At 72.6% G+C, this 56,083-nt stretch carries 51 protein-coding genes and 1 pseudogene (1 of these 52 only partly in view); 25 read left to right on the top strand and 27 right to left on the bottom strand.

Features of this window, described 5'->3' with window-relative positions:
* Nucleotides 1-200 carry the 3' portion of a hypothetical protein gene (locus tag AB4880_RS10290; RefSeq protein WP_367919129.1) on the top strand. The gene continues 907 nt to the left of window position 1, outside the view, so only the last 200 of its 1,107 coding nucleotides appear in the window; the start codon falls outside the window, past its left edge; the stop codon is at nucleotides 198-200.
* Between the two features lie 15 nt (nucleotides 201-215).
* Here the strand turns inward: AB4880_RS10290 and AB4880_RS10285 are convergent, their stop codons facing one another.
* The gene (locus AB4880_RS10285; RefSeq protein WP_367919128.1) at nucleotides 216-1,040 is read right to left on the bottom strand and encodes a PadR family transcriptional regulator; all 825 of its coding nucleotides are present in this window, start codon (nucleotides 1,038-1,040) and stop codon (nucleotides 216-218) included.
* A 268-nt stretch (nucleotides 1,041-1,308) separates the two neighbouring features.
* The gene (locus tag AB4880_RS10280; protein WP_367919127.1) at nucleotides 1,309-3,240 is read right to left on the bottom strand and encodes a M3 family metallopeptidase; all 1,932 of its coding nucleotides are present in this window, start codon (nucleotides 3,238-3,240) and stop codon (nucleotides 1,309-1,311) included.
* Nucleotides 3,241-3,485: 245 nt separating this feature from the next.
* On the opposite strand from AB4880_RS10280, the gene AB4880_RS10275 reads away from it, so the two are divergent.
* From AB4880_RS10275 to AB4880_RS10250, 6 genes are all read left to right on the top strand, one after another.
* Nucleotides 3,486-4,016, top strand: a complete 531-nt coding sequence (locus AB4880_RS10275) for a TasA family protein (RefSeq protein WP_367919126.1) — start codon at nucleotides 3,486-3,488, stop codon at nucleotides 4,014-4,016.
* Entirely contained in the window at nucleotides 4,013-4,564 is a 552-nt protein-coding gene (locus AB4880_RS10270) for a signal peptidase I (protein ID WP_367919125.1), read from the top strand. The genes AB4880_RS10275 and AB4880_RS10270 overlap by 4 nt, the downstream gene beginning before the upstream one ends.
* A 203-nt stretch (nucleotides 4,565-4,767) precedes the next feature.
* Nucleotides 4,768-6,573 (top strand): Ig-like domain-containing protein, encoded by a 1,806-nt coding sequence (locus AB4880_RS10265; RefSeq protein WP_367919124.1) that lies wholly within the window; start codon nucleotides 4,768-4,770, stop codon nucleotides 6,571-6,573.
* Nucleotides 6,573-6,971: a hypothetical protein gene (locus tag AB4880_RS10260; RefSeq protein WP_367919123.1), complete on the top strand. Its 399-nt coding sequence runs from the start codon at nucleotides 6,573-6,575 to the stop codon at nucleotides 6,969-6,971. Before AB4880_RS10265 ends, AB4880_RS10260 begins: the two co-directional genes overlap by 1 nt.
* Nucleotides 6,972-7,793 (top strand): response regulator transcription factor, encoded by an 822-nt coding sequence (locus AB4880_RS10255; protein WP_437440499.1) that lies wholly within the window; start codon nucleotides 6,972-6,974, stop codon nucleotides 7,791-7,793.
* Nucleotides 7,794-7,797: 4 nt separating this feature from the next.
* Nucleotides 7,798-9,060: a HAMP domain-containing sensor histidine kinase gene (locus AB4880_RS10250; RefSeq protein ID WP_367919122.1), complete on the top strand. Its 1,263-nt coding sequence runs from the start codon at nucleotides 7,798-7,800 to the stop codon at nucleotides 9,058-9,060.
* On the opposite strand, the gene AB4880_RS10245 is transcribed toward AB4880_RS10250, so the two are convergent.
* From AB4880_RS10245 to AB4880_RS10235, 3 genes are all read right to left on the bottom strand, one after another.
* Nucleotides 9,045-10,280, bottom strand: coding sequence for an RNA polymerase sigma factor (locus AB4880_RS10245; RefSeq protein WP_367919121.1), 1,236 nt, complete (start codon nucleotides 10,278-10,280; stop codon nucleotides 9,045-9,047). The genes AB4880_RS10250 and AB4880_RS10245 overlap by 16 nt on opposite strands.
* A gap of 4 nt (nucleotides 10,281-10,284) precedes the next feature.
* Nucleotides 10,285-10,647: a YciI family protein gene (locus AB4880_RS10240; RefSeq protein ID WP_367919120.1), complete on the bottom strand. Its 363-nt coding sequence runs from the start codon at nucleotides 10,645-10,647 to the stop codon at nucleotides 10,285-10,287.
* Nucleotides 10,648-10,751: 104 nt separating this feature from the next.
* Entirely contained in the window at nucleotides 10,752-11,054 is a 303-nt protein-coding gene (locus AB4880_RS10235) for a DUF1905 domain-containing protein (protein WP_367919119.1), read from the bottom strand.
* Between the two features lie 66 nt (nucleotides 11,055-11,120).
* Here AB4880_RS10235 and AB4880_RS10230 point away from each other — a divergent pair, with 66 nt between their 5' ends.
* Entirely contained in the window at nucleotides 11,121-12,404 is a 1,284-nt protein-coding gene (locus AB4880_RS10230; RefSeq protein WP_367919118.1) for an MFS transporter, read from the top strand.
* Between the two features lie 65 nt (nucleotides 12,405-12,469).
* On the opposite strand, the gene AB4880_RS10225 is transcribed toward AB4880_RS10230, so the two are convergent.
* Genes AB4880_RS10225 through AB4880_RS10210 form a run of 4 tightly spaced genes read right to left on the bottom strand, consistent with a single transcriptional unit; the run spans nucleotide 12,470 to nucleotide 14,571 of the window.
* A complete protein-coding gene (locus AB4880_RS10225; protein WP_367919117.1) occupies nucleotides 12,470-13,090 on the bottom strand; it encodes a superoxide dismutase in 621 nt (206 codons plus the stop codon).
* Between the two features lie 58 nt (nucleotides 13,091-13,148).
* Nucleotides 13,149-13,547, bottom strand: coding sequence for an arsenate reductase ArsC (locus AB4880_RS10220; protein ID WP_367919116.1), 399 nt, complete (start codon nucleotides 13,545-13,547; stop codon nucleotides 13,149-13,151).
* Entirely contained in the window at nucleotides 13,544-14,215 is a 672-nt protein-coding gene (locus tag AB4880_RS10215; protein WP_367919115.1) for an aquaporin, read from the bottom strand. Before AB4880_RS10215 ends, AB4880_RS10220 begins: the two co-directional genes overlap by 4 nt.
* Nucleotides 14,212-14,571, bottom strand: a complete 360-nt coding sequence (locus AB4880_RS10210) for a metalloregulator ArsR/SmtB family transcription factor (protein ID WP_367919114.1) — start codon at nucleotides 14,569-14,571, stop codon at nucleotides 14,212-14,214. The genes AB4880_RS10215 and AB4880_RS10210 overlap by 4 nt, the downstream gene beginning before the upstream one ends.
* Before the next feature lie 78 nt (nucleotides 14,572-14,649).
* On the opposite strand from AB4880_RS10210, the gene AB4880_RS10205 reads away from it, so the two are divergent.
* The gene (locus AB4880_RS10205) at nucleotides 14,650-15,054 is read left to right on the top strand and encodes an ArsI/CadI family heavy metal resistance metalloenzyme (RefSeq protein WP_367919113.1); all 405 of its coding nucleotides are present in this window, start codon (nucleotides 14,650-14,652) and stop codon (nucleotides 15,052-15,054) included.
* A 37-nt stretch (nucleotides 15,055-15,091) separates the two neighbouring features.
* Here AB4880_RS10205 and AB4880_RS10200 read toward each other — a convergent pair whose 3' ends face one another.
* The 4 genes from AB4880_RS10200 to AB4880_RS10185 form a co-directional block, all read right to left on the bottom strand.
* A complete protein-coding gene (locus tag AB4880_RS10200) occupies nucleotides 15,092-16,273 on the bottom strand; it encodes an ABC transporter permease (RefSeq protein WP_367919112.1) in 1,182 nt (393 codons plus the stop codon).
* 11 nt (nucleotides 16,274-16,284) lie between these two features.
* The gene (locus AB4880_RS10195) at nucleotides 16,285-17,001 is read right to left on the bottom strand and encodes an ABC transporter ATP-binding protein (RefSeq protein WP_367919111.1); all 717 of its coding nucleotides are present in this window, start codon (nucleotides 16,999-17,001) and stop codon (nucleotides 16,285-16,287) included.
* Nucleotides 16,998-18,101 (bottom strand): peptidoglycan-binding domain-containing protein, encoded by a 1,104-nt coding sequence (locus AB4880_RS10190; RefSeq protein ID WP_367919110.1) that lies wholly within the window; start codon nucleotides 18,099-18,101, stop codon nucleotides 16,998-17,000. The genes AB4880_RS10195 and AB4880_RS10190 overlap by 4 nt, the downstream gene beginning before the upstream one ends.
* Nucleotides 18,102-18,179: 78 nt before the next feature.
* Complete coding sequence (locus AB4880_RS10185; RefSeq protein ID WP_367919109.1) at nucleotides 18,180-19,073, bottom strand: hypothetical protein; 894 nt, start codon at nucleotides 19,071-19,073, stop codon at nucleotides 18,180-18,182.
* Nucleotides 19,074-19,340: 267 nt separating this feature from the next.
* On the opposite strand from AB4880_RS10185, the gene AB4880_RS10180 reads away from it, so the two are divergent.
* The gene (locus AB4880_RS10180; protein ID WP_367919108.1) at nucleotides 19,341-20,351 is read left to right on the top strand and encodes a nitronate monooxygenase; all 1,011 of its coding nucleotides are present in this window, start codon (nucleotides 19,341-19,343) and stop codon (nucleotides 20,349-20,351) included.
* Nucleotides 20,352-20,358: 7 nt separating this feature from the next.
* On the opposite strand, the gene AB4880_RS10175 is transcribed toward AB4880_RS10180, so the two are convergent.
* Both AB4880_RS10175 and AB4880_RS10170 read right to left on the bottom strand, forming a co-directional pair.
* On the bottom strand, nucleotides 20,359-20,859 hold the full coding sequence (locus AB4880_RS10175; RefSeq protein ID WP_367919107.1) for a mycothiol transferase: 501 nt from the start codon (nucleotides 20,857-20,859) through the stop codon (nucleotides 20,359-20,361).
* 88 nt (nucleotides 20,860-20,947) lie between these two features.
* Complete coding sequence (locus AB4880_RS10170) at nucleotides 20,948-21,895, bottom strand: TauD/TfdA dioxygenase family protein (protein ID WP_367919106.1); 948 nt, start codon at nucleotides 21,893-21,895, stop codon at nucleotides 20,948-20,950.
* Nucleotides 21,896-22,078: 183 nt separating this feature from the next.
* On the opposite strand from AB4880_RS10170, the gene AB4880_RS10165 reads away from it, so the two are divergent.
* The 8 genes and pseudogenes from AB4880_RS10165 (at nucleotide 22,079) to AB4880_RS10130 (ending at nucleotide 31,580) form a co-directional block, all read left to right on the top strand.
* A complete protein-coding gene (locus AB4880_RS10165; RefSeq protein WP_367919105.1) occupies nucleotides 22,079-23,140 on the top strand; it encodes a helix-turn-helix domain-containing protein in 1,062 nt (353 codons plus the stop codon).
* A gap of 51 nt (nucleotides 23,141-23,191) precedes the next feature.
* Nucleotides 23,192-24,778 carry an ABC transporter substrate-binding protein gene (locus AB4880_RS10160; RefSeq protein WP_367919104.1) on the top strand — a complete coding sequence of 529 codons (1,587 nt, stop codon included), beginning with the start codon at nucleotides 23,192-23,194 and terminating at the stop codon, nucleotides 24,776-24,778.
* A 7-nt stretch (nucleotides 24,779-24,785) separates the two neighbouring features.
* On the top strand, nucleotides 24,786-25,745 hold the full coding sequence (locus tag AB4880_RS10155; protein ID WP_367919103.1) for an ABC transporter permease: 960 nt from the start codon (nucleotides 24,786-24,788) through the stop codon (nucleotides 25,743-25,745).
* Complete coding sequence (locus AB4880_RS10150; protein ID WP_367919102.1) at nucleotides 25,745-26,632, top strand: ABC transporter permease; 888 nt, start codon at nucleotides 25,745-25,747, stop codon at nucleotides 26,630-26,632. The genes AB4880_RS10155 and AB4880_RS10150 overlap by 1 nt, the downstream gene beginning before the upstream one ends.
* Nucleotides 26,625-28,274: a dipeptide ABC transporter ATP-binding protein gene (locus tag AB4880_RS10145; protein ID WP_367919101.1), complete on the top strand. Its 1,650-nt coding sequence runs from the start codon at nucleotides 26,625-26,627 to the stop codon at nucleotides 28,272-28,274. Before AB4880_RS10150 ends, AB4880_RS10145 begins: the two co-directional genes overlap by 8 nt.
* A gap of 38 nt (nucleotides 28,275-28,312) precedes the next feature.
* A complete protein-coding gene (locus tag AB4880_RS10140) occupies nucleotides 28,313-29,236 on the top strand; it encodes a formylglycine-generating enzyme family protein (RefSeq protein WP_452440135.1) in 924 nt (307 codons plus the stop codon).
* A pseudogene (locus tag AB4880_RS10135) lies at nucleotides 29,233-29,505 on the top strand (sulfatase-like hydrolase/transferase); the annotation flags it as partial. The gene AB4880_RS10140 and the pseudogene AB4880_RS10135, both read left to right, overlap by 4 nt.
* A 56-nt stretch (nucleotides 29,506-29,561) precedes the next feature.
* On the top strand, nucleotides 29,562-31,580 hold the full coding sequence (locus AB4880_RS10130) for an arylsulfatase (RefSeq protein ID WP_367919099.1): 2,019 nt from the start codon (nucleotides 29,562-29,564) through the stop codon (nucleotides 31,578-31,580).
* Between the two features lie 173 nt (nucleotides 31,581-31,753).
* On the opposite strand, the gene AB4880_RS10125 is transcribed toward AB4880_RS10130, so the two are convergent.
* From AB4880_RS10125 to AB4880_RS10105, 5 genes are all read right to left on the bottom strand, one after another.
* Nucleotides 31,754-32,995, bottom strand: a complete 1,242-nt coding sequence (locus tag AB4880_RS10125) for an HNH endonuclease signature motif containing protein (RefSeq protein WP_367919098.1) — start codon at nucleotides 32,993-32,995, stop codon at nucleotides 31,754-31,756.
* 101 nt (nucleotides 32,996-33,096) lie between these two features.
* Nucleotides 33,097-33,666: a TetR/AcrR family transcriptional regulator gene (locus AB4880_RS10120; protein ID WP_367919097.1), complete on the bottom strand. Its 570-nt coding sequence runs from the start codon at nucleotides 33,664-33,666 to the stop codon at nucleotides 33,097-33,099.
* Nucleotides 33,663-34,868: a cytochrome P450 gene (locus AB4880_RS10115; RefSeq protein WP_367919096.1), complete on the bottom strand. Its 1,206-nt coding sequence runs from the start codon at nucleotides 34,866-34,868 to the stop codon at nucleotides 33,663-33,665. Before AB4880_RS10115 ends, AB4880_RS10120 begins: the two co-directional genes overlap by 4 nt.
* 49 nt (nucleotides 34,869-34,917) lie before the next feature.
* Nucleotides 34,918-35,448: a Dps family protein gene (locus tag AB4880_RS10110; protein ID WP_367919095.1), complete on the bottom strand. Its 531-nt coding sequence runs from the start codon at nucleotides 35,446-35,448 to the stop codon at nucleotides 34,918-34,920.
* Nucleotides 35,449-35,616: 168 nt separating this feature from the next.
* Nucleotides 35,617-38,019 carry a cadherin-like domain-containing protein gene (locus AB4880_RS10105; RefSeq protein ID WP_367919094.1) on the bottom strand — a complete coding sequence of 801 codons (2,403 nt, stop codon included), beginning with the start codon at nucleotides 38,017-38,019 and terminating at the stop codon, nucleotides 35,617-35,619.
* Nucleotides 38,020-38,170: 151 nt separating this feature from the next.
* On the opposite strand from AB4880_RS10105, the gene AB4880_RS10100 reads away from it, so the two are divergent.
* The gene (locus AB4880_RS10100) at nucleotides 38,171-40,741 is read left to right on the top strand and encodes a helix-turn-helix transcriptional regulator (protein WP_367919093.1); all 2,571 of its coding nucleotides are present in this window, start codon (nucleotides 38,171-38,173) and stop codon (nucleotides 40,739-40,741) included.
* Here the strand turns inward: AB4880_RS10100 and AB4880_RS10095 are convergent.
* Together AB4880_RS10095 and AB4880_RS10090 are read right to left on the bottom strand one after the other, a co-directional pair.
* A complete protein-coding gene (locus AB4880_RS10095) occupies nucleotides 40,710-41,090 on the bottom strand; it encodes a group I truncated hemoglobin (RefSeq protein WP_367919092.1) in 381 nt (126 codons plus the stop codon). The two genes, AB4880_RS10100 and AB4880_RS10095, sit on opposite strands and share 32 nt — an antisense overlap.
* Before the next feature lie 129 nt (nucleotides 41,091-41,219).
* On the bottom strand, nucleotides 41,220-42,545 hold the full coding sequence (locus AB4880_RS10090; RefSeq protein ID WP_367919091.1) for a cytochrome P450: 1,326 nt from the start codon (nucleotides 42,543-42,545) through the stop codon (nucleotides 41,220-41,222).
* A gap of 97 nt (nucleotides 42,546-42,642) precedes the next feature.
* Between AB4880_RS10090 and AB4880_RS10085 the strand changes: the two genes are divergently transcribed.
* Together AB4880_RS10085 and AB4880_RS10080 are read left to right on the top strand one after the other, a co-directional pair.
* The gene (locus AB4880_RS10085; RefSeq protein ID WP_367919090.1) at nucleotides 42,643-43,398 is read left to right on the top strand and encodes an HAD family hydrolase; all 756 of its coding nucleotides are present in this window, start codon (nucleotides 42,643-42,645) and stop codon (nucleotides 43,396-43,398) included.
* A complete protein-coding gene (locus AB4880_RS10080; protein ID WP_367919089.1) occupies nucleotides 43,395-45,956 on the top strand; it encodes a glycoside hydrolase family 65 protein in 2,562 nt (853 codons plus the stop codon). Before AB4880_RS10085 ends, AB4880_RS10080 begins: the two co-directional genes overlap by 4 nt.
* Nucleotides 45,957-45,968: 12 nt before the next feature.
* On the opposite strand, the gene AB4880_RS10075 is transcribed toward AB4880_RS10080, so the two are convergent.
* Nucleotides 45,969-46,892, bottom strand: coding sequence for a hypothetical protein (locus AB4880_RS10075; protein WP_367919088.1), 924 nt, complete (start codon nucleotides 46,890-46,892; stop codon nucleotides 45,969-45,971).
* A 188-nt stretch (nucleotides 46,893-47,080) separates the two neighbouring features.
* On the opposite strand from AB4880_RS10075, the gene AB4880_RS10070 reads away from it, so the two are divergent.
* Nucleotides 47,081-48,310, top strand: coding sequence for an MFS transporter (locus tag AB4880_RS10070; RefSeq protein ID WP_367919087.1), 1,230 nt, complete (start codon nucleotides 47,081-47,083; stop codon nucleotides 48,308-48,310).
* Here the strand turns inward: AB4880_RS10070 and AB4880_RS10065 are convergent.
* From AB4880_RS10065 to AB4880_RS10055, 3 genes are read right to left on the bottom strand one after another with little or no spacing between them, the layout of a single operon-like run.
* Nucleotides 48,307-49,173 (bottom strand): exodeoxyribonuclease III, encoded by an 867-nt coding sequence (locus AB4880_RS10065; protein WP_367919137.1) that lies wholly within the window; start codon nucleotides 49,171-49,173, stop codon nucleotides 48,307-48,309. The genes AB4880_RS10070 and AB4880_RS10065 overlap by 4 nt on opposite strands.
* Nucleotides 49,174-49,185: 12 nt before the next feature.
* A complete protein-coding gene (locus tag AB4880_RS10060) occupies nucleotides 49,186-50,160 on the bottom strand; it encodes an NAD-dependent epimerase/dehydratase family protein (protein WP_367919086.1) in 975 nt (324 codons plus the stop codon).
* A gap of 44 nt (nucleotides 50,161-50,204) precedes the next feature.
* Entirely contained in the window at nucleotides 50,205-50,765 is a 561-nt protein-coding gene (locus AB4880_RS10055; RefSeq protein ID WP_367919085.1) for an NYN domain-containing protein, read from the bottom strand.
* A 283-nt stretch (nucleotides 50,766-51,048) separates the two neighbouring features.
* Here AB4880_RS10055 and trxA point away from each other — a divergent pair, with 283 nt between their 5' ends.
* Together trxA and AB4880_RS10045 are read left to right on the top strand one after the other, a co-directional pair.
* Nucleotides 51,049-51,399, top strand: coding sequence for a thioredoxin (gene trxA / locus AB4880_RS10050; protein ID WP_367919084.1), 351 nt, complete (start codon nucleotides 51,049-51,051; stop codon nucleotides 51,397-51,399).
* Entirely contained in the window at nucleotides 51,396-52,448 is a 1,053-nt protein-coding gene (locus AB4880_RS10045; RefSeq protein ID WP_367919083.1) for an LLM class flavin-dependent oxidoreductase, read from the top strand. Before trxA ends, AB4880_RS10045 begins: the two co-directional genes overlap by 4 nt.
* Before the next feature lie 469 nt (nucleotides 52,449-52,917).
* Here the strand turns inward: AB4880_RS10045 and AB4880_RS10040 are convergent, their stop codons facing one another.
* Nucleotides 52,918-53,538 carry a hypothetical protein gene (locus AB4880_RS10040; protein WP_367919082.1) on the bottom strand — a complete coding sequence of 207 codons (621 nt, stop codon included), beginning with the start codon at nucleotides 53,536-53,538 and terminating at the stop codon, nucleotides 52,918-52,920.
* Nucleotides 53,539-53,656: 118 nt separating this feature from the next.
* On the opposite strand from AB4880_RS10040, the gene AB4880_RS10035 reads away from it, so the two are divergent.
* Nucleotides 53,657-56,026, top strand: coding sequence for an ATP-binding cassette domain-containing protein (locus tag AB4880_RS10035; RefSeq protein WP_367919081.1), 2,370 nt, complete (start codon nucleotides 53,657-53,659; stop codon nucleotides 56,024-56,026).
* Nucleotides 56,027-56,083: the final 57 nt, after the last annotated feature.

Here is a 56,083-nt window from a genome sequence, read left to right as displayed (position 1 = left end):
GCGGCGGCGCCGCCGTACGACTGCCGGGGCTGACCGGGATCAGCGCCTGGACCCGCGACGGCCACGTCGTCGGCCAGGTCGCCGGCGAGCCGACAGTGCGGACGTGCGCCGTCGACGGGTCGTGTGTGGACCGACCCGCCGACGGACTCGACGCCGCGGCGCCGCTGGTGCTCGTCGCGGACTACCTCATGGTGGGGTGAGGGCAGGCTGGCTGCTCAGGCCTCGTCGTCCTCGGGCTCGTCGGGCTCGTCGGGCACGTCGGCGTCCGCGGCCGACGGGTTGGGCCCGTCGGCGAGGATGCCGTAGAGGCTGCGCCGGGCCTCGACGAGGACGTCGACCGCCGCCCGCCGCTGCGCCTCCGAGCCGCCGGTGACGATCTGCCACACGGCGCTCATGACCTGGCCGATCTCGGCCTTGAGGTCGGCGTGCCCCGGGTCGTCGTGGCCCCGACCGCTCTCGCGGGAGCGGTCGAAGGGCGCCCACACGGCGGCGAGCTCGTCGCCGTGCTCGGCGCACCAGGTGGCGCCGGCGGGAGTGAGCCGGAGGGCGCGGCGGCCCTGGTCGTCGTCGATCTCGACCAGTCCCTCGTCCTGCAACTGCTGGACGGTCGGGTAGACCGAGCCGGGGCTCGGCTTCCACACGCCGCCACTGCGCTCGGTGATCGCCTGGATCACCTGGTAGCCGTTCGGCGACTCCTCGCGCTGGTTGGCGTCGCGGAGCACGTCGAGGATGGCCGAGCGGACGTCGCCCCGACGTACCCGCGGGCCGCGGCCCGGCTCGGGCCGGCCCATGCCGAACAGTCCCGCGAGCCACGGCGGCGGCATGCCCGGACTGCCCGGACCGCCCGGGCCGCCCGGTCCCCCGCGGTGGCCGCCGCGGTGCGGCTCGCCCCACTGGGCCCAGCCGCCCCACATGCCCGGACCGCCGGGGCCGAAGCCGCCGCGCTGGCGACGCGCTCCGCCGCGGCCCTCGCCGCCGTCGAAGCGGCCTTCGAAGCGGCCCCACGGGCCGCAGTCGTGGTGATTCTCGTGGTGTCCCATGGCGGGACCTCCTTCGTGCGAGGGGGCCTCGTGAGCCCCGGGTTGAGTTCGAGATAGCGCGGAGACAGTTCGCGTCTCTATCGCGATATATCGCAACCGTACGCCGAGGCGGGGGCCGAAACAAGGGCCGAGCGGGCTTGTAACTCGGTGTCCGTGCCTCTGCCACGGGGCCCTGACCACGTCATGACCCCGTGGTGGATGCACGGACACCGAGTTACAAGCGGTTCCGGCGCCCGGCGCCCGGCGCGCCCGCGACACCGACCGAGCGTCAGCGGGCCAACCACGCGCCGTACGCGTCGAACGAGAACGGCCGACCCAGGAAGTCGGCGACCAGGTCGGCGGCGTCGGCGGAGCCGCCGGGGACGAGGATCCGGTCGCGGTAGCGGTGTGCGACCGCGGGGGCGAAGACGTCGGTTTCGTCGAAGGCGCTGAACATGTCCTTGGCGATGACCAGCGACCACATGTAGGTGTAGTAGGCCGAGCTGTAGCCGCCGAGGTGGCCGAAGCTCGCGAACATGTGAGTGCCGGGGAGATAGGGCAGCGCGGCGTAGCGCCCCTGCAGCTCGATCATCCGGTCGGTGAGCGCGGGGACGTCGGCGGCGCCGCGGTCGGCGTGGAACCAGTACGACATCGCGGCGTAGAACATCTGGGTGCGGGCGTAGATGCCCTTGCCGTAGTCGTCGGCCGCCCGCATCGCGGCGACCAGCTCGGCCGGGATCGGCGCGCCGGCGGCGTCGGTGGCGAAGGTCCGCAGCACGTCGGCGTGCCACGCCCACTCCTCGAGCATCTGGCTCGGCGCCTCGACGAAGTCCCACTCGGTGGCGACACCCGCGAAGCGGAACCAGTCGCCGTGCCCGGCGAGGACGTGGTGGAGCAGGTGGCCGAACTCGTGGAAGAGCGTCACCACGTGGTCGTGCTCCATCAGGCCGCGGCTGAAGTTGCACACGAGCACGCCCTCGGGCGCCTGCTCGCCCGCGACGCCGTCGGTGAGCGTGAACTGCGCGGCGTGCTTGTACTTGCCGTCGCGCGGGTGGAGGTCGAGGTAGATCCGGCCCAGCCGCTCGTCGCCGCGCAGCACGTCGTACGCCGTGACCTCCTCGTGCCACACCGGCGCGTCGACCGACTGGTAGCGCAGGTCGAACAGCCGGCCGGTGACGTCGAGCAGGCCCTGGCGGACCTTGGCGAAGTCGAAGTAGGTACGCACCCGCTGGGCGTCGACGTCGTAGTCCTCGACGCGGACCAGCTCGGCGTAGTGGTTGTAGTCGTAGCCGGGGACCTCGGTCGCGTCGGGGAAGTCGCGGCGGTAGCGGGCGAGCAGCTGGTCGAGGTCGCGGCGCATCGGCTCCTCGGCGGCCGCGCTGATCCGGTCGATGAAGGCCGGGATGGCGGGGCCCTCACCGATCATCTTCACGTCGGCGTCGTACGACGGCCAGTCGGCGTAGCCGACCGTCACCGCGAGCTCGTGGCGCAGTGCGAACAGCTCGACGAGCAGCTGCTCGGTGGCCGGCCAGCCGCGCTCGAGGAAGGCGATGGTGATGTCGCGGCGGACGTCCTGGTCGCGCGCGAACATCCGCACCGGCACCGAGTCGGGGTAGTCGGTGGTGACGGTGACCATGCCCTCGTCGTCGACCGGGTGGGCCGCCATCCAGTCGTCGGGCATGCCGGCGAGCTGCTCGGGCGTGACCCGGATGGTGCGGACGTCGTCGCGGATGACCCGGCTGAACTCCTGGTCGAGCTCGGTGATCCGCTCCCGGACCTGCGCGATCCGGGCGCGGGTGTCCTCGTCCTTGTCGACCCCGGAGCGGCGGAAGTCGTCGCGCACCTTCGCCAGCAGGCGTACGGCGAGCGGGTCGCCGGCGACCGCGTCGTCGTCGATGGCCGCGAAGACGTCGTACAGGGCGCGGTCGAGGCCCCAGGCGGTGGCGATCCGCTGCGCCTCCTGCTCGGCCGCGTCGGCGAGGTCGCGGACCTCCTCCGACGGGTGGACGTTGCCGAACAGCGAGCCGGCCGCCGCGACATTGCCGAGGTGACCGGCCGCGCGGTCCCACTGCCGCAGCGTCTCGAGCGGGTCGGCCGGCGGGTTCGCGCGCAGGCCGTCGACCAGCGCGGTCGCCCGGGCCAGCTCGGTGGCGGTGCGGTCACGGAGCCAGGCGGGCCAGGCGTCGGAGGAGGTCGGCAGGGCCAGCGCGTCGAGCGTCATGCGGGCAAGGGTACGAGCGCCGGGTGGGACCGGCGTGGAGAACGGCGTGGAGAACGGCGTGGAGAACGGCGTGGAGAACGGATGTGGAGAACGGATGTGGAGAAATCGTGGAGCGCGTTGCGACCTGTGTCCGGAACGGGGAACGGACGGGGATCTCGTGTCGATCGCCTGTGGAGCGCGGCCGACGAGAGTTGGGGCATCGAGAAAGCGCCCCACCACCGGGGCCCCGCACCAGGAGCACCCCCATGAAGATGACCATGAAGATCCTCGTCCCGCTCGCCACGCTGGGCGCCGCCGGCGCCATCGCCGTCGGCTCCGGCGCGACCTTCACCTCGCAGACCGGCAACACGATCAGCTCGGTCACGTCGGGCACGCTGACGCAGACCAACTCCAAGGACGGCGCGGCCATCTTCAACCTGAGCAACCTGAAGCCGGGCGACACGCTCAACGGCAGCCTGACGCTGACCAACACGGGCAGCCTGCCGGCCGACTTCGGCCTCACCGAGGTCTCCTCGTCGAACGGCTTCACCGCTGACAACCTGAGCCTGACGATCACCAACACCACCACCGGCACGTCGGTCTACTCCGGCACCTTCGGCGGCCTGGTCGACGGCTCGCGCACCGACCTCGGCGTCGTCCAGCCGGGTGTCGCGAACACCTACACGTTCACGGTCAAGCTGGCCACCTCCACGCCGAACGCCGACCAGGGGAAGTCCGCCTCCGCGGTCTACCAGTGGGACTCGGTCCAGGCCAACGGCGGGACGACGAACCAGTGAAGCGCCTCGGCACGCACCTGGCCACCTTCGGGCTGGTCATGGTGACCCTGCTCGCGGTGGCGTTCGTGCTGCCGAGCCTGCTCGGATACGAGCGCTACGTCATCACCGGCAAGTCCATGACCGGCACCTACGACAAGGGCTCGATCGTCTTCGAGCACACGGTGCCGGCCGGGGACCTGCAGGTGGGCGACGTGATCACCTACCTGCCGCCGGCGAGCTCCGGCGTTCGCACGCTGGTGACCCACCGGATCGTCAGCATCGGCCATGACGACCTGGGCCGCCGGGTGCTCCGTACCAAGGGCGACCACAACCCTGACCCCGATCCGTGGCGGTTCTCGCTCACGTCGTCGCAGCAGCCGGTCGTCGCCTACTCCGTCCCGTACGCCGGCTTCGCGATCATCGCGCTCGCCGACCGCCACACCCGCATGCTGGTGGTCGGACTGCCAGCCGCACTCATCGCCCTGGGCGGCTTGGTGCAGCTGCTCAAGGCACTCAGGACCCGCGAGACGCCTCCTCTCCGGAGCGTCGTGGGGACCACCGGGTTCTGAGCCCCCTCGACGCCGCGGTGCCTGCCCCACTGGGGGGTGGGCAGGCACCGCGGCGTTTCCCTGCGTCCAGGCCGGCGCGTTCACTTTTGTGGAGATCGTGTGGTCTCCGCGTCGACCGACCGTGGTGCCGTTCTCCGTAGCGTTGACCGTGCGTTGAGACAGCGCCCCCGAACCACCGACGACCCAGCCGAGAGGAGAGCCCGATGCGCCGCAGTCACCGCCCGATGCTCGTCCTCCTCGGCCTCCTCGTCGCCCTCGGCTCCTCGCTGCGGGGCACCGGCTTCTCCGACGCCGCCTTCGTCCGCACCTCCACGAACACCGCGACCGTCAACGCCGCGGCCGACTGGACCCCGCCGACGGTGACCGCCGGCACCCCCGCGACCCCCGTCCAGGGCGTCGTCAACCTGACCGCGACCGCGAGCGACGCCGAGTCCGGCATCGCCTCGCTGACGCTGCAGTACCTCGCGCCCGGCGCGAGCACCTGGACGACGCTCTGCACGACCGCCACCGCGCCGTACAGCTGCTCGTGGGACACGCGCACCGGCGCCGACGGCGGCTACGACATCCGGGCCCGCGCCACCAACGGCGCCGGCTACACGACGGTCTCCGACGCGGTGCACGCGACCGTCGCCAACAGCGTCGTCGTGGTCCTCGCCGACCCGGGCGACGTCGTCCGCGGCACCATCCCGCTGAGCGCCTCGGTCTACAGCGGCGGCGCGCTGCCGTGGCTGGTCACCATCCAGTACGTCGCCAGCGGCGGCAGCAACTGGAAGCCGCTGTGCACCGGCCTCAGCGCCCCCTTCTCGTGCAGCTGGCCGACCACCTCGGCGACCAACGACTCCTTCGACCTGCGTGCGGTCGCGACGTCCGGCGCCACCTCGGTGACCTCCGCGGTCGTCACCGACGTCCTCGTCGACAACGGCGCGCCGGTCGTCACCATGACCGACCCCGGCACCCCGCTCAGCGGTACGACGACCTTCGCGGCGAGCGCCACCGACGCGGTGTCCGGCGTGGCCCAGGTGGTCCTGCAGTACGCCGCCGCCGGCGGCAGCTACCAGACGTTCTGCACGCTGACCGTCGACCCCTACTCCTGCCGGTTCGCGACGAACGCGCTCGCCGACGGCACCTACAGCTTCCGGGCGATCGCCACCGACGTGGCCGGCAACACCGCCACCTCCGCCGTCGTCGCCAACCGCGTCGTCGACAACACGGTGTCGTCGGTCTCGGTCGACGACCCGGGCGCCTACCTCACCGGCACCGTCACCGTGACCGCGCCGGCCAGCTCCAGCGTCGCCATCACGTCGGTCCGCATCCAGCGGACGCCGACCGGGACGTCGACCTGGACCGACCTGTGCACCGACACCACGGCGCCGTACTCCTGCACCTGGGACACGCGCACCGTCGCCGACGGCAGCTACGACCTGCGGGCCGTGCTCCTCGACGCACGCGGCGTCACCACCACGTCCCCGGTCGTCGCGGCCCGGCGGGTCGACAACAGCCCGCTGCGCGGGGTCGACGTCCAGACCGGCAACGGCGACGGCACCCTCGCCCGGGTCGACGCCGGCGACAGCATGACGCTGACCTACAGCCAGCAGATCAATCCCGCCAGCGTCTTCGCCGGCTGGAACGGCGCCGCGACCGCCGTGTCCCTGCGGCTGCGCGACGGCAACCTGCTCAGCGGCACCAACAAGACCGACACCGTCGACATCCTCCGCAACGGCACCGCACTGCCCCTGGGCTCGGTCAACCTGCACGAGGACTACATCAAGGCCCGCAAGACGGCGACCTTCAACGCGACCATGACCGCCACCACCGTGACCGTCGACGGCGTGCCCCGGACCGTGATCACGATCGTGGTCGGCACGCTCGCCAGCGGCGGCGGGATCAAGACCGCGGTCAACCCCAGCACGACGACCTGGACGCCGTCCGCCACGGTGACCTCGACCACCGGCGTCGCGTGCTCCACCGCGCCGGTGAGCGAGTCGGGCGCCGGCGACCGGGAGTTCTGATGAGCGCGCACACCCCGGGATCTCGCGCCGCGGCCGGCCTGACCACGCTGCTCGGCGTCATCCAGCTGTGGTGGGCCGGCGGCCTCGAGGGGCACGCGTCGGCCACGGCCGCGATCCTCGGGCCGCTGAGCCTGCTGGCGGCGGTCACGCTGGCGCGGGCCAACGTCCTCGAGACCCGGCTCGGCGTTGTGATCGCGGTCGCGGGCCAGCTCGGGCTGACCGCACTGGCGTCGACGATCGGCCTGCCGGGCCAGCACCGCCACACGGTCGACGGCCACGCGATCGTCGGGCTGCTGCTGCCGATCGCGGTGCTGGTCGCGATCGATCTCGACCAGCGACGGCGCACCCGCCGGTCGGGGTCCGACGGTGATGGGGAGGGTTCCCCCTATGCTCGATGAGTGTCTGTGCGCCTGCTGATCGTCGAGGACGACGACGCCATCGCCGCCCCGCTGCTGCGGGCGGTCCAGCGTGAGGGCTACGAGGTCGAGCGGGTGGCCGCGGGCCAGCCGGCCATCGACGTCGTGACCGCCGGCGGTGTCGACCTGATGCTCATCGACCTCGGTCTGCCCGACATGGACGGCCTCGACGTGTGCCGGACCGTGCGCGCCGGCGGCTACGCGGGCGGCATCGTCATCCTCACCGCGCGCGACGGCGAGCTCGACCGCGTGGTCGGCCTCGACGTGGGCGCCGACGACTACCTGGCCAAGCCGTTCAGCCTGTCCGAGCTGCTCGCCCGGGTCCGGGCGCTGCTGCGGCGCGCGCACCGGCCCGCGGTGGTGGCCGAGACCGTGGAGACGCCGGCCTACACCGGCCCCGACCGCCGCCGCGCGACGCTCAGCGACGTGCCGTCCGCGGCTCCGGCGGCTCCGGCCCCGCCGGCTGCCGCGCCCGCCGAGGTCCCGGCGCCGAGCGCGGCGTCCTCGTCGGCGCCCACCGCGTCCTTCCGGGTCGACCGCGCCGCCCGGCGCGCGTGGGTCGCCGACCAGGAGCTCCCGCTGACCGCGAAGGAGTTCGACGTCCTCGCCCTCCTCGACGAGCAGCGCGGCGCAGTGGTCACCCGCGAGACCCTGATGGCCGAGGTCTGGGACGAGAACTGGTTCGGGTCGACCAAGACCCTCGACGCGACGGTCGGGCGGCTGCGGCAGAAGCTGCAGGACGGCCTGGCGCCGATCAAGCTCGACACCGTGCGCGGTGTGGGCTTCCGCCTGGAGGACGCCTGACCCGATGCGCGAACGCCTGGTCATCGCCTTCGTCGGCCTCACCCTGGCCGTGATCGGTCTGTACGGCGTCCCGCGCGCCTACTTCCTCGCCGACCTGGTCCGCTCGCAGGAGCGGTCCGCGCTCGCCGGGACCGCGACCGCCCTGCAGGAGCTCTACGACGAGCACACCTCCCACGGCGGGCGGATCGACGAACGGCTGCTCGCGGTCGGCCTCGTGTCGGCCGACCGGGTCGAGCTGGCGCCCCCCGGCGGCGAGCCGGTGGCGGTCGGGACCGCGCCCGACGGCGAGGGCGGGATCATGGTCCGCCGCGAGCTCAGCGACGGCAGCGTGCTGCGGCTGAGCGTCTCCAGTGACACCGTCGGCGCCACCATCCGCGACGCGCTCATGCCGCTGGTCCTGCTGGGCATGGGCCTGGGCCTGGGCTCCGCGATCCTGGGTGTGGTGCTGGCCCGGCGGCTGTCACGACCGTTCCAGGAGCTGGCCGGCTTCTCCCAGGACCTGGGCCACGGGCGGTTCGACCTGCCGGTCCCGACGTACTCCATCCCCGAGGCCGACGCGATCGGCTCCTCGCTGCGCGGCGCGGCGACCCGGCTCGACGAGCTGGTCACACGCGAGCGTCAGTTCGCCGCCAACGCGTCCCACCAGCTGCGCACGCCGATCACCGCGCTGCGGCTCAGTCTCGAGGACCTCACCCTCTGGCCCGAGACCGACCCGGCCGTGGCCACCGAGCTGGAGCGCGGGCTCGGCGAGCTCGACCGGCTCGCCTCGGCGATCGACGAGCTGCTCGACCTCGCCCGCGGCCGCCGCCTCGACGCGCAACAGGAGATCGACCTGGTCCGGCTCGTCAAGGCGAGCGCCTCGCGCTGGCCGCGGCGGCTCGCCGAGGAGTCCCGGACCCTCACCCTCCGCACCGGCCGTGCGGCGGTGACCCGGGTGCCCGCGGGGCCCATCGAGCAGGTGCTCGACGTCCTCATCGACAACGCGCGACTGCATGGCGAGGGGACGATCACCGTCGAGGTCCGCGATGCCGGCACCCACCTCGAGATCGCGGTCGCCGACGAGGGCACCCGACGGCCCGGACCCGACGTCTTCCGGCGCGGCGTCAGCACCGGCGACGGCAGCTCCGCGGGCATCGGCCTCGCGGTTGCCTCCGAGCTGGCCGAGGTCTGCGGCGGCCACCTCTCGCTCGACACGACGGCGCCCAGCACTCGGTTCGTCCTGTGGCTGCCGCACGGCGAGCGCCCGGTCGCTCAGCCCACCAGCTGACCCCGTCGGCGGGCGAGGAAGGCACGCTCGGCCACGTTGTCGCAGGCGGCCAGCGCGGCGTCGTACTGCGCGCGGGACTCGGCACTGCGCCCCAGCCGCCGCAACAGCTCGGCGCGGGTGGCGTGCCAGGCGTGGTAGCCGTCGAGCGGCAGCCGGTCGACGAGCGCGAGCGCGACCTCGGGGCCGTCGAGCTCGGCGACGGCGACCGCGCGGTTGAGCGCGACGATCGGCGACGGGTCGAGGACGACGAGCTGGTCGTAGAGAGCGACGACCTGCGACCAGTCGGTGGCCGCGGCGGTCGGCGCGTCGGTGTGGACGGCGTTGACCGCGGCGAGGATCTGGTAGCGGCCCGGCCGGTTCGCGACCAGGCAGCCACGGACCAGGTCGTGGCCCTCGGCGATGAGCGCGCGGTCCCAGCCGCCGCGGTCCTGCTCCTCGAGGGGCACCAGCTCGCCGTCGCGGACCCGGGCGGTGCGCCGGGCCTCGATGAGCAGCAGCAGCGCGAGCAGTCCGGTCGCCTCGAGGTCGTCGGGCAGCAGCTGGTGGAGCGTGCGGGCCAGGCGGATGGCCTCGCCGGTGAGCTCCGCGCGGACGGGATCGCCGTCGCCGGAGGACAGGTAGCCCTCGTTGAAGATGAGCAGCAGGACGGCGAGCACCGCGCCGACGCGGGCGGGCAGGTCGCCCGGCTCCGGTACGGCGTACGGGATGTTCGCGCCCTTGATCTTGGCCTTGGCCCGGGTGATCCGCTGCGCCATCGTCGTCTCCTGGACGAGGAAGGCACTGGCGATCTCGGCGACGGTGAGGCCGCCGAGCAGGCGCAGGGTGAGCGCGATCCGGGCCTCCGGCGCGAGCGCCGGGTGGCAGCAGGTGAAGATCAGCCGCAGCCGGTCGTCCTCGATGACGCCGGTCGGCTCGTGGGGTGTGGAGTCGTGCATCATGACGGCCGCCTGGTGCTTGCCGTCCCGCAGCCTCTCCCGACGCAGTCGGTCGATCGCCCGGTTGCCGGCCGTCGTCGTCAGCCAGCCGCCGGGGTTGGGCGGGACGCCGTCGACCGGCCACTTCTCGAGGGCGGCGACCAGCGCCTCCCCGGCCGCGTCCTCGGCGATGTCGATGTCACCGAAGCGGCGGACCAGGGAGGCGATCAGCCGGCCGTACTCCTCGCGGAAGATCCGCTCGACGGCGGCGGCTGCGGCTGTGCCGACTGGATCGGTGGGGCTCACGGGATCAGGCGAGGCCCTCGAAGGGACGGACCTCGACCTTGCCGCCGCACGCCTTCGAGCCGTCGGCCGCGAGCTTGAGCGCCACGTCGAGGTCGGGCGCGTCGATGACCCAGAAGCCGCCGATGGCCTCCTTGGTCTCCAGGTAGGGGCCGTCGGTCATGACCGGCGCCTCGCCGGTGCCGTCGACGACGGTCGCGGTGGTCGCGGGCAGCAGGCCGCCGGCGAACACCCAGTAGCCCTCGGCCTTGAGCCGCTGGTTGAAGGCGTCGGTCGCGGCGAACGCGGCCTCCATGGCCTCCTTCGACCCGTAGTCGCCGTACTCGCCGCGCTCGACGGGTCCGTGGACGGCCAGCAGGTAGTGCGTCATCTCGATCTCCTCTGTGTGGGGCGGTCCCGATGACCGCCTCTCACCCTCACCACGAAAGGGGCTCGGTCGATACGACAGCCTGGCACGAAAAGATTCGTCGGGGGTCAGGCGAGCCGCTCGGTGAGGTGGACGACGACGGTGTCGCCGGCCTGCTTGCCGGTCTCCACCCGGAGCGCGTCGGCGACCGGCAGCTTGTGGTTGCCGTCGCCGAGCGCCATGAAGGAGGTCTCGAAGGGTGCGCCGTCGACGGTGCCGCGGACCTTGACCCGGCCGCGGGTGCCGAAGCGCTCGGCCGAGTCCGGCCAGATGACGTAGGTCCAGCCGCCCGTCGCGTCGCTGCGGCGGAGGACCTCGGTGAACGTGATGTCGAGCGGCCCCTTGGCGGCCGCCGAGTGCTGGGTGCTCATGCACGTGTCGACCGTCGCAGCGTGGCCGATTCATCGTCGCGGGCGGCGGTTCCGTAGCCTGGTGTGGTGAGTCTTCGCGGGTTGCTGGCCGACACCCGTCCGCTGCAGAACCCGCACTTCCGCAGGCTCTGGACCGCCAACATCATCACCGTCGTCGGCGCCCAGCTCACGGTGGTCGCCGTACCGGCGCAGATCTACGCCGAGACCGGCTCGTCGGCGTACGTCGGGCTGACCGGCATCTTCGGCCTGGTGCCACTCGTCGTCTTCGGGCTGTGGGGCGGCGCGCTCGCCGACCACTTCGACCGGCGCACCATGCTGCTCGTCACCACGACCGGTCTGATCGGGACCGCGGCGCTGTTCTGGCTGCAGGCGGCGCTCAGCGTCGGCAACGTGTGGGTCCTGCTGAGCCTGTTCGCGGTGCAGCAGGCGTTCTTCGCGGTCAACCAGCCGACCCGGTCGGCGGTGCTGCCACGCCTGCTCGAGCCCGACGTGCTGCCGGCGGCCAACTCGCTCAACATGACGATCATGCAGGCCGGCGCGATCGGCGGACCGCTCATCGCGGGCGTGCTGATCCCGTTCACCGGGTTCTCGTGGCTCTACCTCGGCGACGCGATCTGCCTGCTCGCGACCCTGTGGGCCGTCGTCCGGCTGCCGCGGCTGCCGGTCGAAGGCGTCGTGTCCGGTACGCCGGGCCTGCGCTCGGTGATCGAGGGGATCACCTACCTGCGTGGTCAGCCGGTGCTGATGATGTCCTTCGTCGTCGACGTCATCGCCATGCTCTTCGGCATGCCGCGGGCGCTGTTCCCACAGGTCGCGCACGAGAGCTTCCTCGGCCCCGACGAGGGCGGCCTGGCGTTCGCGCTGCTGTTCGCGGGCATCCCGGCCGGCGCCGTGCTCGGCGGCATCTTCTCCGGCTGGGTCTCGCGGATCACGGCCCAGGGCCGCGCCGTGATCTGGTGCATCGTGGTCTGGGGCGTGGCGATGGCCGGCTTCGGCCTCGCCGTCCTCGGGGCGAACACCTGGCGGGGATCGGTCGACCTCTGGCTGGTGCTCGCCGTCCTCATGCTCGTCGTCGGCGGCGCGGCCGACATGGCCTCGGCCGCCTTCCGCACCTCGATGCTGCAGAGCGCCGCGGCCGACGAGGTCCGCGGGCGGCTCCAGGGCATCTTCGTCGTGGTCGTCGCCGGCGGCCCGCGCCTCGCAGACGTCGCGCACGGCGCCTCCGCCGCGATGGTCGGTACGGCGGCCGCGGCCGCGGGTGGCGGTGTGCTCGTGGTGGTGCTGACGGTGGTCGCCGCGATCGCGGTGCCGTCGTTCGTGCGCTACCGGATCACCGCACCCGTCCACTGAGCTGCTGATCTGCTGCTGCGCGCGGAGCGCCACATCGCCCCGCGCGCAGCATGTCGGGGGTGCGCTCAGACGATGAGGCCGGACGTCTGCGCGCGGGCTGCCTCGAAGCGGCGCTGGACGTCGTCCCAGTTGACGACGTGCCACCACTGCTCGACGAAGGTCGCCTTGTCGTTGCGGTACTGCAGGTAGTAGGTGTGCTCCCACATGTCGAGCATGAGCAGCGGCACCATGCAGATCGGGACGTTGCCCTGGTGGTCGAAGTGCTGCACGATGAACGGCCGCTGGGCGACGACGTCCCACGTCAGCACCGACCAGCCCGAGCCCTGCACGCCGAGCGCATTGGCCTGGAAGTGGGCGCGGAACCGGTCGAAGCCGCCGAAGTACTCGTCGATCGCCTGGGCCAGCTCGCCGGTCGGCTTGTCACCGCCGTCGGGCGACATATTGGGCCAGAAGACGGAGTGGTTGACGTGGCCGCCGAGGTGGAAGGCGAGGTTCTTCTCCAGCGTCGAGAGGCTGCCGAAGGCCTCCTTCTCACGCGCCTCGGCGAGCTGCTCGACGGCGGCGTTGATGCCGTTGACGTAGGCGTGGTGGTGCCGCGCGTGGTGCAGCTCCATGATCTCGCCGGAGATGGAGGGCTCGAGGGCGCCGTAGTCGTAGGGCAGGTCGGGGAGGACGTAGTCGACCATGTCGCCGACTTCTCGCTATTGCAAATATTTTGCAAATAGGCGGCGGCGTGGCGCGCGTTCAGGCGAGCAGCTCGGCGACCAGCACCTGAACCCGGTCGCGGATGGCGTCGCGGATCGGCCGGACGGCGGCGAGGTCCTGGCCCGCGGGGTCGTCGAGGACCCAGTCCTCGTAGCGCTTGCCCGGGAAGAACGGGCACGCGTCGCCGCAGCCCATGGTGATGACGACGTCCGCCTCCCGCACCGCACCCTCGGTGAGGACCTGCGGCTGCCGGCTCGCGATGTCGATGCCCTCCTCGGCCATCGCCGCGACGGCGACCGGGTTGACCTGGTCGGCCGGCTGCGACCCGGCGGAGAGGACGTCGACGCGGTCGCCGGCGAGCCGACGCAGGTAGCCGGCGGCCATCTGCGAGCGGCCCGCGTTGTGGACGCAGACGAAGAGGACAGTGGGCTTGCTCATCGGGCCTCCACGGGCGGGTGCAGCAGTACGACGAGCAGCGCGCCGAGCGCGCCGCCGACCAGCTGCATGAGGACGAACGGCAGCACCGATCCGGGCGCGATGCCGGAGAAGCTGTCGGACAGCGTGCGGGCGAGGGTGACCGCCGGGTTGGCGAAGCTGGTGGAGCTGGTGAACCAGTAGGCCGCGGCGATATAGCCGCCGACGGCGTACGCGACCGCGTCGGGACGCGTCGAGCGGAGCGTCCCGAACACGACGAGCACCAGCCCGAGCGTCGCCACCACCTCGCCGACAAGCAGGCCGCTGCCACCGCGGTGGTGCGACGCGATCGAGACCCCGTCGAGGCCGAACATCAGGTTGGCGACGACGGCGCCGAGCATCCCGCCGACCAGCTGGGCGGCGACGAGAAGCGCGGCGGTCCGCGCGGGAACGTCGCCGAGGATCGTCTCGACGACCGTGACGACCGGGTTGAAGGACGCCGACACCGGCTGGAGCGCCAGGATCAGCGCGACGAGGACGGCGCCCGTGGCCAGGCTGTTCTCGAGCAGCTGGAGGCCCGGGTCGCGCGGCGAGAGACGCTGCGCGGCGATGCCGGACCCGACGACCGCGGCGACGAGGAACGCCGTGCCGACGAGCTCGGCGAGCGCCTTGCGCCCGACCTCGGTGCTCACGCCGCGACGCCCCCGAGCAGGCCGACCAGGTCGCCCAGCGCGGCGTCGTTGAGACGGTAGTAGACCCACACGCCCCGCTTCTCCCGGTCGAGCAGACCGGCCTCGTGGAGCTGCTTGAGGTGGTGACTGATCGTCGGCTGGGACAGGTCGAAGGCGTCGTTGAGGTCGCACACGCACGCCTCGCCGTCGGCGTGCGACGCCACCAGCGACAGCAGCCGGAGCCGGACCGGGTCGGCCAGCGCCTTGAGCAGCGGCGCGATCCGGTCGGCCGCCTCGGCCGACAGCGGCTCGCGGGTGACCGGCGAGCAGCACGCGACCGCCTCGACCGGGGTCAGCTCGAGGAGAGACTTCGACATGCGTCGATATTGACAGGTATCGATGGCTCGGTCCAGTCTTGACAGACATCGAAGTTCATCTATCTCCAGGAGCCATCCATGTCCCGCATCCAGCTCGCCCTCGACGTCGACGACCTCGACGCCTCGATCGGCTTCTACTCGCGGCTGTTCGCGACCGAGCCCGCCAAGGTGCGCCCGGGCTACGCCAACTTCGTGGTCGCCGATCCGCCGCTCAAGCTGGTTCTGATCCAGAGTCCGGGCCGTGGCGGCGGACTCAACCACCTCGGCGTCGAGGTCGCCGACACCGCGGCCGTCGAGGCCGAGCAGCAGCGGCTCGCGGCGGCCGGGTTCGCGTCGTACGACGAGCGGGGGACGACGTGCTGCTACGCCGTCCAGGACAAGTTCTGGGTCGAGGACACACCCGACGGCGAGCGGTGGGAGATCTACACGGTGCTGGCCGACGCCCCCGCCGAGCCGGCCACGCCGCAGGCCTGTTGCGCCTGACGGCGGCGCCGGCCCGGCTCGGCCGTCGAGAGCGAGGTCAGGCTCTGCGAAATGCCTCGACCGGCTCGATGCGGGCGGCCCGCGCGGCCGGATAGGCGCCGCCGACGATGCCGACGAGCGTGCCGACGGCCGGTGCGGCCAGCAGCGTGCGCGCGTCGAGCGTGGGCGTCCAGTCCTGGACCACGGAGACGATCACGACCGCGACCTCGCCGACGAGGCCGCCCACCATGCCTCCCAGGACGCCCAGGACGGACGACTCCACGAGCAGCTGACCGACCACGTGCAGGCGCGTGGCACCGAGAGAGCGCCGGAGACCGATCTCCGAGGTGCGTTCGATCACCGCCATGAGGTTGACGTTGATGATGCCGATCGACCCGATCACCATGCAGACCGCGGCGAGCGCGATGAAGAGCAGTCGCAGCTGGTCGGAGACGGCCTCCCTCAACGCGGTCGCGCGAGGCGGGTACCTCGCGACGATGCTCCGGACGTCGTACGGAGCGATCGCCAGCGGCGCCTGCTCGGCCGTGGTCTCGCCCGCGCCGACCCGCGTCACCACCGTCATCGCCTCGGGCGTCTCGTCGCGGAGGCTGGCCCTTGCGTAGGCCAACGGGATCATCACTCCGCTCGCCATCGCCGAGACTCGTCCGCTCCGGATCAGTCCGACGACGGTGAAGGGCTGGTCGTCGAGATAGACGGCGGGCTCGCCTGTGAGCGTGGTGATGCCGAGGGCCCGAGCGGCCCGCTCGCCCAGAAGCACCACGGGTTGCTGCTCGAGAAAGGGGTCGAACAGACGACCTGCGACCAGACGCGGCCCCGCCACGTCGAAGAATCCGTGAGAGACGGCCGTGACTCGAACAGGCGGCGGGGTGACGCCGCTGGCGAGCCGGCGAGGCAACGCCGACGCCTCCAGTCCGAGCTCTTGGTGCACGCCGACCGCCTGGACGCCGTCGATGGCGGCGACCCTCGCGTCGGCGCCGGGATCGAACCGTTTGACGGGGGCTCCGTCAGCGAAGCCGATGCTGACCTCGGTCGAGCTCTGCGCGTTGAACGACGCGCCGATCTGCGCATTGGCCGTGGCGGTCAAGCCGAGCACGGTGACGAAGGAGCCGACGCCGAGCATCGTGCCCACCACGATGAGGGCCGACCGAGAGGGCCGGGTGGCGATGCCCTCGACAGCCTCAGCGAGAAGGCGGGAGATGCGGACTCTCGAGCGATCCACGGACCGGCCCATCACGCGCCGCCAGGGCTGGGCTTCTCACGAATCCGCCCGTCGGACATCTCGAAGTGCCGGTTGCCGATCAGCGCCAGCTCTCGGTCGTGGGTGATGAGGACGATGGTCACGCCGCTCGCGTTCCTGGCCAGGAGCGTCTCGACCACCGCGGCCCCGTTGTGCGTGTCCAGGTTGCCGGTCGGCTCGTCGCACAGCAGCAGCGCCGGCTCGCCTGCGATGGCACGCGCGATGGCGACGCGCTGGCGCTCGCCCCCGGACATCGCACTCGGCAACTGGTCCTGTCGCGCCTCCAGCCCGACAGCGGCGAGAGCCGCGGTGGCCCGGGAACGCGACCGGGCAGAGGAATCGCCCCGGTAGAGCGTGGCCAGGGCGACGTTCTCCAGAGCGGAGCGGTGCGCGAGCAGCTGGAAGGACTGGTGGACGAAACCGACCTTCATCCCCCGCAGACTGGTCCGTTGCGATTGCGAGAGACCGGTCACGTCGTGACCATCGAGCACGAAGCGGCCAGACGACGGGCGGTCGAGCAACCCGAGGATGTTGAGGAGTGTCGACTTCCCGGAGCCCGACCTGCCGACGATCGTGACGAGGTCGCCGCGCCGGATGGAGAACGTCGCGTCCTGCAGCGCTGCGACCGGCGGATTGCCTCGGTAGGTCCTCGTCACGTGCTCGAGGCCCACGACCGGGGGCCCGTCGCCGGCAGTCTCATCGTGACTCATCGGGCTACCCCCAGCACGACGTCGTCGCCTTCGGCGAGGGCGCCGGGTATGGCGGGCGCGACCCGCGCCGCCCCCACGGCCGTCTCCAGCACCTTGATGGCGACGACCGACTCCCGCCCGGCTTTGACGGTGCGCACGAAGAGCGACCCGTCGGTCGTGGAGTTGACCGCTGCGATGGGAACGAGCAGCCCGGACGGGGGCCGCCTCCGGTCCGAGATCCGGACCGCGCTGCCGACGTACGACCCGGGGACGGACTCCTCGAGGCGCACCTTGACGTCGACGACCGCGCTGCCGCCCTCGGGAACCCGGCGCTTCCCCACCTTCGTGACGACACCGGTCCACGGCTGAGCGCGACCCTTGACCGCGACGTCCACGGTCGAGCCCTTCTCGGGCACCGAGGCGGCATCGACCGTCGCGGTCACGATCGGCTGGCCGATGCCGAGCGTGGCCACCGCGCCGTCGACCGTGTCGCCGAGCCGATAAGGCAGCTTCACCACCGTCGCCGGAAGGACGGGAACGAACACCAGCTCGCTCCTCGCGGCGTAGCCGGCCCTCTCGTCGCCGCCCACGCGAGGGAGCTCGTAGCCGTGGTCGGCATACAGTCGCGTCAGCGCGGCGATGGACGACGTCCCGAACTCGCCGCTGGTGTCGGTCGAACCGTAGCCGGCTGCCCGCAGGGCGACCTGGAGCCGGGCGACGTCGTCTCCCTGGTCGCCATCGCGAAGATCGCGCAGCATCGGCACCTGGCCCGGCAGGACGAACACCGGTCGATCCGATATCTCCGTCAGTACGGCACCCGCCCCGAGCGTGCGCCCGACCGGCGCAGGTCGGTCCGTCACGACGGATGCTCGGGAGGGGTCGAGGATCGGCACGACCGCGCGCAGTCGCGGCCACCGGATGCGGCCGGCGAACACTTCCGGACTGCGGAGGGAACCGGACGTCACCGGGGCTGTCAGCAGGGTGGGCTCGGGCGGCCTGGTCGATGCGAGCCGGTCGGCCGGCGAGCGAATGAGGGTCGACAGCCCGAAGGTGCCCAGGCCCACGATGACGACGAGACCCATGGCCACCACCAGCCAGGTCGACCGCTTGCGACGCGCCACGTGTCGGCGCTCCTCTCCCGGATGTTCGGTATCCGATCGGGCGGGCTCAGGCGAGCCCTTCGCGCATCCGCGCGCTGGCTAACGTGTGTCTTGGTCGAGCGCCGACGAGAGGGCATCGGCGCGCTTGCGCTCCGCCGACAGGGCCCCGGAGAAGAGGTCGGGGTTGTTCTTGATCGCCTGCTTCTCATAGTCGGCCAGCGCGGCGTAGTAGAAGTCCGCCCACCGGCTCGACCTCGTGCAGGCGACGTCCTGGACGGCGAGCCTGATCTCCGCGGCCCCGAGTGGACGCAGGTAGACCGACATCTCGGCGTCGTAGACGTGCTTGAACCCACCGAAGCCTGCCTCGCGCATGCAGGTCATCCACGCCGCGAGCCTGGGCACGACGGCGGGATGCCCGAGCGCGAGCTGCGAGGTGTCCCTCTTCACGTCAGCCACGTCGGGCATCGGTGCCGACAACTGCTTATCGACCTCAGCGCGACACGTCGCCTTCCCGGAGTCGAGCGGCCCGTCGAGCTCGCGCTCCGCGCGCTCGAGGCCGGGAGAGGCGTGTCCCCCGAGCCCTAGGTTGTCCGGCGAGCTCAGATAGAAGGCCGGCCCGTTGGCGTAGGGGCCGTCCGGACTGGCGTGATAGCCCCACCGCTTCGCGTGCGCCGCATCGAGAGTGCCGAAGGGGCCACCCCAGACCAGGAACTGGTTGTCCCTCGGGTCGGAAGCGCGCAGGTAGTCGCCGGCGAAGAAGGCATCAGTTGGAACGGGCACCCCACGTGACTCCAGGCAGCCCTCGAGGAGCTGCGCATAGTCGCGCGCCATGTGCTCGAGCTCGGGCGTGGACAGCGTGTACGCGTCGAAGGGCAGCGCCACTGCGGCGTCGACGACGGCGACATTCTTCAGGCGAGGCTCGGTGTATTCGGCGCGCGCCGTCTCGTCCTGGCCCGCGCAGGCCGCGCAGACCAGGACGAGACAGACCGCCACGATCCAGGCAGACCTGGGGCAAGGAGGCATGCGGCTCAGGTGGTGTCGTACTTGCGGGCCGAGCAGCCCTTGAGGTTGCCGTTGTCGTTCGCGCCTGCCAGAAGTAGTGTCGCGACCCGAGTCATCGTTTGCTCCTTGGTGTGGTGGAGATGGGCGGCACATGATTCACGCGACGACAAGGCAGGACAAGGACAACCCGGCAACGTCCTGACACACCCTGGGCCGCCTCGGTGCCGGGGCTCCCGGACCTGAGGCATCCTGGACGACATGGCCCTCCTGGATGCCTCTCTCCCGCTCGCCGCCGCCCCCATGGCCGGCGGCCCGACCAGCCCCGCGCTCACGGCGGCGGTCACGCAGGCGGGGGCGTTCGCGTTCGTGCCGGCGGGCTATCTGAGCGCGGAGGCGTTCGCGGCCGACCTGCGGGCGGCGCACGCGGTGGGACGGCCGTTCGGGGTCAACCTGTTCGTGCCGCAGCCGAGGGCGATCGACGCCGCGGCGTTCGCGGCGTACGCCGAGGCGATCCGCGGCGACGCCGAGGCGCTCGACGTCGTCCTGCCCGCCGAGCCGCGGCACGACGACGACGCCTGGCACGAGAAGGTCGCGCTGCTCGTCGCCGAGCCGGTGCCGGTGGTGTCCCTGACGTTCGGGCTGCCCGAGCGGGGCGACATCGCGGCGCTGCGGAAGGCGGGGTCACGGGTGCTGGCGACGGTGACGACGGCCGACGAGGCACGGGCCGCGGAGGAGGCGGGCGTCGACGGGCTCGTCGTCCAGGGGCCTCGCGCGGGCGGGCACAGCGGGACCTTCGATCCCCACCGCCCCATCACCGACGCCTCCACCGCCGACGCCGTCCGCGCGGTGGCCGCGGCGACCCGCCTGCCGCTCATCGCCGGCGGCGGCGTCGACGGGCCGGACGCCGTCCGCGAGCTGCTGGCGGCCGGCGCGGAGGCCGTCGCCGTCGGCACCCTGCTGCTCCGCGCCAGCGAGGCCGGTACGTCGACCACCCACCGCGAGGCGCTCGCCGACCCGGCGTTCGCCACCACGGTCGTCACCCACTGCTTCACGGGAAGGCCCGCGCGGGCGCTGCGCAATGCGTTCGTCGACCGGCACCACGCGAGCGCGCCGTACGGGTATCCCGAGCTGCACCACCTCACCCGCGACCTGCGCCGCACCGCCGCGCGCGCCGGCGACCCGCACCGGCTGCACCTGTGGGCCGGCACCGGCTTCCGCAGCGCGCAGGCCAGGCCGGCCGCGGAGATCCTGCGGGGCCTGGCGCCGTAGCGGGCTGCTAGACCAGGAGCCCGCGCAGGTAGGCCGCCTGCCCGACGTGCTGCGTGCAGTCGTTGACCACGCTCACCAGCCGCACGCCGAGCGTGACAGGCGGGTCCCAGCGGTCGTCGACGACCCGGTCGAGGTCGTCGCCGCTCAGCCCGGCGAGGTAGGCGAGGGTCCGCTCGTGGGTGGCGCGGTAGTAGTCGAGGAGCAGCCCGGCCGGCGCCTTGACCTGCGCGACCTGGTCGCTGGTGAAGCCGTAGCCGTGCTCGCGCGGGTCGAACGGCAGCGCCAGGCGCTCGGCGTAGCCCTGCGCGGTGTAGACCTGCTCGGTGCCCGCGACGTCGGCGACGTGGTCGTCCTGCACGCGGGTCAGGTGCCAGATCAGCCAGGCGATGGTGTTGGCGTCGGGGCGGGGGCGCTCGACGAGCTGGGCGTCGGTGAGCCCGTCGAGGACCGCCTCGACGGACTCCACGACCCGGCCGATCGAGTCGGTCAGGACCTCTGCGGGAGTCATGGCTCGACGGTACGCCGCCAGGCCCGACGAAGTCGTGTGCCTGAGAACGCGGATATCCGGGTTCTCAGGCACACGACTCCCCAAGGAGTCAGGAGATCAGCTCGTCGAGCCGGTTGTAGACGTCGGCCGACCCCTGCACGACCCGGCTCTCGCGACCCGCGATCGACACCGGGACCGGCCCCTGCACGGTGATCCGCCGGACCTCGCGGACCTGGGTGTCGAAGTCGGCGACCGCGTAGTGCTGGGTCGCGCGGTTGTCCCAGATCGCGACGTCGCCCTCCTGCCACGACCAGCGCACCGTGTTCTCGAGCTTGGTCACCCGCTCCTGCAGCAGGTTGAAGAGCGCCGACGACTCCTTGGAGTTGAAGCCGACGAAGTTCTTCACGAAGTGGCCGAGCAGCAGCGCGCGCTCGCCGGTCTCCGGGTGGATCCGGACCACCGGGTGCTCGGTCTGGTAGACGGTCGAGGCGAACTCCGCGCGGCTGAACTGCGTGTTCGCGTCGCCCTCCTCGGTGTAGTGGTTGGCGTAGTCGTAGTCGTTGGTGTGGACCGCCCACAGGTCGTCGACGAGCGCCTTCAGCTGCGGCGGCAGGGTGGCATACGCCGTCGCGGTGTTCGCCCAGACCGTGCTCCCGCCGTACGCCGGGATGGTGACGCCGCGCAGGATCGAGAAGGCCGGGATCCGGTCGACGAAGGTGACGTCGGTGTGCCACGAGTTGGCCGCCATCCCCTTGGTCGCCTTGAGCGCGAGCACCCGGGCGCTGCCGGTGCTGACCGTCGGGTGGGCGGTGGTGAGCGGTCCGAGCAGCTCGCCGAACGCGATCTGCGCGTCGTCGTCGAGGTGGTCCTGGCCGCGGAAGAAGACGACCTTGTGCTCGAGCAGCGCGGCGCGGACGGCGGCGACGGTCGCGGGCGACAGGTCGCCGGAGAGCCGGACGCCGTCGATACGAGCGCCGATCCGGCTGCCGAGCCGGTGGACGGTGACATCGGGGGCATCGGTGCTGTCGGTGGCGGTCGGGTGGTCGAGGAGAGTCATGGCCCCAACCGTGGAGAGCAGGCCCGGTCCCGACAAGGGTTCCACTCACCGTGAGCCGAACCCGCCCGGATCGCGGGATCGAGTTGCGGGGGCGGTCGGTGCGTGTTCTACAGTTTGTCGAGTTACTTGATCGACTATTGCTGTCACGGCACGACGCCCGCACCGACCGGAAGGAGGACGACGATGGCCCGCTCCCCGATCATCACCGTCTCCCGCGGCCGGTTCAGCTCGACGCCGTCGCAGGTGCTCGAGCAGGTCCGCGCCGCCGGCCGTGCCTCCCGCGACGAGGTCGCCGCAGCCAGCGGGCTCAGCATCGCGACCGTCGGGCGCACCGTCGCCCAGCTCGTCGAGCTCGGCCTGGTCCGCGAGCGCCCCGACCTCGCCCGCCCCGGCGCGACCGGGCGGCCCGGCGTACCGATCGAGATCGACGCCGACCGCTACCTCACCATCGGCTTCCACGTGGGCCGCCGGATCGCGACCGTCGCGCTCGGCGACCTCACCGGACGCGTCCTCACCTCCCAGACCGTACGGCGCCCGCTCGGCGCGGAGCCCGACCTCGAGGAGCTGAGTCGGGTCGCCGCCGCGCTGCTGGGCGCGCACCCCGGCCGGGTCCCCCTGGCAGCCGGCCTGGTCGCGCCCTGGCGCGAGCTCGACCTGGTGCCGACCGACCGGGAGACCGAGGTGCACGAGCTGACCGGCCTGCCGGTGCGCACCGGCGACCACATCTCGGCCGTCGCCGCGTCGGAGTTCCTGCACCGGCGGCACGGCACCGGCGGCCTGACCCTCTATCTCTACGCCCGCGACACCATCGGCTGGGCGGTCGCCGTCGACCGCGGCGTGCAGACCGACGTCACCCGCGCGGCCAGCCTCACCCACTTCCCCACCGCGTCCGACGTCCCGTGCCCGTGCGGCCGGACCGGCTGCCTCGCGGCCACCGTCAGCACACTGCCCGACGCCGCCCGCGCGCGGCTGCTCGGCCAGGTCGCCGGCTCGGTGCGCGACATGCTCTCCCCCGACCGCGTCGTCCTGGTGGGCCAGGCGTTCACCGGCGACCCGGGGCTGCTCGACGAGATCACCGCCGCCTATGCCGCGCACAGCGCGCTGGCGCAGCAGGTGCCCGTCTCCTTCACGCGGTTCGGCGCGGACATCCAGGCGATCAGCGCCTGCACCGTCGCGCTCGGACCGGTCCTCGACGACCCCCTGGCGTGTGTCGAGGCCGGCGGCATGTGTCGCCGTGGCGCCTGAGCATCCCTCTCCCCTTCTCGGACCCCCTCTCCTGTCCCGAAAGGAACACCCGTGTCCACACCTGTCCCCGCACCCGTACGGCGGCGCCCGATCCGGCTCGCCGGCGTCGTCGTCGCGCTCCTCACGCTGCTCCTCGCGACCGCCTGCTCCTCGGCCGTCGACGAGCTGAAGAGCAGCTCGGGCAAGCGCCAGGAGGGCGGCATCCTGCGGGTCGGCGCGCTCCAGGACATCGTCCCCGCGCGGATCTTCACCAACTCCAGCGACGCGATCAACGTCCTCATCGGCAGCGTCTACGACTCGCTCATCGACTACCCGCGCGACAGCCTCGACCCGAAGCCGTCGCTGGCCACGTCGTGGAAGCTCTCCGACGACGGCACGCAGCTGCACCTGCAGCTGCGCGACGACGTGACGTTCCACTCCGGGCGGCCGTTCACCAGCAAGGACGTCGAGTTCAGCATCAAGACCTGGGCCGACCCGACGTGGACCGTGCAGCTGCAGCGGACCGCCGCAGCCGTCACCGGCTTCGACACCACCGACCCGCACGCGATCACGCTGACCTTCGCGCACCCGCTGAGCAACATCTTCGACCTGCTCGACATGCTCCCGATCATCGACAAGGACACGATCGGCCAGCTCCGCGAGGGCAAGGCGTTCGTCGGCACCGGCCCGTTCAAGTTCGCCAGCTGGAGCCCGGGCTCGAAGATCAGCTTCACCCGCAATGACGACTACTGGCGCGGCAAGCCGGCGCTCGACGGCATCGACGTCAGCGTGATCCCCGACCCGCAGGCGCAGGTGGCCCAGCTCCGCGCCCACCAGCTCGACCTGATCCTCGGCGCGTCGTACCGCGACTTCCAGAGCCTCGGCAAGGACAAGCAGTTCCAGGTCAACCAGTGGAACGGCGCCGAGGGCCAGGTCTACGTCGGCACGAATGTCACCAACCCGGCGCTGTCCGACGTCCGGGTGCGCCAGGCGATCGCCTACGCCCTCGACCGCAAGCGGGTCGTCGACGAGGTCCTCCGCGGGGCGGGCGTGCCGATCAGCACGCCGTGGCCGAGCTATTCGCCGGCGTACGACGAGAAGGCCAACGCCACCTACGACTACGACCTCACCAAGGCCAAGAAGCTCGTCGACGAGGCCAAGGCCGACGGCGTGAAGATCCCGAAGCTGCCGCTGACCTACCCGGCCGAGAACCCGATCTACGGCGCCATCGCACAGATCGCGCAGGCCGACCTGGCCAAGGTCGGCATCGAGGTCGAGCTCGACCCGCAGGAGCAGGCGCAGGTCATCCAGCAGCTGATCGGCGCGAAGTTCCCGGCGCTGTGGATCCTCAGCCACGGCTACGCCAACTGGACGCCGTCGACGCTCGCGGTGTCGGCGTACCCGTTCAACGCCGACCACAACGCGTCGCTGTACTCCGACCCGACCTACAAGGCCGCGGCCGAGAAGGTCTGGGAGGCCAAGCCCGGCGCGGTCGACCCGGCCGACTACGCGGCGCTCAACCAGGCGCTGCTCAAGGGCTCGTTCCTGCTGGAGATCGCGATCACCCTGCCCCAGGACGCCAGCAGCACCACCGTCCACGACCTCGGGCAGACCAAGCGCGGCGAGCCGATCCTCTACGACACGTACCTGACGAAGTGATCCGGCCATGACCCGCTACCTGCTCAGCCGGCTGGGCTCCGCCCTGCTGGTGACGGCGCTCGCGTCGGTCGGGATCTTCGCCCTGATCCGGCTGGTGCCCGGCGACCCGGTCTCGGTGCTCGCCGGGCCGGACGCCACGGCCGAGTCCCGCGCGGCGATCCGCGCGGAGCTCGGCCTGGACCGGCCGTTCTGGAGCCAGTACGTGCACTGGATCGGCGATCTCGCCCGGCTCGACCTCGGGCCGTCGTACAAGCTCGGGGGCGACGTGGGCAGTCTCATCTCCGACGGCGCGCTCAACACCGTGGTGCTGACGCTCTTCGCGCTCGTGCTCGCCGCGGCGGGCGCGATCGTCGCCAGCACCGCCGCGGTGGTGTGGGACAAGCGGTGGCTCAACTCGCTGCTGTCCGCGGTCAACACCGCGGCGGTGGCGGTGCCGACCTTCGCGACCGCGCTGGTGCTGGTGCTGGTGTTCGCGGTGCGCTTCCCGGTGCTGCCGGCCGGTGGTACGCCGCCGGCCGGCTTCTTCTCCCAGCCCGACATCGCCCTGCAGTACCTGATCCTCCCGGGCCTCGCGCTCGCGCTCCCCGCGTGGGCGGCACTGACCCGCTTCCTCACCGAGTCGCTGCGCACCGAGCTGCGGCAGCCGTACGTCACGACGGCGCGGGCGCTCGGCATCCCGCGGCGGCGGATCGTGCTCACCCAGGCGCTGCGCAACGCGCTGCCGGCGACGGTGACGGTGCTCGGGCTGCAGCTCGGAAGCCTGCTGGGCGGGGCGATCCTCGTCGAGGCGGTCTTCGCGTGGCCGGGGCTCGGGCGCCTGGTGGAGCAGGGGATCTCGTCGCGCGACTACCCCGTCGTGCAGGTCCTGCTGCTGCTCTCGGTCGTCGTCTTCGTGCTCACGCAGCTCGTCGGCGACCTGATCCACGCGTGGCTCGACCCGCGCGTCCGGCTGAACGGAGTCTCGTGATGACCGCCTCGGTGACCGAACCGCTCACCCCGGTGCCCGTCGGGCCGGTGCCGGGCGATCCCGGCCCGGTGCGGGCGAACCGCCTGCGGCACGCGCTGCTGCACGGTCGGGGCCGGGTCGGCGTCGTCCTGGTCGGACTGGTGCTGCTGCTCGGCGTGCTCGGGCCGCTGCTCGCGCCGTACGGGCCGACGGAGCAGATCCAGGGCGCCAACCTGGTCGGCCCCGGCGCCGGCCACTGGCTGGGCACCGACGAGCTCAACCGCGACATCCTCTCCCGCACCCTCTACGGGATCCGGGTCGACCTGGTCGTCGTCTTCGCCGCCGTCCCGGTGGGCGCGGCGCTCGGCGTCCTGCTCGGCCTGGTCACCAGCTGGTGGCCGGTGACCGACGTGATCGCGCAGCGCGCCTTCGACCTGCTACTCGCGTTTCCCGCTCTGATCCTGGGGATTCTCATCACCGCCTTCCTCGGGCCTGGCGTCTTCACGGTGGCGGTGGTGATCGTCGCGATCGAGCTGCCGGTGTTCGGGCGGCTGGTCCGGACGTCGGTGCGGACCGTGCGCGAGATGCCCTTCGTCGAGGCCTCGCAGGTGGTCGGAGCGACGCCGTGGTGGGTGCTGCGCAAGCACGTGCTGCCCAACTCGCTCGAGCCGCTGACCGTACAGCTCGCCGTGTCGATGTCGGTCGCGGTCTTCGTGGAGGGCGCGATGAGCTTCCTCGGCCTGGGCGTCCGCCCGCCGCACCCGTCGCTCGGCTCCCTGATCAAGGACGGCGTCCGCCTGCTGCACGAGGCGCCCTTCTTCGCCGCGGGCCCGCTGACCATCGTGGTCGCGCTGGTCCTCGGACTCCTGCTCATCTCCCAGTCCCTCGCGGAGGCCCGCCGTGCCTGACTCGCCCCTCTCCCCGCCGGTGCTCACCATCGAGCATCTGGCCATCTCCTTCGCGCAGCCGCGACCGGCCGTCGAGGACGTCTCGGTCACCCTGCGCCAGGGCGAGATCCTCGCGCTGGTGGGCGAATCCGGCTCCGGCAAGTCGATGACCGCCCGCGCGGTCCTCGGCCTGCTGCCGCCGGGCGCGAAGGCCACCGGTTCGATCCGGTACGACGGCCGCGAGCTCCTCGGCCTGTCCGAGGCTGGGCTCAACGAGGTGCGCGGCGCGCGGATCGCGATGGTCTTCCAGGAGCCGCAGACCGCCCTCAACCCGGTGCGGACCATCGGCTGGCAGCTCCGCGAGGCACTGCGCGCGCACGGCCTGAGGTCGCGGAAGGCCGCCACGGAGCGGGCGATCGAGCTGCTGCGGGCTGTGGAGATCCCCGAGCCGGAGCAGCGTCTCGGTTCCTACCCGCACCAGCTGTCGGGCGGTCAGAAGCAGCGCGTCGTCCTGGCCCTCGCGCTCGCCAACGAGCCGGAGGTGCTGCTCGCCGACGAGCCGACGACGGCGCTCGACGTCACCGTGCAGGCCGAGATCCTGCGGCTGCTCGACCGGATCCGCGAGCGGACCGGAACCGCGATCGTGCTGATCACCCACAACATGGGCGTCGTCGCCGAGATCGCCGACCGGGTCGTCGTACTGCAGGCGGGCAACGTGGTCGAGGAGGGCGAGACGCGGGCGCTCTTCGCCCGGCCGCGTGAGCCGTACACCCGGACGCTCCTCGCCTCCGTGCTCCGCCTCCCCGCGCCCGGCTCGGCGGTGCCGATCGCCGCGCCCGCGGACGAGGCCACGCCGGCCGTGGAGTTCCGGAACGTCCACGTCCGCTACGGATCCAGCCGCCGTGGCCGGGCCTTCCCCGCGCTCAACGACGTCTCCCTCCGCGTCGCGCCCGGCGAGGTGGTCGGACTGGTGGGCGAGTCCGGATCCGGCAAGACCACGCTCGGCCGGCTCGCCGCGGGGCTGGTCCCCCTCGCGGGTGGTCAGGTGCTGCTGCACGGCGCCGACGTCCTCGCCGCCCCGCGCTCGGAGCGCCGGGACCTGCGGCGGGGCCTGGCCTTCGTCCACCAGGACCCGGAGGCCTCGCTCGATCCGCGGCTCAGCGTGGGTGCGAGCATCCGCGAGCCGCTGGACATCCACCGCGTCGGCACCCCGGCCGAGCGCGACGCGCGCGTGGCCGAGCTGCTCGAGGCCGTCCAGCTCCCGCCGTCGTACGCCGAGCGCCGCCCGCGCGAGCTCTCCGGTGGGCAGCGGCAGCGGATCGCCCTCGCCCGTGCGCTCGCCCTCGACCCGACGCTGCTCGTCGCCGACGAGCCGACCAGCGCGCTCGACGTGTCGGTGCAGGCGCGGGTGCTCGAGCTGTTCCGCGAGCTGCAGGAGCGGCTCGGGTTCGCCTGCCTGTTCATCAGCCACGACCTCGCGGTGGTGCACAAGGTCGCCGACCGGGTCGCCGTCCTGCGCGCCGGCCAGCTGGTCGAGACCGGGCCGGTCGCGACGGTGTTCGCGCAGCCGGCCGAGGACTACACGCGGCGCCTGCTCGACGCCGTACCGGTGCCGGACCCGACGCGGCGGCGCGGGCGCCGGGTCCGCGAGCTGGCGTCGTGAGTGCCTGCTGCGCGGGATCCGTCGCACAGGGCGACCTGCTGACCATCGCGCCCGCGGCGCCGTACCGACCGCCGGCGGATGAACGCGACATCCGCGGCCAGCAGGTGATCGGCGGCGGGACCTTCGCCATGGGCGACCACTTCGGCGACGGCGACCCGGCCGACGGCGAGGGCCCCGTGCACGAGGTGACGCTGGCGCCGTACCTGGTCGACGAGACCGCCGTGACCAATGCGGCCTTCGCCCGCTTCGTCCGCGCCACCGGCCATGTCACCGAGGCCGAGCAGCTCGGCGTCTCCGCGGTCTTCCACCTCGCGGTCGACGCGGCGCGCGGCGACGTCCTGCACCGGCTCGACGCGACGCCGTGGTGGGTTGCGGTGAAGGGCGCGGACTGGCGGCACCCGGCCGGGCCGCGCTCGTCGATCGGCGAGCTTCCGCACCACCCCGTCGTCCACGTGACGTGGAACGACGCGCAGGCCTACTGCCGCTGGGCCGGCAAGCGCCTGCTCACCGAGGCCGAGTGGGAGTACGCCGCACGCGGCGGCCTGTCGGGCCGGCGCTTCCCCTGGGGCGACGAGCTGAACGACGGCGGTGCCTGGCGGCTCAACGTGTGGCAGGGCGACTTCCCGCACCACAACTCGCTCGACGACGGCCACCTCACCACCGCGCCGGTGAAGTCGTACCGCCCCAACGGCTACGGCCTCTTCCAGACCGTCGGCAACGTCTGGGAGTGGTGCGCCGACTGGTTCGACCCCGCCTTCTACGCGACCTCCCCCGCCGACGACCCGCGCGGACCCGCGCACGGCCACGCGCGCGTGATGCGCGGCGGCTCGTACCTCTGCCACGACTCCTACTGCAACCGCTACCGCGTCGCCGCCCGCACCGGCAACACCCCCGACTCGGCCTCCGCCAATGTCGGCTTCCGGTGCGGCAACTCCCTCCCCGAACGAACGGACCACCGATGACCGACGACCGCCTGCACCTGCCCTTCCACCGCGACCGCGCGTCGTACGACGCCGAGGTCGACATCCGCGACCAGAGCGCGCCCCTCCCTGGTCGCACCCGCCTGGCCGCACCCGACGGTGCCCCGAACGTGCTCGTCGTCCTGCTCGACGACATGGGCTTCGGCGCGCCCTCGGTGTTCGGCGGGCCGTGCCGGACGCCCGTCGCGGAGCAGCTCGCCGACGACGGCCTGCGCTTCAGCCGGTTCCACACGACCGCGCTCTGCTCGCCCACGCGGGCGGCGCTGATGACCGGCCGCAACCACCACGCCGTCGGCGTCGGACGGTCATGGAGATCTCGACCGGAGCACCCGGCTACGACGGCCTGCGCCCCCGCAGCGCCGGCACCCTCGCCCAGATCCTGCGCGCCAACGGCTACAGCACCGGCGCCTTCGGCAAGTGGCACCAGACGCCGCCGTGGGAGCAGACCGCCGCCGGACCGTTCGACCGCTGGCCGACCGGTGAGGGATTCGACCGGTTCTACGGCTTCCTCGGCGGCGAGGCCAGCCAGTTCGAGCCGACCCTCGTCGACGGGACCACCTTCGTCGACCCGCCGCGCAGCGCCGCCGAGGGCTACCACCTCTCCGAGGACCTCGCCGACCGCGCCATCGCCTGGACCGGTGACGTCCGCACCCACGCCCCCGACAAGCCGTGGCTCTGCTACCTCGCGTTCGGCGCGACCCACGCCCCCTTCCAGGTGCCCGAGGCGTGGCGGGACCGCTACCGCGGGGAGTTCGCGCACGGCTGGGACCGCCAGCGTGAGCTCACCCTCGAACGCCAGCGCCAGCTCGGCGTCGTACCGCCGGACGCGGAGCTGGCCCCGTGGACGCCCGGAGTCCCCCACTGGGACGAGGTCTCCGAGCTCGAGCGCGAGACCGGCCAGCAGCTGATGGAGCTGTACGCCGCCTTCGCCGAGCACACCGATGCCCAGGTGGGCCGGGTGATCGACGCGCTGCGCGAGCGGGGCGAGCTCGACAACACGATCGTGCTCTACATCCTCGGCGACAACGGCGCCTCCGCCGAGGGCGGGCCGGCGGGGACGCTCAACGAGGGGCTGCACTTCAACGGCATCGAGGAGTCGCCGCAGCGGATCGCGGACTTCATCGCCTCCCGACCCGGCGAGCTCGGCGGACCGGACACCTATGCCCACTACCCCGCCGGCTGGGCGGTCGCCATGGACACGCCGTACCAGTGGACGAAGCAGGTCGCCTCCCACTACGGCGGCACGCGCAACGGACTCGTCGTGCACTGGCCCGCGGGGATCCGCGCCCGCGGCGAGGTCCGGCACCAGTGGCACCACGTCAACGACGTGCTGCCGACCCTGCTCGAGGTCGCCGGCGTCCCGGTGCCGGAGACGATCGACGGCGTCCCGCAGGCACCGCTCGACGGCGTCTCCTTCGCCTACTCCTTCGACGCTCCGGACGCCGCCGAGCGGCACACCACCCAGTACTTCGAGATGTTCGGCAACCGCGGGATCTATCACGAGGGCTGGACCGCCGTCGCCGCCCACAAGGCCCCCTGGCACCCGGCGTTCGAGGAGACGCCGCGCTTCGAGGACGACCGCTGGGAGCTGTACGACACCACCACCGACTGGACCCAGGCCCGCGATCTCGCCGCCCGCGAGCCCGAGCGCCTGGCCGAGCTGCAGGCGCTCTTCCTCGCCGAGGCCCGCCGCAACCACGTGCTGCCCATGGACGACAAGCTCACCCGCCGCTTCAACGCCGGCGGCACCGGCCGCCCCGCGCCCCCGACCTCGATCGTGCTCGGGCCGACGTCCGGGCGGCTGCGCGACGACGCCGTGCCGGCGGTGCGCAACGCCTCGCACGTCGTACGCGCGGCCTTCACCGGCGGCCCCGCCACCTCGGGCGTGCTCGTCGCCCAGGGCGGCTACTTCGGTGGCTGGTCGCTCTACGTCAAGGACGGGATCCTCACCTGGGCCTACAGCTACGCAGCGATCGAGTGGACCCACGTGCGGTCGTCCGCGGCGCTGACCGAGGGCGACCACGTCGCCGAGCTGGTCTTCGCCTACGACGGCGGCGGGCTCGGCAAGGGCGCCACCGTCACGCTCGTGCTCGACGGGACGCCCGTGGCGACCGGGCGCCTGGAGCGGTCGCTTCCGTTCATGTTCTCGATGGACCAGACCCTGGACGTCGGCATCGACCGCGGCACGCCGGTGACGCCCGACTACGGGACGCGGGACGGGTTCCGGTTCTCGGGGCGGATCGCGCGGGTCGAGATCGTCACGGGTTCGGACGCGCTGACGCCGAGCGTGGAGGAGCAGGTCGGGGCGGTGCTCGTCACGCAGTGACGGAGGGCGGTGAGCGCTTGGTCGCGGCACGCTCGGTGCGGGGTCTTCTTTACTGAGTGCGTGGTGGCGCGTCGCAGTGATGGAGGTGGTGGCTTGCGGCTCGCTGTCGGCCAGCCGTTGCTGCCGGTACACCCCTGTCCAGCGGTGAATGAGTTGATGCGCTTGCTATCGACTCATGTTCGGAGCGGATGGGCGTGGGTGCCGCGGTGGTCGACCTGCCAGGTGAAGCCGTTGGGGCTCGTCCACGTGTAGGTGCCGGGCTTGGTGACTTCGTAGCGCCACTTCGAGTGGGTCTTGGCCCGGTGATGCCGGCGGCAGAGCGGGACCAGATTGCAGGGGCAGGTGGGTCCGCCCTTGCCGTGCGGTCGGACGTGGTCGAGGTCGCAGCGTGAGGCCTTCCTGCCGCAGTGGGGGAATCGGCAGGTGTGGTCGCGGAGCTCGACGCTCACGCGGTGGCGCTCGGGGATCTCGTAGGACGTGACCGGGATGTGCTCGGCGAGGTCGATGACCGGCCGCACCACCACCGTGGTCGCCGAGCCGAGCCATGCGCGGACCTGCTCGGCACTGATCGGGCGGTCGTTCCACCGACCCACGGGGTTGTCCCCCGAGAGCGTGGTGTCGGTGATGTGGACGTTGAGGGTCGCGCGCTTCGCAGGGCTGCCCTCGAGGTCGAGCATCAGGTCCGCCCGTGCCAGTTCGCCCACCGCCTGGGAGCGACGGACGTCGAGCGGCGCCTCGCTGCCGAGCGTGCCGAGGAGGGTGGCGCGACGAGACACTGCTTCGTCAAGGTCGTGGGCGTCAGCGGCATCGAGCAGGCCGCTGACGGACGCCAGGCCGTTGCTGTTCGGTTGGTCGATGTCGACGTACCGGTGGTCGGCGGCGGCCGCGCGCTCGGCCTCGGCACGCTCAGGGTCGAACCGGATGATCGCTTCGGCGATCAGCCGCTCCAGCTGGGCCCAGCCCACGCCAGAGGCGTTGAACAGGTTGCGGTCGACGAACGCCGCGGCCTCCGCGGACAGCGGGTGCGTCTCCTCGGCCATCCGCTGGGCGCGCCACGGCGCCAACCGGCCGGCCATGACGGCAGCCCAGACGTTCGGGAGGCGCCAGGCGCAGCCCAGGACGTGGCCGACGTAGTCGCGGCCGCCGTCGGGCGTACGGTCCAGGACGGCCACGAGCTCCATGAGGGCGAACTCGGACACCAGGGGTGCGCCGTCGCCGGCGACAGGGAGGCCGGTGTCGATGTAGCCGTCGCGGATCGTGGCCGCGCCCTCGACGCCCTCGACCACGTTCTCCAGCGCCCACGCGGCGATCGTCGCCCACTCGCGGATGAGCGACGCCTCGCGGCCCTCGACCTCGGCCCGCAGCGACGCCAGCATCGTGCTGACGCCGGCGTCGGGAGCGGTCGGAAGAGCCATGACTCCATCCCAACACGTTGAGCCAGACCCGCCAAGGGCACTTCCGCAACCCACGTCCAGATGGCCCGATTCTTGCCGGATCCGGCAAGAAGCCGCCTCGATCAGCCGCCCCGCTCGGCCGTTGAGCCCACCGACTCCGACGAGCCCACCACCGGCCCCACCACCGGCCCCACCACCGGCGCGACGAACCGCTCGACCAGACGCCGCTCCTCGGCCTCGTCGCCACCGGGCACCGTCAGCAGCGAGACGATGACCCGGACCAGCCAGCGGGCGCTGTCGCGGTCAGGGGCCATGGTCAGGCCGAGGGCGGCGACGACGTCGGAGCGGTGGGCGAGGTCGGCGGAGCGCGCGGCATCGGCCTCGCTGAACCAGGCGGCCAGGGTGGGGGTGGCGCGGACGTGGCGCAGCCCCGAGAGGACGGCGTCCGTCACGGTCGCCGCGCGGTCGGCGGCGACCAGGGCTCCGACGCGCACCGCCTCGCGCTGCACGTAGGCGAGCAGCAGCGCGGCCCGGTCGGGGAAGTAGCGGTAGAGGGTGGCGCGGGAGCAGCCGGCCGCGGCGGCGATCTCGCCCATCGCGACGGCGCCGACGCCGCGGACGGCGAAGAGCTCGCCGGCCGCGTCGAGGATCCGCCCCTCCGCCGGCGTACGGCGATCGACCCAACCGCTCACGCGAGCACCTCCAGCGGCATCGACAGCGGACGGCGGACGTAGGCGCCGGGCGCCCAGGTGACAGCGTCGGCGTCGACCGCGAAGTCCGGGATCCGGGTGATCAGCTCGGTCAGGGCGATGCCGATCTGCAGCCGCGCGGCGGCCGCGCCGAGGCAGTGGTGGTGGCCCTGGCTGAAGCTGAGGATCTGGCTCGGCCGACGGCGTACGTCGAGCGCGTCGGCGTCGGGGCCGTACGTGCGGGGGTCGCGGTTGCCGGCGCCGTAGAGCAGCAGCACCTTGCGCCCGGCCGGGATCACCCGGTCGTGGAGCGCCACCTCACGGGTCGTCGTCCGCGCCAGGCCCTGGACCGGCGAGGTCAGCCGGAGGAACTCGTCGACCGCATCAGGCACCAGGGCGGGCGAGGCGGCGAGCAGGGCGCGCTGGTCGGGCCGGTCGGCGAGCAGCTGAACGGCGCCGCCGAGCGCGCCGGTCGAGGTGTCGTTGCCACCGGCGACCATGGTGAACACGAACGCGAGGATCTCCAGCAGCTCGACGTCGGCCTGCACCAGCTGCGAGACCGTGTCGTCGCCCGGCTCGCGGCGGCGCCGCTCGACCAGCTCGGAGAAGTAGCCCATCAGCTCCATCGTCGCGCCGGCTGCGCCCACGGCGGCGGCCTCGCCCTCACCGGCGACATTGGCCGCGACGATCGCGCCGCTCCAGTCGTCGAAGCGCGGCTGGTCGGCGGCCGGGACGCCGAGGTAGTGGCCGACCACGAGGCTCGGCAACGGCTTGAACAGCTCGGCGACGATGTCGCCCCCGCCCGCCGCGCGCAGGCCTTCGAGCCGCTCGACCACGAACGCCCGCACCACCGGCTCGAGGTCGCGCACCTGCCGCGGCGTGAACCCGCGCGCGACCAGCTTGCGGAAGGTGGTGTGCACCGGCGGGTCGGTCATCACGAACGGCGGGTTGTCGACGAGGCCGATCCGCTCGAGCTCGTCGTACTCGACGGTGAGCCCGCCCGTGCTCGAGTAGGTCGCCACGTCGACCGCCGCGGCCAGGACGTCGGCGTGGCGCGACAGCACGTAGTAGTCGTCGCCCGGGCGCCGCGACGGGGTCACGTGGTGCACGGGGTCGTGGTCGCGCAGCCAGGCGTACGACGTCCACGGGTCGCGCCACGCGGTGCCGCCGCCGGGGCGGTAGCCGTGAGACAGTTCAGCCGACATGTCCCTAGCGTGAGACATGTCGGCTGATCTGTCTAGCAACTTGCCCGACTCAGACGACGATCGCCTCCGGCACCGACGCGCCCGGGAGCCGGCGCTCGGCGTCGGTCAACCAGGCCAGCTGCTCGAGCCGCTCGAGGATCGTGTGCAGCAGGTCGGCGCTGGTCGGGTCGGCGGCGTCGACCTCGTCGTGGACGCGGCGGACGGTGCCGGTCACGGCGTACAGCGACGCGACGATCGCGTCGATCGCCTCACCCGTGTCGACCTCGCCGCGCGGGAAGGCCGGGAGGCTGGACTGGGCGGCGGTGCGGGCCGACGTGCCGTCGGGGACGACGTAGAGCGCGCGCATCCGCTCGGCCACGTCGTCGGTGAAGGTGCGGGCGGCGGCGACGATCTCGTCGAGCTGGAGGTGCAGGTCGCGGAAGTTGGCGCCCACGGCGTTCCAGTGCGCCTGCTTGCCCTGGAGGGCGAGGTCGTTGAGGTCGACGAGGACCTGCTGGAGGTTCGCGGCGAGCTGCTCGTCGGCGCGGAAGGCCGGGTGGGAGACGTGCTGACGGGTGCGGTGCTGGGTCGCGGTGGTCATGCGACCACCGTGCCACCTTTTCTTGAATGATTCCAGGAAAGCGAGCCTAGCCTTCCCCGCTGCTCCGGCCGGAGCGCCCCGAGAGCCTGTGCCGCGCGACCGTCCCCACGATCGGAGCGCGCGGCACAGGCCCGTCTCTTCCCCCGGATCCCCCCGGCTCAATCCTCCTCAGCGCACCCGTTTCGCCGCGCTCACCCGGACCGCCGTCGTGCAGCCCGGCCGCGATCCGGTCACCCGGACGGCGATCCGCTTGCCGCGGTCCTTGCGCCCGACTCGGTACGACGCCCTCGTGGCGCCCTTGATCGCCTTGCCGTTGCGCAGCCACTGGTAGGTGAGCGTCACCGGCGCCGGCCCCCAGGTCCCGGCCACCGCCCGCAGTCGCCGGCCGGTCCTGGCCGTGCCGGTGACCCGCGGCGTCGGCGCGCTCAGCGTCCCCACGCCGACCAGCACCTCGGCGCTGGTCCGCTCGGCGCTCGCGTAGCCGGTGCGCGACCCGGTCACCCGGACGCTCAGCCGGTGGCCGAGGTCCGCCGCCCCGGGCGTGTACGACGCCGCGGTGGCGCCGTCGATCGCCGTGCCGTCGCGCAGCCAGCGGTAGCCGAGGCTCACCGTCCCGGGCCCCCACGACCCGGGCTTCGCGACGAGCGGCCGGCCGACCTGCGCCGGCCCCGGCAGGGTCGGCGTCGCGGGCGTGAGCTCGCCGGTGGCGATGGTGAACGTGACGGTGGCGTAGTTCGACTTCTGCCAGGCGTCGTCGCGGACCGCGTAGGCGACGGTGTCGACGCCGGTGAAGTCGGCGTCCGGGGTGTAGACGAGCGAGCCGTCGTTGTTGTGCGCCAGCATGCCGTGCGACGGGAAGCCCCAGTCGGTGGCCTCGACGGGGAGACCCTCCGGGTCGGTGTCGTTGGCGAGCACGCCCTCGGCCGCCGAGACGTGCAGCGGGACGCCGGGCACCGCGTCGTACGCATCGTCGACGGCGACCGGCGCGTCGTTGACGACCTCGATCGTGATGGTCGCGGAGCCGCTCACGGCGTTCTGCGGGTCCTTGGCGGTGTAGGTGATCGTCTCGGTGCCGTGCCAGCCGGCCTGCGGCTGGTAGGTGAAGGCGCCGGTGGCGTCGTCGAAGACGGTGAACGTGCCGTGCTGCGGCGTCCCGTGCGACGCGATCTGGAGAGCCTGCTTCTCGAAGTCGGTGTCATTGGCCAGCGGCCCCTGCGCGGCGCTCACGGTCAGCGGCTTGCCCTGGTGCACCTGGTAGCCGTCGGCGTTGGCGACCGGCGCCTGGTTGACGCCCGTCGGGACGACGGTGACGGCCACGTTCGCCCATCCGCTGTCGTTGCCGTCGGGGTCGCGCAGGCGGTAGATGATCGTGTCGGGCCCGCTGTAGCCGGGATTCGGCGTGTAGGTGATCGTCTTCGCCGCATAGCTGGCGAGCGCGGTGCCGTGGCCGCCACCGAGCACGCTGACGACGACGTACGACGAGTCGGGGTCGGAGTCGTTGGCGGTCAGCGTCGAGAACGGGATCACCGTCGCGGTGTCCTGCGCGACCTGGAGGGCGTCGTCGACCGCCACCGGCGGCAGCGACTTCACGCTCAGGCTGACGGTGGCGAAGGGCGTCTCGTTGCCCTCGGAGTCGGTCACCCGGTAGGTGAACGAGTCGGCGCCGACATACCCCGGCTGCGGCGTGTAGGTGAACGCGCCGGTGTAGTTGTCGAGCCCCGTGAGCGTGCCGTGGGCGGGGTCGGTGTGCCCGTTGACCTGGAGGTACGCCGAGTCGGCGTCGGAGTCGTTGGCGAGCAGACCGTTGGCCTTGGTCGTCGTCAGGCTGCCGCCCTTGGGGACGTCGTAGGCGTCCGGCTTGGCGACCGGCAGCTTCTGCGGGCCCTGGTCGGTCATCGTGATCGTGTAGACCTGCTGGGTCGTGTTCACCCCGTCGCTGGCGAGGTAGGTGAACCGGCGGGTGCCGACGAAGCCCGTCGGCGGCGTGTAGACGTAGGCCTTGGTGCCGTACGCAGGAGCGCCCAGGAAGTCCTCGCCGGGCAGGAAGGCCCCGTTCTCGGGCATCGTCTGCGACTGGGTCGTGATCGGAGCGCCCTCCGGATCGAGGTCGTTGGCCGTGAGCTGGCCCTGCAGGTTCGAGAAGATCAGCTTGAGACCCTTGCCGGTCGCGAAGGACTCGGTCTGCGTGACGACCGCCGCATTCCCCTGCCGGCCGACGGTGACGACGATCTTCTGCGGGTTGCTCACGTTGACGCCGTCGGTCAGCTTGTAGGAGATGGTGAGCGGGCCCTCGTAGGTGCCGGGCTTGAGCGTGAACGCGCACGTCGAGCTCAGGTAGGTGAAGGTGACGTCGGTCGCCGCGACCGAGTCGACGGTGATCGGACCGCCCTGCGGGTCGGTGGCTCCGGCGCAGAGGTTGCCGGTCAGCGTGGTGCCGTACGTCGTGCTGAAGTACTGGGTCGGCACGGTCGGCGCCGCCGCGGGATCGGCGTGCGCGGCGCCGGGGACGAGCGCGACGAGGGTGGCCGCGAATCCGGTCAGGACGGCGGCGACGAGTGAGGGTGGGGACATGGCTCCACCCTCGGGCGCGGGGATGCGCGGGCGGATGGGCAAGCGCTGCTCAACCGGGTGCTCAGGTAAAGAATCGGCGATTACTCAGGTCGGGCGGACGATTGCTCACCGATGCGGCCCAGCCCCCGGTCGACCGCCCTAGACTCCCCGCATGCCCGGACCGTGGCCTCTTCTCGGGAGGGAACGCGAGCTCGACGCCGCACTCTCGGCCCTGTCCGGCCCGGCGCGCGTGGTCACCGTCCACGGAGCGACCGGCGTCGGGAAGTCCCGCTTCCTGGCGGAGATCGCGGCCCGTGCGAGCGCCCAGGGCGACCACGTCGTCGAGGTCGTCGGCAGCGCGATCCTCGCCGTGGTGCCACTGGGCGCGCTGTCGGCCCAGCTACCCGGCCTCAGCCCGTACGACGGCGCACCCGCCGATCCCGCCCGCCTCTTCGCCGACGCGGCCGCCGCCCTCGCGCACGCGGCCGCCGGCCGGTCGACGGTCCTCGTGGTCGACGACGCGACCCTGCTCGACTCGACGTCCCTGCTGCTCGTCGCCCAGCTCGCCGCGGCCGGACGGCTGCGCCTGGTCGTCTCCCTGCGCGCCGGAGACCCGCTGCCCGACCCGCTGGTCGCGACCTGGAGCGCCGCCCGCGACGTACGCGTCGACCTCGAGCCGCTCACCCCGGCCACCACGATGGCGGTGCTGGAAGGCGCGCTGAACGGCCCGGTCGCGCACCGCACCGCGGCCACGCTGCATGCCGCGAGCGGCGGCAACCCGCTCTACCTGCGCGAGCTGGTGCTCGGCGCTCTCGCCGACGAGACGCTGCACGCGAGCACGGACATGTGGCAGCTCGCCGGCGACGCGCGCGCGACACCGACGCTGCGCGACCTGGTGCTCGCCCGGCTCGCGCCGCTCGGGCCCGAGGCGCGCGACGCGCTGGAGCGGCTCGCGGTGTGCGGCGAGCTGCGTCCCGACCAGCTCCCCGGCGACGGCGTACGACGGGCGCTCGCGGCGCTCGAGGAGGCGGGGCTGGTGCGGGTCGGCGAGCGGGGCGTGGCGCCCGCGCAGCCGGTCTACGCGACCGTGCTCGTGCAGGCGATGTCGCGGCTGCGGGTCGAGGACATCCTCACCGAGCAGGCCGCGCTGCTGGCCGAGCGCGCGGGCGGGACACCGCAGGCCCTGCTCGTCACCATGTGGCAGCTAGAGGCGGGGATCGGCGCCGATCCGGAGCTGATCGTCGCGGCCGCGCGCTACGCCGCCGGCACCGGCGACCACCTGCTCGTGATCCGGCTGACCGATGCCGGTCTGCGCACTGCCCCCGGCGACGGCGAGTTGCTGCTGCTCCGCGCCGACGCGCTGCTGCGGGCGGGACGGTCCGACGAGGCGCTCAGCACGCTGGAGCGGCTGACCGGCGAGGGCACGCCGGGCGTGCGCCTGACCCGACTGGTCGCGGTCGCCCAGCTCACCGGACGCGGGCCGATCGCGGCGCTCGACGTCCTCGACCGCGCGGCGAGCAGGGCCAGCCGCCCGAGCCCCGCGCTCGAGCTCACCCGGATCGCGGCGCTGGTCTCGGCGGGCCGCCCCGCGGAGGCCGTGGAGGTTGCGGACCGGCTCGCCGCGCTGCTCGGCGACACCGAGCAGGACCGGGCCCGCATCGCCCACGCCCGCGCCATCGCGCTCGGCTGCCTGGGCCGCGAGGACGAGGCGATGGCTGCCGCGGAGACCGCGGTCGCCTTCGCCGAGGCGACCGACGGCCAGGTGCTCGGGCTGTTCCGCAGCGAGACCAGCCTGACGTTGGCGACCGTGCAGCACCTCGCCGGTCGGTACGGCGCCGCACGGGCCACCGCCGTGCGCGCGCTCACCGAGGCGGCCGACGGCGGCGACGAGATCCTCGGCCGCTCCATCGAGTTCCTGCTCGGCCGGATCGCGTCCGACGCCGGGCATCTCGCGGCAGCCGAGCGCTGGCTGGCCGAGACGATCAGCGGCGCGACGTCGGTCGGGCCGCCGGGGCTCGCCGTCCTGGCCCGGCTGAGCCTGACCGCCGTGCACGGCGCGACCGGCGCGCTCGACAAGGCCCGCGCGACCTTGGCGGAGATCCCCGCGGAGCTGGTGCCGTCGTCCTGGCTGGCGCTCGCGCGGGGCTGGGCCGAGGGCGGCGCCGACGCGGCCGGGATCCTGCGCCACATCGAGGAGGCGGCGGGCAAGGCGGAGGCCGGCGGCAACCTGGCGCTCGCCGCGACGTCCTGGGAGGCCGCGATCGAGCTCGACCGGGCTGACGCGGCCGTCGTCCCGCTCCGGCGGATCGCGGACGGCGCGGCCAGCGGCTACCTCGACCTGCTGGCCGACCATGCGGCCGCCGCCGCTGCGGGCGATCACACCCGGCTGCTGGAGATCTGCGAGCGGTGGGAGGAGCGCGACGGGCTCCGGCTCGCCGCCGCGGCCGCCGCCGGCGCCGCGCGGGCCCTGAAGGGCGCACGGGCCGCGACCGCCGCATGGGCGCGCGCCGACAAGCTGGTCCGACGCTGCGACGGCCTCGACGTGCCCGTCGTCCGCTCCGCCGAGGCGACCAGTCCACTCACCCCGCGCGAGCGCGAGATCGCCGCGCTGGCGGCAGGAGGCGCGACCAGCAAGGAGATCGCGGCCCAGCTGTTCCTGTCGTCGCGGACCGTCGACAACCACCTGCAGTCGGTCTACACCAAGCTCGGCGTCAGCGGCCGCCAGGAGCTGGCGGGCAGCTGAGCTCGACGACGTCCGCCCGGCGCGTCTCGAGGAAGGCCCGCACCGTGGCGAGCGTCGCCCCCTCGACGCCGAGGTCGTGCAGGGTGAGCACCAGATGCTCGACGACCGCGTCGAAGGCGGCATCGGTGATGCCGAGCCCGGCGTGGGCGTCGGCGAGTCCGCGGCCGCCGAACAGCTCGGGGCCACCCAGCGCGTGGCCGAGGAAGGCGCGCTGATGGGCCTTGAGCCGGGCCAGGTCGACGTCGCCGAACCAGCCGCCGAGGTCGGGATCGTCCAGCACCCGCTGGTAGAACACCGCGACCGCGGCCCTCACCCCGCCGGATCCGCCGACGGCGTCGTACGCGCTCATGGCGAGGACGCTAGCGGCGCCCGGCCGGGTCTCGCCTGAGCAACGCCTACTCAGATCCTCCGTCGCACCCGGCATCTCCGCTCGGAAAGCGCCCGAAGGACGACAGTGGTGCCGGGTGAGACCAGGAGATCAGGCCGGGACGACGTCCGGCGAGCCCAGGAACACCGGCAGCGCCTCGACGCCGTAGACCGCCGAGAGCTTGCGGAAGTCGAGGTCGGAGATGTCGGCGGCCATGGCCAGGTCGGGGAAGCGCTCGGCGAGCATCCGCAGCGCGGTCCGCAGCTCCATCCGCGCCAGCTCGGCGCCGACGCAGCGGTGCATGCCCCAGCCGAACGCCAGGTGGCGGGTGGGCTCGCGGGTCGGGTCGAAGGTGTCGAGCCCCGGCGCCAGCGCGGGGTCGCGGTTGGCGGCGAGCAGCGAGACGCCGACGGCGTCGCCGGCCTTGATGGTCACGCCGCCGACCTCGACGTCCTGCTTGGCGAAGCGCAGGAAGGCGAGCTGGACGACGCACAGGTGGCGCAGCAGCTCCTCGACGACCTGGTTGACCTGCTCGGCGTTCTCGGAGCGGAGCATCCGGCCGGCCTCGGGCGTGGTGGCGATCAGGTAGGCGCCGAGCGCGAGCATGCTGGCCGACGTCTCGTAGCCGCCGAGGAAGACGCCGTCGGCGATGCCGCCGAGGGTGACGTCGTCGAGCTCGTCGCCGTGCTCCTTGAGCAGCGCACCGATCAGGCCGTCGCCCGGGTTGTCGCGCTGCTCGCGCACCGCGTTGATGAGGAACTCGCGGGTGTGGGCGGCCGCGCCGAACGCGCCGGCACCGCCCTCGGAGAGGTCGAAGCGGGCAACGCCGAGCTCGAGGAAGCGCTTGCGGTCGTCGACCGGCAGGCCGAGCAAGTCGCAGATCACGTCGAACGGGACGGCGAACGCGAACTCCTGCACCATGTCGACGGCCTTGCCGTCGCGGCCCGCGGCCTCCATCGCGTCGAGGCGCTGGCGCACGATCGACTCGATGCCCGGCTGCAGGCGGGCGAGCCGGCGCATCGTGAACTCGGGCGTGAGGTACTTGCGCAGCTGGGTGTGCAGCGGCGGGTCGGTCATGCCGAGGCCGCCGATCTGCTCCTCCTCGGAGCGGCCCTCCTGCGACACGAACTGGCCGAGATCGTTGGACCACAGCTCGGCGCCGCCGGACAGCACCTCGCGCGACTCCTCGTAGCCCGACACCAGCCACACGCCCTTGCCGAACAGGTCGGCGAGCTTCTTGACCGGCGTCTCCGCCTGGACCTGGGCCATCGCGGGCAGCGGGTCGAGGCCGTCCCGCTTGAGCGGGAGGGTCATCGAGTCGGGGAGGAAGCGCAGCTTCCGCAGGTCGATGCCGTTGCGCATGGTCCGGTTGAGCAGCCAGATGCCGACGCGCTGCTTGACCGTGCCCAGCATCGGGCCGAGAAGGGGGAGCCGCATGGGCGTATTCCATCAGACGAGACGCCCAGGACACATCAGGAGTGACCCTGATCGCGTCCCTGAGGGACCGGGGCCGGTTCCGGGCTAGCCTGAGCGGGTGCCTGACACAGCAGTGGAATGGGACCGGTACGACGCCGTGCTCTTCGACCTCGACGGCGTGGTCACGCCGACGGCCGAGGTGCACATGCACGCCTGGGAGGCGATGTTCACCGCCTTCCTGACGGAGCGCTCGGCGCACGACGGCACGGTGTACCCGCCGTACACCGAGCGCGACTACTTCGAGTACGTCGACGGCAAGCCCCGCTACGACGGCGTGCGCGCCGTGCTCGCGTCGCGCGGCATCACACTGCCGGAGGGCAGTCCCGACGACCCACCGACCGCGGAGACCGTCATGGGCCTGGGCAATCGCAAGAACGAGGCGTTCACGACGATCCTCGAGACCGACGGCGTGGTCGCCTATCCCGGCTCGGTCACGCTGATCGAGGAGCTGCACCGCCGCGGCAAGAAGCTGGCGGTCGTGTCGTCCTCGCGCAATGCCCCCGCGGTGATCGCCGCGGCCGGGCTGACCGGCGACTTCGACTTCGTGATGCACGGCGGCCTCGCAGCCGAGCTGCACCTGCCCGGCAAGCCGGCGCCCGACACGTTCGGCCATGCGGCCGAGGAGCTGGGCGCGACCAACGAGCGGTCCGTCGTACTCGAGGACGCGATCAACGGCGTCGCCGCCGGACGCGCGGGCCACTTCGGGCTGGTGATCGGCGTCGACCGCGGCGCCGGCGCGGACGCGCTGCGCGGGGCCGGCGCCGACGTGGTCGTCGGCGACCTCGCCGAGCTCGTCGCGGGGAGCCGCGGGTGAACGCGCCCGACGGCGGCCCGGGCCCCTCGCACGTCGCGCCGCCGGTCGAGGACCCGCTCGACCGCACCCGGTTCCCGGTCGACGAGTGGCGGCTGGTCGAGACCCGGTTCGACATGTCCGACCGCGGCACGATGGAGTCCCTGTTCACGGTCGGCAACGGCTATCTCGGCCTGCGCGGCAACAACTCCGAGAGCCGCGACGCGCACGTCGACGGCACCTACATCAACGGCTTCCACGAGACCTGGCCGATCTCCCACGCCGAGGAGGCGTACGGCTTCGCGCGGGTGGGGCAGACGATCGTCAACGTGCCGGACCCGAAGGTGATCCGGCTCTACGTCGACGACGAGCCGCTGCAGGTGTCGGTCGCCGACCTGCTCGAGTACGAGCGCGCACTCGACTTCCGCACCGGCGTGCTCAGCCGCGACCTGCTGTGGCGCACCCCCGGCGGCAAGCGAGTCCGTATCCGCAGCTCGCGGATGGTGCCGCTGGGGCAGCGCCATCTCGCCGTCCTCACCTTCGAGGTGACCCTCCTCGACCACCCGGCGTCGCTGTCGATCTCGTCGCAGCTGGTGAACCGGCAGGACGAGCACCTCGAGTCGCCGCCCGGCGTGGGCCCGAGCGCCGGGCTCCCCGTCGACAACGGCGGGGTCAACGGCAAGAACGGCGCCGATCCCCGCAAGGCCGAGGCGTTCGAGCGGCGCGTCCTCGCGCCACGCATCCACGGCGCCGACCCCGAGACCGGGCGGATCAAGCTCGGCTACCGGACCGTCGACAGCGGGATGACGATCGGCGTCGTCGCCGACCACACACTGGAGACGGCGTCGAACCACTCGATGACGGTGCACTCCGAGGACGACCTGGCGAAGGTGATCTACCGGATCGCGGCCGAGCCCGGCATCCCCGTCCGGCTGACCAAGCTGGTCTCCTTCCACACCGCGACGAAGGTCCCGCCGCGCGAGCTGATCGACCGCTGCGAGCGGACGCTCGACCGCACCCGCGAGGAGGGCGTGGCCCAGCAGTACGCCGCGCAGAAAGCCTGGCTGGCGGAGTTCTGGGCGCGCGCCGACGTCGAGATCCCCGGCCAGCCCGCCCTGCAGCAGGCGGTGCGGTGGAACCTCTTCGCGGTGCTGCAGGCCTCCGCCCGCGCGGAGGGGCAGGGCATCGCGGCCAAGGGGGTGAGCGGCTCCGGCTACGGCGGCCACTACTTCTGGGACACCGAGATCTACGTGATGCCCTTCCTCACCTACACGATGCCGTGGGCCGCACGGAACGCGCTGCGCTTCCGCTACTCGCTGCTCGCCAGCGCCCGCGAGCGCGCCCGCGAGCTGTCGCAGAAGGGCGCGCTCTTCCCGTGGCGCACCATCAACGGACACGAGGCGTCGGCCTACTACGCGGCCGGGACGGCGCAGTATCACATCGACGCCGACATCGCGTACGCGCTGAGCCAGTACGTCGGCGCGACCGGCGACGAGGAGTTCCTGGCCCGCGAGGCGGTCGACATCTTCGTCGAGACCGCCCGTCTGTGGGCCGATCTGGGCTTCTGGCGCGACGAGTCGCGGCGTACCTTCCACATCCACGGCGTCACCGGGCCCGACGAGTACACGACCGTCGTCAACGACAACCTCTACACGAACGTGCTCGCGCGCTTCAACCTGCGCCGTGCGGCCCGCGCCGTCTGGGAGCTGCAGCGCGACGACCCGAAGGCCTACGACGCACTGGTGCGCCGCACCGGCCTGACCGCCGACGAGCCCGACGAGTGGGCCGAGTGCGCGCAGGGCATGTCGATCCCGTACGACGAGTTCCTCGGCATCCACCCGCAGGACGCGCACTTCCTCGAGCGCGAGATGTGGGACCTGGAGAACACGCCGCTGGAGAAGCGGCCGCTGCTGCTCAACTACCACCCGCTGGTGATCTACCGGTTCCAGGTGCTCAAGCAGGCCGACGTCGTCCTCGCGCTCTTCTTGCAGGGCGAGGAGTTCACGGCCGAGCAGAAGAAGGCCGACTTCGACTACTACGACCCGATCACCACCGGCGACTCGACGCTGTCGGCGGTGATGCAGTCGATCATGGCCGCCGAGGTGGGCTATGCCGACCTGGCGCTGCGCTACTTCATGTCCGCGCTCTTCGTCGACCTCGACGACCGCCACAACAACACCGCCGAAGGCATCCACGTCGCCTCCACCGGCGGCGCCTGGACCGCTCTCGTCTGCGGCTTCGGCGGCTTCCGCGACATCGGCTCGGCGGCCGGCGACCAGCAGTGGCAGTTCGACCCGCGGCTGCCGTCGGAGTGGTCGTCGCTCGTCTACCGGGTGACCCTGCACGGCACGCGGCTGCGCGTCACGGTGCGGCCCGACGAGCTGGAGCTGTACGTCGAGCACGGCGTCCGCCCGGTCACCGTGTCGGTGCGAGGCACCGCGGTCACGGTCGCTCCGGGGGCGCCGGCGGTCGTCGCGCTGAAGCACCAGGGGCCGCGGCTCGAGGGCGAGCCGCCGTACCCGGCGGGGATCCAGCGGGCCGACGGGACGGTGATCTCGGCGATCGTGCCGTCCGGCGACTGAGGCGGCGCGAGCTCAGGCGCTGAAGACGGTCGGCGCCATCCAGTCGGCGAGCCACGACACCGGCGCGCCTCGCGGCCCGACCTCGCGCAGCTCGCGGGCCGCGAGCTCGAGCAGGAGCAGTCGCGCCACGCACGACGCCTCGGGAACAACGCGTCCGTGCCAGCGCCCGAGCAGGCGCGGCGCCTCGGCCACGAGCGCCGTGCCGGCGTCGGGCGAGCGGCTGTCGCCGCGCAGCTCGATCAGCCGGTGGTGCAATGCGTCGAAGCCCACCGGCCGGTTGGCGCGATAGCGGTCCCAGCCCCACGCCAGCACCGACCCGCCGGGACCGGCGGCCAGGGTCCGCGAGGACCAGGCGCCGTGGCAGCCGCCGCGGGGCAGCGCGTCGAGGTCGTAGCGCTCGGCGAGCCGGTCGAGGGTCGCGAGCAGCTGGTCGGCGAAGCCGGTGTGCTCCAGCTCGCGCAGCTCGCCGCGCAGCCCGTCGGCGTAGGACCTGCCGAGCTCGGCCGGCGACGCCAGCGCGACGATCGACCGCTCGGCCGCCCGCCGCTCCCGCGCCCCGGGGGCGCGCACCGGCCCCGCCGCCGTCCGCCACTCCTGAACCAGCAGCGGCCGCCCGTGCCAGGTCGTCAGCGCCGCCACCTCCGGCACGACGAGACGGTCGGCCCGGCTGCTCAGCGCCGCGAGGACGGAGGCCTCGGCCAGGATGCTCGCGGAGGTCGCGTCGTCGACGCCCCACCGCGCCAGCGCGACCGGGCTCCCGGCGGGCGCGGCGCCGGCCGGCACGCGGTCGCGGACCTGGAGCAGCAGGCCGCCGTACGGGATGGCGGTGAGGTGCGGCGTCAGCCGGACCGCCCGGCCGAGCGCGTGCCCGACCAGCTCGGTCAGCTCGCTCAGCCCGCTCACCGCGGTGGTCATTGCGCGTCTCTGCTCGATCATGTGCCCTCCCCTGGCCCCACCAGCGTCCCCGGCGGATTCCAGGGTCCGCGAGGCCGGGCCGCTTCGGGGCGGATCGGCCGCGCTTTCCCCAGAATTCGGGATGGGGCCTACCCCGGTGACGGCAATGTCACACCGCCGGACGTGAGATCCGCGTCCCGGACCTTCGCGGACGGGCGTCTACTGGACCGGTGACCTCGACCGCCGCCCCGCAGCGCGCGGGCGGCCGCACGGTCACCCCCGCCCGTCGCTGGGCGATGCTCGCGGTCAGCACCGGCGGCCAGGCGGCGACCGCGGCGATGGTCGTGGCGCCGTCCTTCCTCATCCCCGAGCTGCACCGCCCGGTGGCCGAGGGCGGGCACGGGATGTCCCTGCCCGCGGCGGGTCTCGTGGCGTCGGCCGCGATGGTGGGGCTGATGTGCACCCTGGTGCTGTGGGGGATGCTCGTCGACCGGCGTGGCGAGCGGTTCGCGCTGATCAGCGGGCTGGCGATCACGGCCGCCGGCGGTGCGGCGGGCACGCTCACCGACCGGCCGGTGCTGCTGGCCGCGGCCTTCCTCGTCGCCGGTGCGGGCGCGGCGGCGACCAACTCGGCGTCCGGGCGCGTGGTGGTGGGCTGGTTCCCGCCGGAGCGGCGCGGCGTCGCGATGGGCATCCGGCAGACCGGGCAGCCACTCGGGGTGGGGCTCGCGGCGGCGACGGTGGCCGCCCTCGCCCACCGGTACGGCGTCGGCCCGGCGCTGTGGGTCCCCACCGGCGCGACGGTGGTCGCGGGCGTCCTGGTGGCCCTCGTCGTCCTCGACCCGCCGCGGCCGCCGCACCACGAGGCCCAGGCGGCCGCCAACCCCTACCGCGCGGACACCTTCCTCGCCCGCGTCCACGGCGCCTCGATGCTGCTCGTCGTCCCGCAGTTCGCGGTCTGGACGTTCGGCCTGACCTGGCTCGTCGAGGACCTCGGCTGGTCGCCCGGCCGCGCCGGACTGATCGTGGCGCTCACCCAGGTCGCCGGCGCCGCGGCGCGGATCGCGGCCGGCTGGGTGTCCGACCTGCTCGGCAGCCGGATGCGGCCGATGCGGGCGGTCGCCGTCCTCGCCGCGGCGACGATGGGGCTGCTCGGGCTCACCGCCGCGACCCATCTGGCGCCGCTCGCCGTCCTCTTCCTGGTCGTCGCGTCGGCGGTCACCGTCGCCGACAACGGCCTGGCGTTCACCGCCGTCGCCGAGCGCGCCGGCCCGTTCTGGTCCGGGCGGGCGCTGGGCCTGCAGAACACCGGCCAGCACCTGGTCGCCGCCGTCGTCCCGCCCCTCGCGGGCCTCACCATCACGCTCTGGGGCTACGGCGCCACCTTCGCGCTGGCCGGCCTGCTGCCGCTGCTCGCGATCACGCTCGTCCCGGTCGCGGGCGAGCGCTCGGTGTCCTAGAAGTCGTAGTCGACGACGACCGGCGCGTGGTCGCTGAGCCGGACGCCGTCGTGCTCGCGGTCGACGACCGCCACCACCGCCGCGCGGGCCAGCGCCGGCGTCGCGAGGTGGTAGTCGATCCGCCAGCCCGCGTCGCGCTCGTAGGCGCGGCCGAGCCAGCTCCACCACGAGTACGGCCCCTCGACGTCCGGGTGCAGTCGCCGCACCACGTCGACCAGCGTGCGAGGGGAGAGCTGGGCGGCGATCCACTCCCGCTCCTCGGGGAGGAAGCCCTCGACCTGGTTGCTGCGTCGCCAGTTGGCGACGTCGAGGCGGGTGTGGGCCACATTGAGGTCGCCGGTGAGGAGGAACTCCCGGCCCTCGGCGGCCGCCCGGCGCCGGGCCGCGCCGAGGTGGCGGGCGAAGCCGGCGAGGAAGGCCATCTTGCGCTCGTACTTCGCGCCGCCGTCGGGCGCCTCGCGCATCCGCTTGGGGTCTTGGAGGTGCGCGGGCAGGCCGCCCTTGGGCAGGTAGAGGCTGGCCACCGTCACCGGGGCGTCGGCGAGGTCGACCTCGACGTACCGGCCCTCGGTCGCGTGGGTGCGCAGCGCTCGCGGCAGCGGCCGGTCGGGGTCGGCGACCGACCAGGTCCGGACCGCCAGCGGCGGCACCTTGGTCAGGACGGCGACGCCGTTGCGCCCCGCGAGCTGCCCCGCGTCGTAGGCGGACTCGTAGTCGCCGAAGGCGTCGTCGGGCAGCTGGTCGACCGGGCAGCGGACCTCCTGCAGGGTGACCACGTCGCAGCCGCGGGTCGCCAGCCAGTCGCCGAAGCCCCGCCGGTGGGCGGCCCGGATGCCGTTGACGTTGACGGTCGCGATGCGCAGCACCGCTGCATGTTAAGGAGTCAGGGCGCTCCACCGGTCGAGCAGGTCGGCCTCACGCTCGAGCGTGATCCCGCCGATCCGCGCGGCCGGGTCGGCCTCGAGCCAGCCGCGGGTGTCGTGCGTGGTGTCGGCGACCGGCCGCAGCTCGAGTCCCGCGGCGATCGCAGGCCCGGCGTCGTGCGCGAGCATGCCGTCGTAGGCCGGGCGGGGCAGCCACAGCGGGATGCTGTCGGGCCCCGACCACGGCTCGACGCCCTCCGCCTCGAGGAAGGCGTGGTCGACCCACACCAGGCGCGCGTGCGGCAGGCACAGCGCCAGCAGGTCGCCGATCGGGAGCGGCTCGCCGACCGCGTCGAAGACGCCGCCGGTCCGCTCCTCCGCGAGGGTCACGATCCACGCCGCGAGGTCGCGGACGTCGATGACCTGGACCACGTCGTCCGGCCGCCCCGGGGCGAGCACGTCGCCGGTCGCCTCCGAGCGCCGCGCCCAATAGGCGAACCGTCCGCTCGGGTCGCCGGGCCCCACGATCAGGCCCGGTCGTACGACGGCCGCGCCCGGCACCGCGTCGAGGACCAGCCGCTCGCAGGCGACCTTCATCCCGCCGTAGGCGTCGACGCTCGCCGTCGGGTCGACGTCGTCGTCGATCGCCTCGCGCAGCCGGCCGACGCCGGGGCCGGCCGGGTCGGTGTCGTCGGCGTAGACCGACACGGTGGACACGAACACCCAGTGCGCGTCCGGGACGGCGGCCAGCGCGCGGCGCACGTGGGAGGGTGTGCGCGACACGTCGACCACGGCGTCGTACGGCTCGCCGTCGGTGAGCTCGTCGGGCGCCGGCTCCGACCGGTCCCACCGCAGGGTCGTCACGCCGGGTGGGATGGCGCCGGACTGCCCCCGGTTGGCGCACACGACCTGGTGGCCGCGACGGGCCGCCTCGGCCGCGACCGCGCGGGACAGGAACCGGTTACCGCCGAGCACCAGGATTCGCATCGCCCCATCTCACCCGGAGATCGGGCCGAGGACAAGCACGACGCTCAGAGGAACTGCGTCGGGTCGAACTCGTCGATCGGGATGATCCGGACGCGCGGCAGCCGCTCGTTGAACGCGTTGACGTCGTACTCGAGGTCGAAGAACTCCAGCCCGCGGGTGGTCAGCTGCGCGAACTGGCTGTTGCGGAACTCGGTGAAGCCGACCAGCCCGACCCGCCGCCCGTCGAGGACGCCCTCGACCTGCTCGACGAAGTCGCCGTCGTTGCTGACCAGCACCACGTCGTCGTCCCGCTCGCGGATCGCCTCCAGCGTGCGCTGGATGGCGATGTCGACGACCTTCTGGTTGGCGCCGCCGGACAGGGGCACCGGCCGGAAGCCGATCGCGAGCAGCGCCTGCACGAACGACATCGGCAGCTCGCTGTTGGCGGCGAGGAAGAACAGGCCGTTGGTCTGCTGGCCCCAACGCCGCTCCACGAACTGCAGCAGCCGCTCCCAGCGCGGCCGCTCCTCGGGGCGGGGACGGCGTCCGAGGATGGACGTCCCCAGGGTGGCGTCGATGTTCTCCCCGTCGACGAGGACGTGGGTGGTGCGCGCGGTCTCGCCCATGGGAGGAGGCTAGGGCATGGTCCGGGCGGCGGCGGGACCCGCGTGTAACTCGGTGTCCGTGTAACCACCACGGCGCTGTGACCGGTAACGACACCGTGGTGGATGACGCTCCACCGTGGTGGATCGCCCTTCACCGTGGTGGATGACGCTCGACCGTGGCAGGTGACGCTCGACCGTGGTGGATCCCGTAACACCGAGTTACAAGGCCGGCCCACCGCCCGCGCCGCCGCCCGCACCCCGCACCGCAGGGAACAAAATCGCCCCGCAGACGTTGAGGATGGACATGTCCACCATCGACCTCACCGCCGGCAACTTCGAGCAGACGGTCCTCGACAACGAGATCGTGTTCGTCGACTTCTGGGCGTCGTGGTGCGGCCCGTGCCGCAACTTCGCCCCGATCTACGAGGCGGCCTCCGAGTCGCACGGCGACCTGGTCTTCGCCTCGGTCAACACCGAGGAGGAGCAGCAGCTCGCCGCGGCCGCGCGGGTGACGTCGATCCCCACGCTGATGGCGTTCAAGCAGGGAGCCCTGGTGTTCTCCCAGGCGGGTGCGCTGCCGGCGCCCGCGCTCGAGCAGGTCATCGCCGCGGTCCGCGAGTTCGACGTCGAGGCCGCCAAGGCGGCCGAGAAGTGAGCGAGCTGGTCTTCGGGCTCGACACCTTCGGAGACGTCACGCTCGACCCGGCGACGGGCGAGCGGCTGGCGCACCCGGAGGTGATCCGCAATATCGTCGAGCAGGCCGTGCTGGCCGACCAGGTGGGCGTCGACGTGTTCGGCATCGGCGAGCACCACCGCGACGACTTCGCGGTCACCAGCCCCGAGATGGTGCTGGCGACGATCGCGGCGCGCACCGAGCGGATCAAGCTCGGTACGGCGGTCACGGTGCTCAGCTCCGACGACCCGGTGCGCCTCTACGAGCGCTTCGCGACGCTCGACGCGCTGTCGGACGGCCGGGCCGAGATCACCATGGGCCGCGGCTCGTTCACCGAGTCGTTCCCGCTCTTCGGCTACGACATGGCCCACTACGACCAGCTCTTCAGCGAGAAGATCGACCTCTGGGCCGCCCTCCAGGGCGAGCAGCCGGTCACGTGGAGCCGCGGCGAGCTGCGTCCGCCGCTGCGCGACGCCCGGGTCTTCCCGACCACCGAGCGCGGCTCGATCCCGACGTGGATCGGCGTGGGCGGCTCGCCCGAGTCCGTCGTCCGGGCGGCCAACTACGGCTTCCCGCTGGCGATCGCGATCATCGGCGGCGAGCCCGCTCGGTTCGCGCCGTTCACCGACCTCTACCGGCGCGCGCTGGCGGAGTTCCAGCAGCCGGCGCTGCCGATCGCCGTCCACTCGCCGGGCTTCGTCGCCGACACCGACGACGAGGCGCGCGAGCAGATGTACCCGCACTTCCAGGAGAGCCGCAACCGGATCGGCGCCGAGCGCGGCTGGGGCCCCGGCACCCGCGCGCAGTACGACGCCGAGGTCGACCACGGAGCCCTCTTCGTCGGGTCCCCCGAGACCGTCGCGCGCAAGATCGCCGGCGCCGTCCGGGCGCTCGGCATCCAGCGCTTCGACCTGAAGTACAGCAACGGCGCGATGCCGCACCCGCAGCTGCTGCGCAGCATCGAGCTCTACGGCACCCAGGTGGTGCCGCGGGTCCGCGAGCTGCTCGCGGCGGAGCCGGTCACCGTCTGACGTCGACGGCGCGGAAGAGGTCGACGAGGACGTCGACCAGCCGGTCGCGCTCGACCTCGATGTCGCCCTGCAGGACGGCGGCGGGGACGGCGTCCGCTGGACGCGCGTACGACGGGCCGAGCTGCGGGTCTACCTGGGGCTGATCCGGCTCGCTCGCCGTACCCTCCCGCCCCGGCTGCTGCTCGACCCGGTCGCCTACAACCGCTGCCGCTACCGCTACGAGCAGACTGCGCGCGCTACGAGAAGCCGCAGCTGACCTCGTTCGCGGCGCAGTAGTGCCGCGAGCACAAAGCGCCCCGCGGGCTCTGTCTCCCGTGACAAGCACCGGCACGCCGTCCGACCTGAGACTCGGACGCATGAACGACGCCCTTCAGCTGCTCCCGATCTTCGCGTTCATGCTGATCCCCGTGTGGATCCCGCTGATCGCGGTGGCCTGCGGCGCGCTCCACGACGCGGTCACCTCGCCCCGTCAGGCCTTGCGGTCCTCGGCTCCCCGCGGCAGGAACTGCGCGGTGAACGCCGGCCACGCCTCGGTGATCAGCTCCTCCATGTCGAGGTAGGTCGCCCGTCGCACGTACGGCTTGGCCAGCTCGGTGTCGAGCACCTTGAGCAGGAACCGGCGCAGCTCGGCGTCCAGTCCCGCGACCTTGCGCAGCATCGCGCCGCGGCGGGTGTCGGTCTTGAGCTCGAGCCCGATCTGGTCCTCGGTCGGCGTGATCAGCTCGAGGCGCAGCCTGAGCGGCGCCTCGGTGTGCACGACCAGCACCAGCGGTACGACGACCTCCGCGTTGAACGTCAGCCGGTCCAGCGGCAGGTCGAGGTCGAAGACGACGCTGATCGGCAGGTCGATCGCGTAGGTCAGCAGCTCGCCCGGCACCAGCTCGCCGGTGGTCGGCCGGTAGGTGCCGACGAAGCTGACGCTCGCGAACGCACGCCCCGGCCCGGCGCCGATCGGGCCCAGCGCGATCTGGTCGCCGAGGACCTGGTCGATGGTGTGCAGGATGCGGTCCTTGTGGAGCACCCGGTGGATCCAGCTGACGCCGAACTCCTCGTACGACGTCGTCACCGGCTCCCTCAGCTCGGTATCCACGGCGCCCTCCCCCACGTAGTCACCCCGAAACCCGCTCCGGGACTGGCGATTCTCGTACACCCCAACGACGCCCCGCCTCCCGGGTCCCGCTGTCGGCGCCATCGGTCATGATGGGCGCATGCCGACCGACCCCACCGTGCACCCCGCCGACAGTCACGAGCAGATCCGCGTGCAGGGCGCCCGCGAGAACAACCTCAAGGACGTCAGCGTCGAGATCCCCAAGCGACGGCTGACCGTCTTCACCGGCGTGTCCGGTTCGGGCAAGAGCTCGCTGGTGTTCGGCACCATCGCCGCCGAGTCGCAGCGGATGATCAACGAGACCTACAGCACCTTCGTGCAGGGCTTCATGCCGTCGCTGGCCCGGCCCGAGGTCGACGTACTCGAGGGCATCACCACCGCGATCCTCGTCGACCAGGAGCGGATGGGTGCCAACGCACGGTCGACGGTCGGCACGGCCACCGACGCCAACGCCATGCTGCGGGTGCTGTTCAGCCGGATCGGCGACCCGTTCATCGGCCCGCCGACGGCCTTCGCCTTCAACGTGCCGACCCGCAAGGCCAGCGGCGTGATGCAGACCGAGAAGGCCGGCGGCCGGGTCGAGAAGAACGTCGTGCGCCAGGCGATCTACCTCGGCGGCATGTGCGCCGAGTGCGAGGGCCGCGGCACCGTCTCCGACCTCGACCTCACCCAGATCTACGACGAGTCCAAGTCGCTGGTCGACGGCGCGATCCTGGTGCCGGGCTACACCGCCGACGGCTGGATGGTCGCCGCGTTCAAGGCCGTGCTGCCGCCCGAGAAGCCGATCGCGACGTACACCAAGCGCGAGCTCGACGACTTCCTCTATGCCGAGCCGCGCAAGGTCAAGGTCGACAAGATCAACGTGACCTACGAGGGGCTGATCCCGAAGATCCGCAAGTCGATGTTCAGCAAGGACGTCGACTCGCTGCAGCCGCACATCAAGTCCTTCGTCGAGCGGGCGGCCGTCTTCGCGGCGTGCTCGGCCTGCGGCGGCACCCGGCTCAACGAGGCGGCGCGCTCCTCGAAGATCCAGGGCCGGAGCATCGCCGACGTCTGTGCCATGCAGATCACCGACGCGGCCGAGTGGGTCCGCTCGATCGACGACGCCTCGGTGGCGCCGCTCAAGCGCAACCTGCTGCACCTGTTCGACTCGTTCGTCGAGATCGGCCTCGGCTACCTCTCCCTCGACCGCCCCGCCGGCACGCTGTCCGGCGGCGAGGCGCAGCGCACCAAGATGATCCGCCACCTCGGCTCGGCGCTCACCGACGTCACCTACGTCTTCGACGAGCCCACCATCGGCCTCCACCCCCACGACATCGCGCGGATGAACCAGCTGCTGCTCGAGCTGCGCGACAAGGGCAACACCGTCCTCGTCGTCGAGCACAAGCCCGAGACCATCGCCATCGCCGACCATGTCGTCGACCTCGGCCCGGGCGCCGGCACCGGCGGCGGCACGGTCTGCTTCGAGGGCGACGTCGCGGGGCTGCGCGCCTCCAACACCCTCACCGGGCGCCACCTCGCCTACCGCGCCTCCCTCAAGGAGTCGGTGCGGACGCCGTCCGGGATGATCGAGGTGCGCGGCGCCGCCACCCACAACCTGCGCGACGTCGACGTCGACGTCCCGCTCGGCGTGCTGTGCGTCGTCACCGGCGTCGCCGGCTCGGGCAAGAGCTCGCTGATCCACGGTTCGATCGCCCCGCAGGACGACGTCGTGGTCATCGACCAGGGCGCGATCAAGGGCTCGCGGCGGAGCAACCCGGCCACCTACACCGGGCTGCTCGAGCCGATCCGCAAGGCGTTCGCGAAGGCCAACGGCGTCAAGCCCGCGCTCTTCAGCGCCAACTCCGAGGGTGCCTGCGCGAGCTGCAACGGCAACGGGATGATCTACACCGAGCTCGGCTTCATGGAGACGGTCGCGACGCTGTGCGACGAGTGCGGCGGCAAGCGGTTCCAGGCCGCGGTGCTCGAGCTGACCTTCGGCGGGCTCAACATCGCCGAGGTGTTCGACCTCCCGGTCGCCGAGGCGCACGCCTTCTTCGCCTCCGGCGACGCCAAGACCCCCGCCGCCGCGTCGATCCTGCAGCGGATGGAGGACGTCGGCCTCGGCTACCTCAAGCTCGGCCAGCCGCTCAACACGCTCTCCGGCGGCGAGCGGCAGCGGCTCAAGCTCGCCATGCGGATGGGCGACAAGGGCGGCGTCTACGTCCTCGACGAGCCGACCACCGGCCTCCACCTCGCCGACGTCGACAACCTGCTCCGTCTGCTCGACCGACTGGTCGACGCCGGCAAGTCGGTGATCGTCATCGAGCACCACCAGGCCGTCATGGCCCACGCCGACTGGATCATCGACCTCGGGCCGGGCGCCGGCCACGACGGCGGCACGGTGGTGTTCGAGGGCACGCCGGCCGACCTGGTCGCGTCGAAGGCAACCGTGACCGGCGAGCACCTCGCGGCGTACGTCGGGGGCTGAGGGCGTGTCGGAATCCCCGCTTCAGCGGGGATTCCTGCACTTCCTGCCCGTTGCAAC

It is taken from the genome of Nocardioides ginsengisoli (genome assembly GCF_039537225.1).
Classification (GTDB): Bacteria; Actinomycetota; Actinomycetes; order Propionibacteriales; family Nocardioidaceae; genus Nocardioides; species Nocardioides ginsengisoli.
The sequence above is the reverse complement of the archived record's forward strand: the minus strand, read 5'-3'. Positions and strand labels throughout refer to the sequence as shown.

Excerpts from the sequence above, each read along its gene's own strand:
- AB4880_RS10100 (WP_367919093.1), top strand. The coding sequence starts at position 38,171 with ATGCCCGGACCGTGGCCTCTTCTCGGGAGGGAACGCGAGCTCGACGCC.
- AB4880_RS10115 (WP_367919096.1), bottom strand. The coding sequence starts at position 34,868 with ATGTCGGCTGAACTGTCTCACGGCTACCGCCCCGGCGGCGGCACCGCG.
- AB4880_RS10035 (WP_367919081.1), top strand. The coding sequence starts at position 53,657 with ATGCCGACCGACCCCACCGTGCACCCCGCCGACAGTCACGAGCAGATC.
- AB4880_RS10130 (WP_367919099.1), top strand. The coding sequence starts at position 29,562 with ATGGAGATCTCGACCGGAGCACCCGGCTACGACGGCCTGCGCCCCCGC.
- AB4880_RS10260 (WP_367919123.1), top strand. The coding sequence starts at position 6,573 with ATGAGCGCGCACACCCCGGGATCTCGCGCCGCGGCCGGCCTGACCACG.
- AB4880_RS10240 (WP_367919120.1), bottom strand. The coding sequence starts at position 10,647 with ATGACGCACTACCTGCTGGCCGTCCACGGACCCGTCGAGCGCGGCGAG.
- AB4880_RS10110 (WP_367919095.1), bottom strand. The coding sequence starts at position 35,448 with ATGACCACCGCGACCCAGCACCGCACCCGTCAGCACGTCTCCCACCCG.
- AB4880_RS10280 (WP_367919127.1), bottom strand. The coding sequence starts at position 3,240 with ATGACGCTCGACGCGCTGGCCCTGCCGACCTCCTCCGACGCCTGGCCC.
- AB4880_RS10205 (WP_367919113.1), top strand. The coding sequence starts at position 14,650 with ATGTCCCGCATCCAGCTCGCCCTCGACGTCGACGACCTCGACGCCTCG.
- AB4880_RS10180 (WP_367919108.1), top strand. The coding sequence starts at position 19,341 with ATGGCCCTCCTGGATGCCTCTCTCCCGCTCGCCGCCGCCCCCATGGCC.
- AB4880_RS10170 (WP_367919106.1), bottom strand. The coding sequence starts at position 21,895 with ATGACTCTCCTCGACCACCCGACCGCCACCGACAGCACCGATGCCCCC.
- AB4880_RS10155 (WP_367919103.1), top strand. The coding sequence starts at position 24,786 with ATGACCCGCTACCTGCTCAGCCGGCTGGGCTCCGCCCTGCTGGTGACG.
- AB4880_RS10285 (WP_367919128.1), bottom strand. The coding sequence starts at position 1,040 with ATGGGACACCACGAGAATCACCACGACTGCGGCCCGTGGGGCCGCTTC.
- AB4880_RS10125 (WP_367919098.1), bottom strand. The coding sequence starts at position 32,995 with ATGGCTCTTCCGACCGCTCCCGACGCCGGCGTCAGCACGATGCTGGCG.
- AB4880_RS10060 (WP_367919086.1), bottom strand. The coding sequence starts at position 50,160 with ATGCGAATCCTGGTGCTCGGCGGTAACCGGTTCCTGTCCCGCGCGGTC.
- AB4880_RS10090 (WP_367919091.1), bottom strand. The coding sequence starts at position 42,545 with ATGCGGCTCCCCCTTCTCGGCCCGATGCTGGGCACGGTCAAGCAGCGC.
- AB4880_RS10055 (WP_367919085.1), bottom strand. The coding sequence starts at position 50,765 with ATGGGCGAGACCGCGCGCACCACCCACGTCCTCGTCGACGGGGAGAAC.
- AB4880_RS10235 (WP_367919119.1), bottom strand. The coding sequence starts at position 11,054 with ATGAGCACCCAGCACTCGGCGGCCGCCAAGGGGCCGCTCGACATCACG.
- AB4880_RS10175 (WP_367919107.1), bottom strand. The coding sequence starts at position 20,859 with ATGACTCCCGCAGAGGTCCTGACCGACTCGATCGGCCGGGTCGTGGAG.
- AB4880_RS10165 (WP_367919105.1), top strand. The coding sequence starts at position 22,079 with ATGGCCCGCTCCCCGATCATCACCGTCTCCCGCGGCCGGTTCAGCTCG.
- AB4880_RS10210 (WP_367919114.1), bottom strand. The coding sequence starts at position 14,571 with ATGTCGAAGTCTCTCCTCGAGCTGACCCCGGTCGAGGCGGTCGCGTGC.
- AB4880_RS10150 (WP_367919102.1), top strand. The coding sequence starts at position 25,745 with ATGACCGCCTCGGTGACCGAACCGCTCACCCCGGTGCCCGTCGGGCCG.
- AB4880_RS10220 (WP_367919116.1), bottom strand. The coding sequence starts at position 13,547 with ATGAGCAAGCCCACTGTCCTCTTCGTCTGCGTCCACAACGCGGGCCGC.
- AB4880_RS10250 (WP_367919122.1), top strand. The coding sequence starts at position 7,798 with ATGCGCGAACGCCTGGTCATCGCCTTCGTCGGCCTCACCCTGGCCGTG.
- AB4880_RS10225 (WP_367919117.1), bottom strand. The coding sequence starts at position 13,090 with ATGGTCGACTACGTCCTCCCCGACCTGCCCTACGACTACGGCGCCCTC.
- AB4880_RS10095 (WP_367919092.1), bottom strand. The coding sequence starts at position 41,090 with ATGAGCGCGTACGACGCCGTCGGCGGATCCGGCGGGGTGAGGGCCGCG.
- AB4880_RS10265 (WP_367919124.1), top strand. The coding sequence starts at position 4,768 with ATGCGCCGCAGTCACCGCCCGATGCTCGTCCTCCTCGGCCTCCTCGTC.
- AB4880_RS10105 (WP_367919094.1), bottom strand. The coding sequence starts at position 38,019 with ATGTCCCCACCCTCACTCGTCGCCGCCGTCCTGACCGGATTCGCGGCC.
- AB4880_RS10075 (WP_367919088.1), bottom strand. The coding sequence starts at position 46,892 with ATGATCGAGCAGAGACGCGCAATGACCACCGCGGTGAGCGGGCTGAGC.
- AB4880_RS10195 (WP_367919111.1), bottom strand. The coding sequence starts at position 17,001 with ATGAGTCACGATGAGACTGCCGGCGACGGGCCCCCGGTCGTGGGCCTC.
- trxA (WP_367919084.1), top strand. The coding sequence starts at position 51,049 with ATGTCCACCATCGACCTCACCGCCGGCAACTTCGAGCAGACGGTCCTC.
- AB4880_RS10275 (WP_367919126.1), top strand. The coding sequence starts at position 3,486 with ATGAAGATGACCATGAAGATCCTCGTCCCGCTCGCCACGCTGGGCGCC.